This is a genomic window from Psychrobacter sp. Rd 27.2 (assembly GCF_001921755.1).
GTDB classification, from domain to species: domain Bacteria; phylum Pseudomonadota; class Gammaproteobacteria; order Pseudomonadales; family Moraxellaceae; genus Psychrobacter; species Psychrobacter celer.
In genome coordinates, this window is the sequence record NZ_MRYB01000017.1 from 1 (window position 1) to 48,138 (window position 48,138).

At 49.0% G+C, this 48,138-nt stretch carries 32 protein-coding genes and 1 pseudogene; 16 read left to right on the plus strand and 17 right to left on the minus strand.

Annotated elements, in window-relative coordinates; genetic code table 11:
• Positions 1–130: 130 nt before the first annotated feature.
• From BTV99_RS11765 to BTV99_RS11775, 3 genes are all read right to left on the minus strand, one after another.
• On the minus strand, positions 131–655 hold the full coding sequence (locus BTV99_RS11765) for a TPM domain-containing protein (RefSeq protein WP_075102557.1): 525 nt from the start codon (positions 653–655) through the stop codon (positions 131–133).
• A gap of 55 nt (positions 656–710) precedes the next feature.
• Complete coding sequence (locus BTV99_RS11770) at positions 711–1,874, minus strand: YgcG family protein (protein WP_075102558.1); 1,164 nt, start codon at positions 1,872–1,874, stop codon at positions 711–713.
• Between the two features lie 156 nt (positions 1,875–2,030).
• Positions 2,031–2,663 carry a LemA family protein gene (locus BTV99_RS11775; protein WP_075102559.1) on the minus strand — a complete coding sequence of 211 codons (633 nt, stop codon included), beginning with the start codon at positions 2,661–2,663 and terminating at the stop codon, positions 2,031–2,033.
• Between the two features lie 1,063 nt (positions 2,664–3,726).
• Between BTV99_RS11775 and BTV99_RS11780 the strand changes: the two genes are divergently transcribed.
• A complete protein-coding gene (locus BTV99_RS11780; protein WP_075102560.1) occupies positions 3,727–5,286 on the plus strand; it encodes a sodium:alanine symporter family protein in 1,560 nt (519 codons plus the stop codon).
• A gap of 181 nt (positions 5,287–5,467) precedes the next feature.
• On the opposite strand, the gene BTV99_RS11785 is transcribed toward BTV99_RS11780, so the two are convergent.
• Positions 5,468–6,100 (minus strand): fasciclin domain-containing protein, encoded by a 633-nt coding sequence (locus BTV99_RS11785; RefSeq protein ID WP_075102585.1) that lies wholly within the window; start codon positions 6,098–6,100, stop codon positions 5,468–5,470.
• Between the two features lie 234 nt (positions 6,101–6,334).
• The gene (locus BTV99_RS11790; RefSeq protein WP_075102561.1) at positions 6,335–6,889 is read right to left on the minus strand and encodes a fasciclin domain-containing protein; all 555 of its coding nucleotides are present in this window, start codon (positions 6,887–6,889) and stop codon (positions 6,335–6,337) included.
• Between the two features lie 744 nt (positions 6,890–7,633).
• Here BTV99_RS11790 and metH point away from each other — a divergent pair.
• Both metH and BTV99_RS11800 read left to right on the plus strand, forming a co-directional pair.
• A complete protein-coding gene (gene metH / locus BTV99_RS11795) occupies positions 7,634–11,446 on the plus strand; it encodes a methionine synthase (RefSeq protein WP_075102562.1) in 3,813 nt (1,270 codons plus the stop codon).
• Between the two features lie 424 nt (positions 11,447–11,870).
• Positions 11,871–13,364 carry a hypothetical protein gene (locus tag BTV99_RS11800; protein WP_075102563.1) on the plus strand — a complete coding sequence of 498 codons (1,494 nt, stop codon included), beginning with the start codon at positions 11,871–11,873 and terminating at the stop codon, positions 13,362–13,364.
• Positions 13,365–13,398: 34 nt separating this feature from the next.
• Here the strand turns inward: BTV99_RS11800 and BTV99_RS11805 are convergent, their stop codons facing one another.
• The 6 genes from BTV99_RS11805 to BTV99_RS11830 form a co-directional block, all read right to left on the minus strand.
• Entirely contained in the window at positions 13,399–13,584 is a 186-nt protein-coding gene (locus tag BTV99_RS11805) for a DUF2256 domain-containing protein (protein WP_075102564.1), read from the minus strand.
• Between the two features lie 15 nt (positions 13,585–13,599).
• Entirely contained in the window at positions 13,600–19,782 is a 6,183-nt protein-coding gene (locus tag BTV99_RS11810) for a DNA repair ATPase (protein WP_075102565.1), read from the minus strand.
• Between the two features lie 219 nt (positions 19,783–20,001).
• The gene (locus tag BTV99_RS11815; RefSeq protein WP_075102566.1) at positions 20,002–22,023 is read right to left on the minus strand and encodes a hypothetical protein; all 2,022 of its coding nucleotides are present in this window, start codon (positions 22,021–22,023) and stop codon (positions 20,002–20,004) included.
• 235 nt (positions 22,024–22,258) lie between these two features.
• Positions 22,259–22,915, minus strand: coding sequence for a DUF1449 family protein (locus BTV99_RS11820; protein WP_075102567.1), 657 nt, complete (start codon positions 22,913–22,915; stop codon positions 22,259–22,261).
• Positions 22,916–23,022: 107 nt separating this feature from the next.
• Positions 23,023–24,033, minus strand: coding sequence for a PD40 domain-containing protein (locus BTV99_RS11825; protein WP_075102568.1), 1,011 nt, complete (start codon positions 24,031–24,033; stop codon positions 23,023–23,025).
• Between the two features lie 158 nt (positions 24,034–24,191).
• The gene (locus BTV99_RS11830; RefSeq protein WP_075102569.1) at positions 24,192–24,680 is read right to left on the minus strand and encodes an META domain-containing protein; all 489 of its coding nucleotides are present in this window, start codon (positions 24,678–24,680) and stop codon (positions 24,192–24,194) included.
• Between the two features lie 516 nt (positions 24,681–25,196).
• On the opposite strand from BTV99_RS11830, the gene map reads away from it, so the two are divergent.
• Both map and glnD read left to right on the plus strand, forming a co-directional pair.
• A complete protein-coding gene (map, locus tag BTV99_RS11835; protein ID WP_372046643.1) occupies positions 25,197–25,988 on the plus strand; it encodes a type I methionyl aminopeptidase in 792 nt (263 codons plus the stop codon).
• A gap of 96 nt (positions 25,989–26,084) precedes the next feature.
• Positions 26,085–28,841 carry a [protein-PII] uridylyltransferase gene (gene glnD / locus BTV99_RS11840; RefSeq protein ID WP_075102571.1) on the plus strand — a complete coding sequence of 919 codons (2,757 nt, stop codon included), beginning with the start codon at positions 26,085–26,087 and terminating at the stop codon, positions 28,839–28,841.
• Between the two features lie 100 nt (positions 28,842–28,941).
• On the opposite strand, the gene BTV99_RS11845 is transcribed toward glnD, so the two are convergent.
• Positions 28,942–29,610, minus strand: a complete 669-nt coding sequence (locus BTV99_RS11845; RefSeq protein ID WP_075102572.1) for a hypothetical protein — start codon at positions 29,608–29,610, stop codon at positions 28,942–28,944.
• Between the two features lie 189 nt (positions 29,611–29,799).
• Between BTV99_RS11845 and dapC the strand changes: the two genes are divergently transcribed.
• From dapC to BTV99_RS11875, 6 genes are all read left to right on the plus strand, one after another.
• The gene (gene dapC / locus BTV99_RS11850; RefSeq protein WP_075102573.1) at positions 29,800–31,020 is read left to right on the plus strand and encodes a succinyldiaminopimelate transaminase; all 1,221 of its coding nucleotides are present in this window, start codon (positions 29,800–29,802) and stop codon (positions 31,018–31,020) included.
• A gap of 176 nt (positions 31,021–31,196) precedes the next feature.
• Positions 31,197–33,134, plus strand: coding sequence for a DUF294 nucleotidyltransferase-like domain-containing protein (locus BTV99_RS11855; protein ID WP_075102574.1), 1,938 nt, complete (start codon positions 31,197–31,199; stop codon positions 33,132–33,134).
• A gap of 33 nt (positions 33,135–33,167) precedes the next feature.
• The gene (locus BTV99_RS11860; protein ID WP_075102575.1) at positions 33,168–33,773 is read left to right on the plus strand and encodes a 3'-5' exonuclease; all 606 of its coding nucleotides are present in this window, start codon (positions 33,168–33,170) and stop codon (positions 33,771–33,773) included.
• Between the two features lie 167 nt (positions 33,774–33,940).
• Positions 33,941–35,950: a D-alanyl-D-alanine carboxypeptidase/D-alanyl-D-alanine-endopeptidase gene (locus BTV99_RS11865; RefSeq protein WP_256713786.1), complete on the plus strand. Its 2,010-nt coding sequence runs from the start codon at positions 33,941–33,943 to the stop codon at positions 35,948–35,950.
• 38 nt (positions 35,951–35,988) lie between these two features.
• The gene (locus BTV99_RS11870; RefSeq protein ID WP_075102576.1) at positions 35,989–36,504 is read left to right on the plus strand and encodes an ABZJ_00895 family protein; all 516 of its coding nucleotides are present in this window, start codon (positions 35,989–35,991) and stop codon (positions 36,502–36,504) included.
• A gap of 298 nt (positions 36,505–36,802) precedes the next feature.
• Positions 36,803–37,336, plus strand: coding sequence for a DUF421 domain-containing protein (locus BTV99_RS11875; protein ID WP_075102577.1), 534 nt, complete (start codon positions 36,803–36,805; stop codon positions 37,334–37,336).
• Between the two features lie 47 nt (positions 37,337–37,383).
• Here the strand turns inward: BTV99_RS11875 and BTV99_RS11880 are convergent, their stop codons facing one another.
• On the minus strand, positions 37,384–37,830 hold the full coding sequence (locus tag BTV99_RS11880) for a DUF2147 domain-containing protein (RefSeq protein WP_075102578.1): 447 nt from the start codon (positions 37,828–37,830) through the stop codon (positions 37,384–37,386).
• 215 nt (positions 37,831–38,045) lie between these two features.
• Here BTV99_RS11880 and rlmH point away from each other — a divergent pair, with 215 nt between their 5' ends.
• Both rlmH and BTV99_RS11890 read left to right on the plus strand, forming a co-directional pair.
• The gene (rlmH, locus tag BTV99_RS11885) at positions 38,046–38,534 is read left to right on the plus strand and encodes a 23S rRNA (pseudouridine(1915)-N(3))-methyltransferase RlmH (protein ID WP_075102579.1); all 489 of its coding nucleotides are present in this window, start codon (positions 38,046–38,048) and stop codon (positions 38,532–38,534) included.
• An 83-nt stretch (positions 38,535–38,617) separates the two neighbouring features.
• Positions 38,618–39,508, plus strand: coding sequence for a class III extradiol ring-cleavage dioxygenase (locus tag BTV99_RS11890; RefSeq protein WP_083608644.1), 891 nt, complete (start codon positions 38,618–38,620; stop codon positions 39,506–39,508).
• Between the two features lie 51 nt (positions 39,509–39,559).
• On the opposite strand, the gene BTV99_RS11895 is transcribed toward BTV99_RS11890, so the two are convergent.
• On the minus strand, positions 39,560–41,053 hold the full coding sequence (locus BTV99_RS11895) for an amidase (protein ID WP_075102580.1): 1,494 nt from the start codon (positions 41,051–41,053) through the stop codon (positions 39,560–39,562).
• A 257-nt stretch (positions 41,054–41,310) separates the two neighbouring features.
• The gene (locus BTV99_RS11900) at positions 41,311–44,571 is read right to left on the minus strand and encodes a DNA translocase FtsK 4TM domain-containing protein (protein WP_075102581.1); all 3,261 of its coding nucleotides are present in this window, start codon (positions 44,569–44,571) and stop codon (positions 41,311–41,313) included.
• Between the two features lie 538 nt (positions 44,572–45,109).
• Between BTV99_RS11900 and trxB the strand changes: the two genes are divergently transcribed.
• The 3 genes from trxB to BTV99_RS11915 are packed head-to-tail and all read left to right on the plus strand — an operon-like array spanning position 45,110 to position 47,386.
• A complete protein-coding gene (trxB, locus tag BTV99_RS11905) occupies positions 45,110–46,132 on the plus strand; it encodes a thioredoxin-disulfide reductase (RefSeq protein WP_075102582.1) in 1,023 nt (340 codons plus the stop codon).
• Entirely contained in the window at positions 46,133–46,927 is a 795-nt protein-coding gene (gene aat / locus BTV99_RS11910) for a leucyl/phenylalanyl-tRNA--protein transferase (protein ID WP_083608645.1), read from the plus strand.
• Positions 46,928–46,948: 21 nt separating this feature from the next.
• Positions 46,949–47,386 (plus strand): MerR family transcriptional regulator, encoded by a 438-nt coding sequence (locus tag BTV99_RS11915; RefSeq protein WP_075102583.1) that lies wholly within the window; start codon positions 46,949–46,951, stop codon positions 47,384–47,386.
• A 62-nt stretch (positions 47,387–47,448) separates the two neighbouring features.
• Here the strand turns inward: BTV99_RS11915 and rimI are convergent, their stop codons facing one another.
• Together rimI and BTV99_RS13330 are read right to left on the minus strand one after the other, a co-directional pair.
• Complete coding sequence (rimI, locus tag BTV99_RS11920; protein WP_075102584.1) at positions 47,449–47,949, minus strand: ribosomal protein S18-alanine N-acetyltransferase; 501 nt, start codon at positions 47,947–47,949, stop codon at positions 47,449–47,451.
• A gap of 121 nt (positions 47,950–48,070) precedes the next feature.
• Positions 48,071–48,138, minus strand: a pseudogene (locus BTV99_RS13330) (elongation factor Tu); the annotation flags it as partial.

Sequence of the window (48,138 nt, forward strand, 5' to 3'; positions counted from 1 at the left end):
GGCTCGTAATTATAAGTCTATGCTGTATCTAGCTTGTACTATGATTCATTGCAAACTGAATTAGGGACACGCCCTAGTAAAAGCATTGAGCAGGCTTTCTTTAAACACCAGCAAGTAAAGACTAGCAAGCTTACTTCAAATACACCACTGTATCAGACAGCTCGTTGCCCGCAGGGTCATGCTCGAGATGATAATACTGCCGCAGCACTTGCCCCACTTCATCTAATAGCTCAAGCAAGCTTTCTTCTGTTTTTTGGTTAGCAATACCAGCAACAGCTTTGTCACACATGGCGCGCCACACTGTCGGGCTGACATGGGCGCTGATGCCGCGATCTGCCACAATCTCTAAACTGTGCTCACAGATATTGACATAGACCAGCACGCCTGTGTTTTCTTCAGTATCCCAAACACGGTACTCACTAAACAAATCAATGGCGCGCTCACGGCAGCCCATATGATAAGCCTGCTGAATAGGAAGGTGGTTTTCGATAATCAAAAACACCTCGCCGCGATGACCACGCTCCGCGCTGGTTACTTTTGCTGTCAAGCGCGCTTTGGCAGCCGCTGTCAGCCATTTGCTGTGCATCAAAGGCACAAACAAGACTTGGCGCCACCAGCGGGCAAAGCTGGGATGTGCAGTATTGTTTTCTGCCATTATATTACTTCCTCAAATACGTCGTTGCTCACGATTGTTTTTTCATTGTATCAGGCTACCAAGAGCCACCGGCACCACCGCCGCCAAAGCCACCACCGCCGCCGCCGAAGCCGCCGCCACCAAAACCACCACCACCGAAGCTGCCGCCACTACCGCCGCCCATGCCCGGTAAGAAAATCATGCCACCGCCGCCGCCGCGGCCACCACCGCCGCCTGAGCCACGTGAGATAAGGAACATCCACAAAAATATCGCCATAATGACGGTCATAAAAAATCCGCCACCCAGCGCCAGTGAACCTGCAAAAAAGCCGCCAGCTGTCAGGATAGAGCCAAACACACGGCCAAATATGTTGGTGATAAAACCACCGAAAATCATCGCCATGATAAACAAAAAGATCGGCGATGGTACCTCGTCATCTCCCTGCTGCGCACTACGCTCTGCCGCTTGGGCATCGGCACGCGCCAACACCTCAGGATCAGCGCTCAGGCGTGTCTTTAGCGCGTCTACCCCTGCCAATATACCAGCACCATAATTGTTTTGTTTAAACAAAGGGGTGATGTCTTCTCGAATGATGCGATTGACCGCAGCATCAGGCAACACGCCCTCAAGCCCATAACCGGTCAAAACATACATATTACGGTCATTGACCGCGACAACCATCAGCAGACCATCATCGATATCTTGGTCGCCCAGCTGCCATTTTTCTGCCACTTGTAACGCATAGTCAAATATCGGCAGCCCGTTGGTCGTCGGTACAATCACAACCGCCGCCTGCGCCAAACCTTGCTGATAGATGCTCTTAAGCTGCGCCTCTAAGCGCTGTTTTTCTTGCGGATTTAAGATATTGGCTTGATCCACCACAGGCGAATTTAGGATCAGTTTGTCAGCATCGACGCTTTTGGCGCTTGATTGTATCGGCGCAGCAGTCGTTTGCGCTGCATTAGAATTGATGGCGTCATTGCTATCTTGATTGTCATTGCTAAGAATGGTTTCGTTGATCGCCTCATTCCCCAATACTGCCTCATTAATGGCTTCATTGGATTCGTCTGCTTTGGCAATTGCCACCAATTCTTCGACACTGCGGCTCTGCACGTTTGAGCCATTATCTACAGCGACCGCATTATCAGCAGCGTCGTTGGGCGCGGCGTGCAGCATCGGTGCACCGCCCAGACTCAGTGTAAATAGTAATACTGATAAGATTGCTTTTGAATGATTCATCTAATCTATACCACCTTAAGTGACCGCTGTACTTATTATAAAATTATAAAACACTAAAATTTAAGCTCATAAAAGTCTGGGTCATAAACACCAGTGCCACAACCCCTAAAACAAATAAAGCGGCCAACACCGCTTTATTTTATGGAGACTTAGAAGCTACTCAGCGCTCGTGTTCGCCGAGTCACCAAAATCGACGCTTGGCGCAGTCGAAATGGCCTCTTCGTCGGTCACGCTAAAGTTTGGCTTAGTATCCATTCCAAATACTTTGGCAGTGATATTGGTCGGGAACTGACGCACGGTGGTGTTATAGCCCTGCACTTCTTGGATATAACGGTTGCGCGCGACGGCGATACGGTTTTCTGTGCCTTCTAGCTGCGCTTGTAAATCTTGAAACAACGCATCTGACTTGAGCTCAGGATAGCGCTCAGACACTGCCATCAAACGCGACAGCGCCCCTGTCATCTGCTCTTGAGCGGCGGCGTAACGCTCCATCGCTTCTGGGTCGTTTAGCACCTCTGGCGTGACGGTAATGCTGCCAGCACGCGCACGCGCTTCGGCCACTTGAGTAAACACCTCTTGCTCTTGCTCAGCATACTGCTGTACCACCTTGACCAAGTTTGGCACCAAATCTGCGCGGCGCTGATACTGGTTGACCACCTCTGACCACGATGCGGTCACCTGCTCATCTTGCGCTTGCAAATTATTATAGCCGCAGCCGCTGAGGCCGGCACTAGACGTCGCAAGTACCGCTGCTATCAGCATGGGTTTTACCATAGATTTACGTGTCATCATTTCTCTCCTAATAATAAATATATCGCAACTTATGTATAATCTTTTTGTCGGTCGTGCTGATATACGCCGACCTTGTTTGTCACTTGCCTCTGCCCATAACCTGAATTGGTTTATAACTTATGCTTATATAGGTAGGCCTTATAATTTAATAGACGGACTCCATAGTCAAAAACCCAAACAGTCACAAGCGCAAGCCGCTTATTTATCTTTCTCTTTTTGCATTTTTTGCGCGACCTGTTTACGTCGATTTCGCGTCTGTTTTTATCATTATAGCTTATACGATATGGTAGTAATAATGGCGCTATCGTAGTGCTTTTACAATTCATCGTTACCAAAACACAACCGCGATGTCGCCGGTAAGCAGACGCCTGTATCGTTTTTTAACAAAAAGCTTCTGCCAGGACAGGCATAAACATAGGTCTGTTTCCTTGCCACCCTTGAGAAAACAGCCTTCTTAAATATGAATATATACGCTTATATATAAAGAAAATTCTAGTAATTAATAGAAAAATATGGCAAATTGCAGTTACGTAGCCGTACGGTTTGAATACATTTGGTAGTGGACATATGGTTTAATTAGTATTAGCAGCCCATCGATAGCTTGATGAAAACGTTGACAAACTGCGTAATACTTACTAAACAGATTTGTTTGTTATTGATCCAATACCCTGTCATCGCACCGTGCTGCTCATAGCAAGCCCTGCTATCAGTTTGATGGCTATTTAATTATATAACCGCCTGTTTTGTTTGTGGGTCTACTTATAACGTATCTGAGCGCTTGGTCATTTATACCGTGCCTTATGCTCAGACAGCAATAAATCGTAGCCGTGACTGATATGATACAGATAGCGGCGAGCAGTAGAATGCTTTGCTGATCAGCCCTACGGACAAATACAGACAACTACAGTCCATTCTTAGTGGTGACACAACGTATGAGACTGCGCTAGCACAGGTAAGTCGATGCTGATAATTTAACTGCTTAACTTGAATAAGTAAGTTAACCAGTTAGTTTACGCCTAGCATACAGCGCCACTTTGAGACAGTACTAGGAATACATAATATGGAAGGTTTAGTCAGTTTAGCAAATGGAATTATTTGGAGCCCAGCGCTGGTCTATTTATGCTTGGGCGCAGGTCTATTTTATTCCATTATGACGCGCTTTGTGCAAGTTCGTCTATTTGGGGAGATGCTCCGACTGTTGTTTAAAGGCAAGCCAGACAATGATGGTATCTCATCATTCCAGGCACTTGCCGTCTCGCTCGCAGGCCGCGTCGGTATGGGTAACATCGCGGGGGTTGCAGCCGCGATCGGCTTTGGTGGCCCAGGTGCAGTATTTTGGATGTGGATCGTGGCGTTCTTGGGCGCATCTACCGCGTATGTCGAATCGACTTTGGGTCAAATCTATAAAGAGCGCGACGTCGTTACTGGCGAATATCGCGGTGGCCCTGCATATTACTTCGAGCGTGCCCTTGGCCAAAAATGGTATGGTATCTTATTCGCCATAGCCTCTATCGTCGCTTGTGGTGTGTTCTTACCTGGCGTACAGGCAAACGGCGTCATCAACGCTGTCGCGCAGGTCGCAGGTGAAGGCTCGGCGATGACCCTAGCTGGCATAGAGACGGGTACCACACGTCTGATCGCTCTTGCTATCATTTTGGTGGTTTTAGGCTTTATCATCTTTGGTGGTATCAAGCGTATCGCAACCTTTACTGAGTATGCGGTACCATTTATGGCGCTAGGCTACATTATCCTAGCTCTACTTATCATGTTTACCAATTTCAGCATGATCCCGCAAGTATTTGGCGCAATCATTGGGGATGCCTTTACTGCTCAAGCAGGCTTTGGTGCTGCCATTGGTTGGGGCGTAAAACGTGGTATTTACTCAAACGAAGCAGGTCAAGGTACAGGTCCTCACGCCGCCTCTGCCGCTGCGGTCGATCACCCAGCTCAGCAAGGTTTGGTACAAGCGTTTTCAGTCTATGTAGATACCTTGCTTGTTTGTTCTGCCACTGCTTTTATGATCTTATCAACTGGCATGTACAACATCCAAGGCGAGCTGGCTGAAGGACAGTTTATCGTCCAAAACGTCGCCGCTGATGTTGAGATCAACTCTCCATCATTCACCCAAATGGCGATGGAGTCTGTCTACGGCAACTTTGGTGACACCTTTATTGCTGTCGCGGTATTCTTCTTTGCCTTCACCACTATCTTGGCGTACTACTATATCGCGGAAGTCAATATCTCATACCTGACCCGCTCAATGGGTAAAGGCGCGAGTAAGACAGGTCAGTTTATCGTGAAGCTCGTTATCATGTTTATGGTAGCTTACGGCGCGCTCAACAGCTCAGGCTACATCTGGGGTCTCGGCGATGTTGGCGTTGGTCTTATGGCATGGCTCAACATCGTTGGTATCATCGTCATCTTCTTTGTGGCACGTCCTGCTATCGATATTTTGCGAGATTATGAAGCCCAGCTCAAAGCAGGCGGCGGTACTACTTCTAACAGGTTTACCTTTGATCCTAAGAAATTTGGCATCAAAAACGCTACCTACTGGGAGGAGCGTCATCTAAAAGAGCAACAAAGAGTGAATGCGGACCCATTACATAAAGAGCCTAAATAATCGCTCGATTGTATTGAGTCTTAACAATAAAAAAACCCGAGACCAGTGTCTCGGGTTTTTTTAGCCGTTATTTGGCTGCATTATCTTTAATACTTATCCATAAAAATGCTCTAGGCTAAAAGAGCTAACAGCTACTTAAAAAGCCGCCGTTAATACTCTTAAAAATGACATAACGCTGCGATTACTTGGGCAATAAAACGGTATCAATCACATGTACGACCCCATTAGTCGCCATCATATCCGTGCCGACGATATTGGCCGTATTGCCATTTTCATCAGTGATAACATTGGCATCACTGATAGAAATCGTCGCACCATTGGCGGTTTCAATGTCTGTACCATACGGAATATCAGCGGCTTTTACGACCGTTGGAACCACATGGTATGGCAGTACACTTTTGAGTGTTTCTTGATCCGCCAGTAGCTCTTCTTTTGTGATGCCTAGCTTGGTCAGCAACGCTCCAAACGCCTCATCTGTCGGTGCAAATACGGTGTACTTATCCTCAGCCATTAGCATGGAGTCGAGCCCAGCCGCTTGCAGCGCTGCGGTCAAAACTGTCAGGTTTTCATTGCTGGCAGCCATCTCTCCGATGGTTTGCGTCGCGGCAGTCTCACCCATAGCGTCCGTTTCGGCCATCGGCTCAGTATTAGCCATTGGCTCTGTCATCTCTACAGGCTCGCTCATGGTTTCTGTTGTTTCTGTGGTGGTGTCAGGCTCGACCACCGGCTCGGTCACAGTTTCAGTATCATTACAAGCAGCCAGTGATACTGCGGCGGTAACGACAGCGATAGATAATAGATTCCTTTTTAACATGATGCTTCCTTTATTTAACGGATAGAATTTTGGTTGTTTGATTAATAGCAACTTTATAAATAGTAGCTTTATAAATAGCAGTTTTATTAAAAGCAGTCTCAATAAAAACTGGATAAGTACAAGCTGAATAATAGTATTGAGCGGGATGCGAGAGTCCAGACCATCACTGCGCTGATAGCGTTTGTCGCGTATAAGCACAGCGCACATGGTCGTGATGGTTATCAATGTTTATGGTTATTTGGGCATCAACACACGATCCACCACATGTATCACCCCATTGCTCGCCGCAATATCGGTTTTGATGATATTGGTGGTACGACCCATTTCATCCATCAGCTGCCCTTTTGGCGTCACCATCAGCGTATCTTTACTCACGGTCGTGACATTGCCTGGTTTGACATCTTTGGCGTACATGGCCATATTGCCATTGATTACGTGATAGCCTAAGATTTTGGTCAGTAATGGCTTGTTGGCAAATAGCTGCTCTTTTGTCATGCCAGTTTCTTTTGATGCTTGCATAAAGGCGGCGTTGGTTGGCGCAAATACCGTATAGTGAGCATTGGGATTAGATAAAGCACCGGCCAAATCTGCTGCTACGACCGCTTCTACCAATAACGAAAAATCAGAATTGCTTTGTGCGATTTGCACGACGTTCATCTTTGTCATAGATTGGCTGTGCATCGGCGCTTTCATTTGCGCGCTTTTGGTCGGCATCATGTTATTACAGGCACTAAGACCAGCGATTGAAACGGCCAATGTACCTATCGTAGCGATTTTAGAGAATTTCATATAAACATCCTTGATTATGAATTTTGTCAGATTGGTGATTTACTCATAAGGCCTGCTAATCCATAAGCCACTACCCTTTATTTATATTACCAAAGTCAGATATTTATATAGCAATAAGTAAATAAAAATTACGGTGTGCTGCACAATACCTATTGGATAACACAACACGCTACTTTCTTTATCCACTCTTTACGATATCTACTGATATGACAACTGATTAACAAGCCGCATTTCGATAAACCACATTATCAGAAGGCTTGTTAGTATTACTTATAAAATGCAAATCCTTATGTATACAAATTAACATATAGCAATCATTCATCTATCCATATTTACGCTATTTTTTGTGCGATGGATGTAAGTTTTGTCAGTTTTTTGGGCAGGTTTTTAAGTTTCCATGGTCAAAATCAAAGCTTTATGTAATCTTTAAGCGAAATGATATTCATTTGTGCCTGTTTATCAAATGGCCTAAACTGCTATCAGCTCAAACATTACCGCTTAGCTGATAAGTGTTATGAGGGCGTGATTTTTGTGCAGTGTTTGATCACTCATGCTTAAACGCTTTATTATCATATGACACAAAGGAATATCGGCCTGCCCGTGTGCGATAGATTTTTCATGCTAAAATAATGCGAATTTGCCTATTCTATTTTGTGGTAATAACCGGTAGTTATATACGCGTTATGTACTGACACCTTTTTGCCCTCTCTTTTTTTAAATATTGACGAAATAAGCAGCGCTCCTATGACTCAACAGCCGACGACTCAACAGCCAACCTCCCAGGCTTCTTCGCAAGCCGATCACTCAGCACCGTCAGCGGACGGCTTTGTACTAACGCCACCTGCCGTCTTCCCTTATAAAGAGCAGCAGCTCACCGCTCGCGTGCGTATCACTGAGCAAATGAAGTCGCGTATCTTGATGCTTGATGGGGCGATGGGAACGCAGATTCAGACGTATAAGCTCGAGGAAGCCGACTATCGCGGTGAGCGCTTCGCTGATATCGAGCAAGACGTGCGCGGCAATAATGATCTGCTGGTACTTACCCAGCCGAAAATGATACGCGACATTCATCACGATCATCTCGCAGCAGGCGCTGATATCATCGAGACCAATAGCTTTAATGGTACGCGGCTATCGATGTCTGACTACGATATGGAATATCTGGTGCCAGAGCTAAACAAGACCGCCGCGCAGATAGCACGGGCGGCAGCTGACGAATTTACCGAAAAAACCCCTAATAAGCCACGCTTTGTCGCAGGGGTCATCGGCCCAACTTCGCGTACCTGCTCGCTGTCCCCTGATGTCAATGACCCTGCCTTTCGCAATATTACCTTTGATGAACTGGTGCTCAACTACCGCGAGGCAACGCTGGCACTGATCGAAGGCGGCGTCGATATCCTGTTGATTGAAACCATCTTTGACACCCTAAACGCCAAAGCGGCAATATTTGCCATCACCGGCGTGTTTGACGATATCGGTTTTGAGCTGCCGATTATGATATCAGGCACCATCACCGATGCTTCAGGTCGCACGCTATCGGGTCAGACAGCGGAAGCGTTTTATAACTCTATCCGTCACGCCAAGCCGTTATCTGTTGGCTTTAACTGCGCGCTCGGCGCTGATGCGCTGCGCCCGCATATTCAGACGCTCTCGAACATCGCTGACACTTATGTCTCAGCGCATCCAAATGCGGGGCTGCCCAATGAGTTTGGAGAGTACGATGAGACCGCCGAGCAAACCGCTGCCCTGCTTGAAGGCTTTGCCAAAGCGGGCATCCTAAACATCGTCGGCGGCTGCTGTGGGACCACACCTGAGCATATCCGCCACATTGCAGATATGGTGGCGAACTATCCGCCGCGCGTGATACCAGAGATTGCCCCTGCCTGCCGTCTGTCTGGACTTGAGCCATTTAACATCACCGCCGACAGTCTGTTTGTCAACGTTGGTGAGCGTACCAACGTCACAGGCTCCAAGAAGTTTTTGCGCCTAATCAAAACCGAAGCCTATACCGAAGCGCTCGATGTGGCACGCGATCAGGTCGAAGGCGGCGCGCAAATCGTCGATATCAACATGGACGAGGGCATGCTCGACTCCAAACAAGCGATGATTCATTTTGTCAATTTGGTCTCGGGCGAGCCAGATATCAGCCGTGTGCCGCTGATGATGGACTCCTCTAAGTGGGACATCATCGAAGAAGGACTTAAACGTATCCAAGGCAAATCGGTCGTCAACTCCATCTCCTTAAAAGAAGGCTATGACGAATTTGTCAAGCATGCCAAGCTCTGTATGCGCTACGGGGCTGCGGTCATCGTTATGGCCTTTGATGAAGATGGGCAAGCGGACACCTATGAGCGCAAAATCCAGATCTGTCAGCGCAGCTATGACGTGTTGGTCAACGAAGTTGGCTTCCCATCTGAGGACATTATCTTTGACCCCAATATCTTTGCGGTCGCCACCGGTATCACCGAGCACAATAACTACGGCGCTGACTTTATTAACGCGGCCAAATGGATCACCGAAAACCTGCCTAATGCCATGGTGTCAGGCGGCGTGTCCAACGTCTCGTTTAGCTTCCGTGGTAACCCGATTCGTGAAGCCATCAACTCGGTATTTCTCTATCATGCGATCAAAAATGGTCTGACCATGGGTATCGTCAACCCATCAATGCTTGAGGTTTATGACGATATCCCGATTGAGGCGCGCGAGGCGATTGAGGATGTGATGCTCAATCGCAATCAAGGCGAGAGTGGACAAGATGCCACCGAACGTCTGATGACCATCGCTGAGAGCTATCAAGATGGTGGCAAGAAAAAAGACAGCACCGTCGATATGAGCTGGCGCGAGGGCACGGTAGAAGAGCGCATCGCCCATGCACTGGTCAAAGGTATCACCACCTTTATCGAAGCCGATACCAAAGAAGCATGGGAGAAATACCCCAAGCCGCTCGACGTCATCGAAGGGCCTTTGATGGATGGCATGAACATCGTCGGTGACTTATTTGGCTCGGGTAAAATGTTTTTGCCGCAAGTGGTCAAGTCGGCGCGCGTGATGAAGCAATCGGTCGCTTGGCTCAACCCTTATATCGAAGCAGAAAAAGTCGAGGGCGAAGTCAAAGGTAAAATCCTTATGGCAACGGTCAAGGGCGACGTCCATGATATCGGCAAAAACATCGTTGGTGTGGTACTCGGCTGTAACGGCTACGACATCCTTGATCTGGGCGTCATGGTACCGTGTGAAAAAATCCTCGATACCGCTATTAGCGAGAAAGTCGATATCATCGGCCTATCAGGACTAATTACCCCGAGCCTCGATGAGATGGTCTATGTCGCCAAGCAAATGCAAGAGCGCGGCATGACCCTGCCACTGATGATCGGCGGTGCCACCACCTCTAAAGCGCATACCGCGGTAAAAGTCGAACCGCAATACCAAAACGATGCGGTCATCTACGTCTCGGACGCCTCACGCTCGGTCGGCGTGGTGACCAAGCTGCTGTCGAAAGAGCACCGTCAAGGCCTGATCGATGAAACCCGCGAAGAGTATGTCAAGGTGCGCGAGCGTCTGGCCAAGCGCCAGCCTAAAGCGGCCAAGATATCGTACGCTGACGCCATCATGCGTGGCTTTGACTATGACTGGGACAACTATGTGCCACCTATGCCAAATACACTCGGCCAAGTGATACTTGACGACTATCCGATCGCAACCCTGCTGCCTTATATCGACTGGACGCCGTTTTTTATCTCGTGGGGGCTGGCGGGTAAATATCCTAAAATTTTGCAAGATGAGGTCGTTGGAGAAGCGGCGCGTGATTTATTTAACAATGCGCAAAACCTGCTACAAAAAATGATCGATGAAAAGTTAGTCGTCGCTAAAGGGGTATTTAAAATCATGCCCGCGCGGCGCACAGGTAGCGATACCCTCACCGTTTATGATAAAGCGCCTACCAATGGCGGGCAGCCAACCCATACCTTTGAGCATCTGCGCCAACAAAGCGACAAAGCCAGCGGCAAGCCAAACTTTAGCTTGGCCGACTTTATCTCACCATCAGAGAAGCACACTGACTATCTAGGCGGCTTTACTGTCTCCATCGTTGGTACAGAAGCTCTTGCTGAAAAGTACAAAGCGGCGGGTGATGATTATAATGCCATCATGGTACAAGCGCTGTCTGATCGTCTAGCCGAAGCATTTGCCGAGCATTTGCATGAGCGCATCCGCAAAGACTATTGGGGCTATCAGGCTAGTGAGGAACTCACCAACGATGAGCTGATCAAAGAAAAATACGTCGGTACCCGCCCAGCGCCGGGCTACCCTGCCTGTCCTGAGCATACGGAAAAAGGCAAATTGTTTGATTGGCTGGGTACAGTGGACGCTATCGGCACAACGCTAACTGAAAGCTTTGCCATGTGGCCGGCATCTTCGGTCAGCGGCTTTTATTACTCGCACCCTGATAGTAACTACTTTAACGTCGGAAAGATTGGGCGTGATCAGTTGGAGGATTATGCTAAACGTAAGGATTGGGATATTAAGACTGCTGAGAAGTGGTTAAATCCGAATTTGTAGATTATTAATGGTTTAGCTAGATATTTTTAACCCACGGCGTACTAACTAAGAATTAGTTAGTACGCCGTTTTTTTATTATTGTTATTGTCGTAACTTTCGCCGCATCTCATCTAACACCGTCTAACAATGGCGCTATCACTTTTTGTTTGCTAGGCATCATCCAAAAGGCTCTCTTTTGATATACGACAACGTTTGTATTTTCTGCTCTTCAGTTACTTAAACCATCTTCTTAATATATAAAATTGTTTATATTTTTATTCGCATATCCGAATTTTTTTGATATATTTATAATTATATATAAATAGCATGTTTAAACTATATACCATTCTGCCCTCTTCAAGACGTTTTTTAATAAAAGGAGGAACAAGGACGTTCGTGTAAGCCTAGCTCGATTTTACATTTTTTATTCAAGGAGAGAAAGAAAATGAAAACTTTTAAATTGACACTACTGGCCATTACTACTGCGCTGTTTTTACAAGGGTGTGGGGATGATAATGATGACTCACCATCTACATCACCACCTGATCAATCAGTTATTGACACCAATATCGTTGGTTTTTGGAGCCAAGACGGTGGCAATGACAACAACTTGAGCGCTATATCTTTTATGAGTGACGGCACTTATGTGCAAGTTCAGGTTGACAATGAATCGCTGGTCGATGATCCAGAAGGCGGCCTAGAATGGGGAACCTATGAGATTAATAGAAAGACTGGCGAATTAACCACCACACAGTTATTTGATGAAAATGGTGATGTGGGTTTGTCAGATGCGCCAAATCTATCAGCTCGTGTGTCTAATGGTAAGCTGATCCTGCAAGTCGATGAAGATGAAAACGGTAGCATCGATAGTGATGAACAATATCAGTTTTCAGAAATCGAACCCGACGGTATCGTAGGCGCTTGGAGCTTTGATGATGTAGATGATACAGATGATGAGCTGATTGGCGTGGCTTTTTTAGATAATAATCAGTACGTTCATGTACAAGTGAACTCGGATCTCTCAGTTGATAACGATGAAAATGGTCTTGAATGGGGTACTTACGCCATTAATCCAACCACCAATCAACTCACAACCAACCCAACCTTTGATAGTAATGCTGGAAAGGGACTCTCAGAGCAAAGCACTCGTTATGCGCGCGTGACTGATGATGAGAAGCTCATCCTTGATGTCGACGATGATTCATTTAGCTTTTCAAGAACTGCTGTTAAAGGAACAGTCGATGCACAGATGCTTTCAGGACTGTGGCGCATGGATTTGGGTGATGAGGAGCTGGTAACTTTATCCTTTTTAGACGATGGTACCTATATGCAGACGCAAGTAACTGGTACGACTTCTTCGAGAGGCTCTGATGATGGAATAGAATGGGGCAAATACTCACTAAAAGCAAGTGACGAACTCAAAATTGATAAAATCGTTTATGATAATAATGGTACGTCCGGCCTATCAGACAACGTGTTAAGAACAGTGCAAATCTCTGGTGATACGCTGACGTTAGGTGTTGATGAAGACGATGATAATGTCATAGAGGTCGATGAGCTATATACCCTCTCAAAAGCCAAGTCCGAAAATGAGTTAGGCATCTGGAAAGCACAGGCAGGTCAGGTAGATGATGAGCTAGTACTGTTTGGTTTTTTAGATGATCAGACTTTTTTCCATATCGAAGTCGATCAAGAGTTGCCTTATGAATACAGTACTGTGCCACTCTCTGGGATGGACTGGAATACCTATACTCTAGGTAATAATGGTCTGTTTACCCTTGGGCAGTCGTTGTATAGTAGTACAGGTGGTGAAGACTTATCATTTTTCTACCAGATGAATGTCAATGTCGAAGACGATACTCTAACCTTTAAGGCATATTCAGATCAAGATGAAGTAAATAATGATGATGGCGAAACCATTGTGTTTGATCGTCAATAATTAGTAATAAAAAATGAACTTATCAGAATCAAACTCAGCTTATCGATTCATAGGCTGAGTTTTCTAGTTTGGACGGCTCATTTTTTACTTTCCCCCGCCGACACCGCTCCGAACAATACAGCACATTGTCCCAATCCTTCTCCCACTTCTTGCGCCAGGTAAATGGGCGTTGGCACACGGGGCATATTTTCTGTGGTAGGTTTGCCTTTTTATGGGCCATGATTACCCTTACCGATTACTCATAATCGTCAAATATTTTATTCAGCTTATTTAGGCTATTGACGATCAGCTTACCTGATTGATCGGTGCTGCTGTCAATCGCCAGCTTCTCATCCATACGCATCGTTAGCGGTGCAAGCGCATCTTTTAGAGCGTGTGCTATCAGCGCGGCCTGCTCTGTGACATCGGTGGTCGATGCTTGATCGTCAGCACGGCTCGATAGACTGTGAGCCATCTGCTGTGCCAGTTGCTCGAGCGCGCCCACCAGTTGTACCATAAGCTGTTTTTGCATTTCTTGGTTTTGTTTGAGGTACTCGCCTTCGGTTTTATGGTCGTGCTTGTAGAGCTGTGTTAGCTGAGTCATGCTTTTCTCAAAGCCATTATCGATACTATCGCTGACCACTTTGGCATTGTCTACAAAACCTGAGAGCACGCTGTCAGCGAGAATTTTTTGTGATTCAAGCTGAGCCTCTCGTTTTATTTGCTCTGCTGACTCGTTTAAACGCGCCAGCTGCTCAGGATCATTTTTTGTTACATAGCTCTCAAATTGACTGCTAATGGCATGAAAGCCGCTAGCAAGATCGACAAGCTGCGCGACGATACGTGCGCCGATATCGCCATCCTCACCGCCCATGGCTTTATTGCGTAAGAAGTCGGTTTTGATTTGCGCCCAACGCTCTGACTCTTCTTGCGTTAATGTTCCGCGCATCTCGCCAAGCTTCAGTAGATTGCTCTCTGCGCCTTGAGTGAGTAGCTGCGACTCGCCCAAATAGTGATCATCGATTAGCTGATCCAGCTCTGCTTGATTCATGACGGCCGATAGTTTTTCGGTCATCTTATTCATATTGCGATAACTGCCTTGCAGTTTAAATATCGGCTCGGTGCGGTATTTATCATCTTGCGAGGCCGAGGCGATGTAGGCCTGATTGACATCGAGGATGACTGCTTGCACGGCAAACATATGGCGCAAGACAGCAACAATTTCATTAACTTCTGAGGTGCTATATGGATAGCTCAGCTCGCTAGCTTGGGCTTGCGCGAGGTTTGCATTGTCGGTCTTTGCCATTTTTATGAGTCGATGCACATCGCTTAAATCGCGGTTGGCAAGGGGCGCGAGTACCTTGTTTGAGGTCAAGGCGTTTTCGATATAACTGAGCGCAAACACCTCCTCCATACCGCTCATGATGTCGCCAAGATTATAGATATCGGCGCGGTTGGCGAGCATATCAGGGACTTTAAAGGCTTCCCCGCTTTCGGTATAGGGGTTACCCGCCATTACCACACAGAACTTTTTGCCGCGCATGTCATAGGTTTTGGTTTTGCCTTGCCAAACGCCATCGATGCGCCGCGTGCCATCGCCCAGTGAGATGAATTTTTGTAAAAACTCGGCGTGCGTATGCTGGATGTCATCCAGATAGAGCATGACGTTATTGCCCATTTCAAAGGCAAGGTTAATCTTGTTTAGCTCCTCGCGTGCGGTGGCATTGGGCGCTTTTTCGGGGTCGAGGGAGGTGACATCATGACCGAGCGAGGGGCAGTTTATCTTCATAAAGATAAGCCCTAAGCGGCTCGCCACATATTCCATCAAGGTGGTTTTGCCGTACCCTGGCGGTGATATCATCATAAGGATACCCATCAGGTCGGTACGCTTGTCCTCACCGACGGTACCCATTTGCTTGGCAAGATTGTCACCGATCAATGGCAGATAGCTCTCATTAATCAGGCGGTTACGCACAAAGGATGATAGCGGACGCGGCATAAACTCATTTAGCCGCAGCTCGTCTTTTGCCTCATGCAATATCTCAGTACGCATTGCCAGATAGCGCCTATAGGACGGAATGACTTGGCTGTCGTGATAATGTAAACGGCTTAAAAAATCATCGACCGCAAAGGTGAGGGTCTGCTGATGAATACGCTGATGCTCGCCCAATAAGCTGCCCACCTGTATCTCAAGCGCCACCTTACTTGTACTACGTGCAAAGCTTTGTACTTGATTTAGCGGGTGTTTGCCATTGGATAAAGACGAGGATGCTATAAAGGATAAGGTCGATGCCGAGGCGTGCTCCGACGCCCTTGCATCAACGCTGACGCCCGACGCACTCAAGCGCTGCAATAAAGATGCGCGCATGGGGTCATCTAACTGGGTAAGCATGATAGCAATCGCTTCAGGTACATAATGGCGACCGATCTCCACCTGCTGCTGACGCCGCGCTTCCTCTTCTGCTCGCTTAGTGCGCACATCTTCGCTAGGCGCATCAGCATCATCAGCACTGCTACCATCTGTAGTCTGATCTGTAGCTATGCTATCTAGCAAAGCATAAAACCAAGTGGCTAGTAGCTCATAGGCAGATTTGGGCTGCAAGGTCAGCTTGCCAATAGAGGACTGCAGCTGCGTCATGCTTTGAGTAGCTTGCCCGCCGCTTGGGTTAGCATCCAATGCTTGGCGCAGCTGATCACACAGCGCTTGTGCTTGCTGGCTGGTTTGCCATGATAATGATAGCTTGTGATCGACAGCATCACTATCTAGACCACTGGCGAGCATCCCACTTGCATCAGTGCCAGCCTGCCCCATGACACTGACCAAGTATTCGCAGGCTTGCTGTACGTACTGGTGTTGAAAGATAGTGGCGTCATTGCTATTGCTAGTATGATGACTATTACTGCCTGTATGGCTGCCATCATAAGCCGTGACAAACTCGCGCATGAGCATGGTCATATCGGCAATTAATAGCGCCTGCGCCCGATCGCTGCCAAGACTACGCCGCAGCTGCTCGGCAGTCACCGCTCTATCGAGCCAGCTGCCGACTTGTATCAGCACGTTTTCATTTAGCCAAGTGTCATAGCCAAAGGGGCGCAAAGCCTCTAGGCCAAGCGCTTGTACCAGGGACAGTTGCCAATAAAACAGCTGCGCCAGCGCGCGCACTTGCGGCGTATAAATAAGTAAACCGGCATCGCGTAGCGTGGGCAGGATTTGGAGCAATAGCAATGTGGCGTCATGATCATGAATGCCTTTGTCAAACCCAAGCTGATAGCGCGGCGTGGCATAAGCTTTGACCAATGTGGCCAGTGGACTGCTGGTAGTAATCTCGCCGCTGCTATCTATCGTATGAGCCGCATTGGCCATACTGACCGTGTCGTCATAAGCCTGATACAGACGCGCCTGAGTCAGGCCGTCTTGATTGTTTTTCGCGCTCTCGATGATGCGATAGGCCAAGTATTCAGCGCGGTACACCGTATCAGACTCAGAGGCGATACTCATGTCCCAATACGGGCGCAGCGCATTTAATTCTGCATTATCGAGCACTTCATAATAGTCTGTGCCGGTGAGATGTAGGTTTAGCACACGGCTACCGTCTGTTTGCTGACGACTGAGCAGCGTTAAGTCCAGCGGCTGAGTGTTGACCGAAAAGCGATGACGGCCGAGCTTGATGATTTGCCCACCGTCTTCAAACAGATCCGACTTGTCTTTGAGGCTCTTATAGCTTTCGACCTGAATGGCTTTGAGGCGTGCGTCGATATCGTCTGCTTTAACGCTAAACCCCATCTGTTGCAAGTCTTTGGCGATGCTCCGCACTTTTTGTACCAGACCATCAGAGGCAAAGTAAGTATTGAGCGCTTCTTCCTCGGCAAATCCAGTGACGCCAGTGCTTTGGGTGCGTTTTTTGATACTCTCAAGCATCCGCAGTGCGCCATCGCCTAGGTTTTGCGCCCGGCGATTACGGGCATCGAGCAGCTGCTGTTTATGATTTTCAAAAGTATCAAAAATCTCTTCGCGCTTGGTGATGATATCTGCCAAAAACTGATCGCCGCCCCCCGTCTCAGGATCAGCAAACTGACTCTCAAGCTCCTCTAGCTGCACCAGTAGCTTGGCCATTTGCTCATCTGATTTCTCCGGCGTATTGGCAATCGATAAGGCATTGGCAATCGACTGACCAAACAGCTTAAACTGCGCCCCAAATTGCGCAATCGCTTCGGCAGAACCTAAGCTTTTACGTTTATGATTGAGCTTGGCCTTGTTTTGATTGAGGCGCGAGTAAATGGTCGATATGTCATCGATGATTTGCGTACGGACGGTGGCATCAGCGACATCGAGGGTGCCCAGCAGCTCGGTCAACAAGTCCAGCCCTGCAGCGGTATCGTCGATTTGCTCAAGCACCGGTTTGAGCTCGCTATTGGTTTCGGCGGTGTCTAGACGTTCGCTGACATCTGCTAAGATATCCTCATAGCTGGATAATGCCTCCTCACCGCTTAAAAACGTCACGGTTTTTTCGGCCAGCTCGCTCTCTGCTTCCTCCAATTGCTTTTGCAATGCTTGTAACTTATCGGCATCTAGATAGCGCAAGTCCTCTAAGCCGACCAGCCGACCTTTTTGTCGCCTGAGCGCCGATAACTGCGCCACATAGTCACTGGCTGACTCAAAGTTTGTGATTTTTATTTGCCGCAGGATATCATTTTGCTGAGCGTCGGCATCCGCTAGTGCTGTTTGGGTCTGCTTTTGGATACTTTGGACTTTGGCAAACTCATCAATGACCAGCTCGGCAGTGGCGGTGACGTCTTTGATACTGCTTGCAATATCGCCCAGCTCTGGCTCGGACAACCAATAATAGCTATCAAAGAGACGGCTGGTATTGTCGGCGAGCTCTTCATAAAGCTTTTGCGAGACGCTTTGATTGTCAATGAGGCGAGTGATGCTATAAAGATCTGAGATACCGCGTACCAGCTCTTTGTTACCGATTTTGCCATAAAAGCTCGTGCTTTCAGGCAACTCGCTGACATACTCATGCGACGCATACGGCGTATGCCATATCTGCATTGGATGAATGCGTGACGGCTCATTTTGCGCACTAAACAGCACCAAACGGCCGTTTTCAGCCAGCGCCATGCCGTTACAATAAATGGGGTTTGCCAGCTGTTTTTTGATAAGGTTGTAAGGAAATAGCCCCGTGATGCCAAGTGCTCGGTCATAAAACAAAAACAATACATCTTCGCCATTGGGCGAGATGATCTTACGTTTAAACTTTAGGTTTTTTCCCGTGCCGCTACCCGTACTGGTGTTGGCATCGCCATTATGAGCATCAAACAGTTTATACTCGCCTGTCTGCAGATAGTAGCCTCCAGGGAAGATGATGCCGTGATCCTCAGGCAGCTGCACACACGACTGCCCGATGGCATCCAGCCGCAGCACAGCCTCGGTCAAGGTGTTATAAACAAAGTAGCGATAGCTGTCCTCGCGATACGGTAATATCTTGAGCAAAATCAAGCTGCCCACCTTGGCATAATCGATCTGAGCATCGGTAAGCGACTGGGTACGGTCATCGACCGGCTCGCTATAGATGCCCTGCCCTGACTCGGTATTGTTTTCGATTTTGATGGTCAAGTCACCGCCGACCGTTTCCACAAAGATGGTGTCTAGGATATTCATGTGCGGATATTTGCCATTAATCATCTGCTCACGCGTGGTCTCTATCCACTCAAAATCATAAGCAGGTGGTAGCTCAATATCGCGCTCACCGCGATTGTCGACGTAAGCCACTTGCGCAGCCTCTGGTGTGCCTTCGCTAAAATCGAGCGCAAAGCGAAACACCCGAATATCGCTGATACGCTCACCGATCTGAAACGCCAGCAAAAGCTTGCTGTCTTTGACCGTCAGCTGCATAAGGCGCGTTTGCTTGTAATAGCGGTATAGCTCGTTGAAGTCTTGCACAAAAGCTTGCTGATCTAAAAAAGTCCCTGCCAACTCGACTTCTTCTAACTGATACGCCTCTTCTGGATTGGCTCGGCTTTTCTGCGCGCCCTCCTCAGCCGTATCGCCACCATCAGTTGCCTTGCTCAGACGATATAGCGATAGCACATCCTTGATACTACTGGCGCGCTTAAGCCCCATAAAGACGTTATAACCAAACAGCAAATAATCACCGACCTGTACCATATCTTGCGCCACGCAGTTATATTCGGTACGAATACGCGTGCGGGCAATCACTTGCATCTGCGTGCTGCCAAACTCCTGTAGGCGCGCATTATTTAAGGTCGCGGTTTGCTGCTCTAAGCGGCTACCTTGCTCGGTAAGGCGTTTTTTTATAAGCTCATAGGCGTTACCTGAAGCGACGGCCTGATCGGCTTGACTGGTGGGCTGGGCTTGATTGGCTTGGCTATCGTTGTCGGTGCTATCTAGATTGGTTGAGTTTTGCGTATCCGCCATCGTGAGTCGTCCACTTCTGTTTTTATATAATAAAAGAATTTTGGGCAATAAGAAAAGATGAGATAAATCTAAGAAAATCTTGACTGGTCTAAAAAAACGAAAAGTAACGTTAAGCGACAAAGGCGTGGATAAGCTTTTTTAGACCAGCCAGCTCGGTACTGTCATGAGCTGACCAAAAAACCTGCCGCCACAGCAGCAGATTTTTGACTATCAAACATACTAATCATTATATTGAGTCGGCGCGTTATCTGACTTGTTGGCTTTATTCATTGCCTGATTGGCCAGCACACCATTGAGGATACCGCTTAGGGTATCTGACTTACCAGCAAGGCCATCGATGGCTTTGCCGATAGAGAGTGATTTGGCAAAGTTGTCAAAGAAGTGGGCTTCGCCGCCGACGATATCGATTTTGGCTTTTTGTAGCGCCACAGCCAATACATCAGCATTTTCTTTGGCAATCTCTTTACCAGCATCGATAGACGCCATGGCTTCTTGCAAGGCAGTTTCAAGCCCCATACGGAACTCCTCGTGCTCACGAGCCTCTTTACTCATGCTGCCCATGGCGTTGAACTTCTCGACCAGACCATCGGCCTCAGCTTGGAAGTGCGCACGCGTGACTTCGGCTTTGGCCAGACCCACGTCGCGTTCAGCCTTGGCATCCGACTCACCGCGAGCGGCAACGACTTGCGCATTAGCCATACCAACATCACGATCGGCTTTGGCATTAGACTCACCACGAGCAGCGATTACCTCGGCATCAGCCAGACCTTTTTCGCGCTCAGATTGCGCTTCGGCCTGCCCTGTTGCTTTGATGATATTAGCTTTGGCGATGCCTTCTTTTTCTAGCGATATAGCCTTGGCTTCTTGGATGGCCGCTTCGGCAAAACCATGCGCCGACTCTTCGGCCTTGATTCCTTCAGCCAGCTTAACTTTGGCCTCAGCATCTTTGGCCGCCGCCTCTAAATTGGCGTTGGCAAGGGTGGTAATCTCCACCGCCTTATGCTTCGCTGACAGCTCTTCAGCTTCGGCTTTTTTGACTTGACGCACTTTGAGCTCTTCTGCATCTGCCTCAGCGGCAAGGACGCGCGTTTGCTTGTCACGCTCCGCCTCACTGACTTCGCGGACTTCTTTGATGCGCTCTTCTTCTTGCGCCACGGTCTTATCGACTGCGATACGCTCACGAATGACGTTGGCGATTTCTTTTTTCTCAAGCTCGATGGCACGCTCAGCTTCGATGCGCTGCAAGTCAACTTCACGCTCACGCGAGACGATCTCTAAATCCTGCGCTCGCGTCACTTTTTCTTGCTCGATGATGACGGCGCGCATACGGTTTTGCTCTGCAACCTCGATTTCGCGCTGCTGGTTTTCGCGCTGAATCGCCAGATCCTGCTCGACGATGATGATAGCGGTTTCTGATTTTTTACGCTCTTCTTCTTCAATCTTGCGCGTCTCGGCTGTTTCACGAGCGATGACTGACGCAATTTCGCGTTTTTGTTTGGCTTCGGCATCTGCTTGCTGACGCTCCAGCTCCAGCATCGCCTCGACGGTTTCGACGTTTTTCTTCTTCACCGCCAGCTCTTCGTCACGCTCAAGCTCATTGGTGATGACGTTTTGCATCGCGGTCAGCTGGGTGATTTTTTTGATGCCTTCAGAGTCCAAGATATTACTGGCATCCAGCGACACTTTTGGCGTTTGCTCCAGATAGTCAATCGCCACATCTTCTAACACATAGCCATTGAGATCATTACCGATTTCTTGCACGATGCTGTCACGAAACTCGCTACGGTTTTCGAAGAGTTTGACAAAGTCGATTTGTTTGCCGACCGTCTTTAGTGCTTCAGAAAATTTGGCATTAAACAGCTCATTGACCGCCACTTTATCAGAGGCGCGCTCCACCCCGACCGATTTGGCGACTTTGAGCACATCTTCTTCGGTTTCATTGACTCGTAAATAAAACGCCACCGTAATATCGGCACGCATATTATCAGCGCAGATTAGCCCTTCTTTGCCGCGGCGATCGACCTCTAAGGTGATAAGCGAGATACGCATCAGCTCTTTTTTGTTGATGACCGGCCAGACAAAGCCACCATCAAAACGCACCGCGATTTTGTTCACGCCGTTGATAATCAGTGCTTTGCCCTGCTCTACCTTAAAATAAAAGGCCTTGAGCATCAAAAGGGCTGCCATAATAAAAACAAACGCCAGCACCACAACCACGCCGACGATGATAAGTATGTCCATATTTATTCCTCTAATAAAACGCAAGTGTAAAACTATATAATGTAAAGCTATATATCGTCTCTTTCATAAAATTTGACTGCGGTATCGCCACAGCGGCGGGTATTTATTGGTGGGTATTGATTGACGGATAGTTAGCAGTTGGTCTCACTGCCACACTCTTTAATCTAATAAACGCAAAGCCTAATCAAGACAAAGCTCAGTGCTTATCGCCTGTCATCGATACAATATATCGCCGTTACTCGTCTTTGGCCGCCGTCACATAGTAGGCATTGGCGTCTGCGATATACTCAACCAATATGACCTTATCGCCTTGTTTCAATAGATTGTCAGCGCTCTGTGAGCGCACCTTGAGAATCAGTCCTGCACCGCCATCAGCCAGCTCAGCCTCGCCATGTTTGTCGGTCACGCTCAGCGTCCGCACGATGGCAACTTTACCGACGTTGCTTGCGGCGCTGCGTTTGGGAATGTTGGCGATGTTCTTGCGGATAGGCGAGATGATAAGACCAGTTAGCCACATCGATACCACCAAAACAAACACCAACGCCCCGGTACCAAACACATAATAAAGCGCACCTGAATGAAAGTATTGATGCAAAAAGCTGGTATACAGATAGCTAAGCAGCCAGCCGATAAGGCTAATAAGGGTTAAGATAATAATAAGCGGCACGCCATAAAGACCAAACTTGAGCATAAGACCTGTAAAAAAGCCCGTCGATGACAGATCGGAGATATCTGCCTCACCGCCAGCGTCGCCAAGCTCGACCGTATCCATGTCGGCCATGCCAAGTAGCGATACCAGCCAATACAAGGTGACAAACATCACCAAACCCGTAAAGATCACTGTCGGATAAAGACTTATCTTAGTGATAAATACCGCAAAAGACTCCTGCATCAAACGCACACTCCTTATCCTACAACCAAACCGGCTATTGCAACCGACTTATGTTTCGTTATTACCGATTATACCTATTTATCAGGTTCAACATACAACTTTTGTCGTCAACGCCCCCAAACTGGCGAGCGTATCACCCCGCCATCTTGGCTGCTGATGGTATAGCTTGGATGGTCAGACAGCGAGTGAATCACCACATGACTGCGCTGCGAGCCGTCTACATCTGGCGCATACGCTGGATAAACGGCGTACGTACCCGAAGGCGACAGACGCGCTGGCTCATCGAGCCCCGTATCTGCCAAATTGAGCACGTGCCCAGTCGCCAGCGTCATCACCGCAGCCTTGCGACCATTGAGATACGCCAGATGCCGTCCATCCATACTCAGCTGCGGACTGGCAGCATAGCCAGCGGTGGTAATAGGCGCAGCCGTCTGGGTGGCAAAGTAATAACGATACAGACGAGGACTGCCTGCACGTACTTTGTCACTGACATAGACAAAGCTCTGAGCATCAGGCGCATAGCTTGGCTGCACTTCGGTACTGGGTAACGTCGTCAGCTGGCGGGTGTCGCCATCACTGAGGCGCTTTTTATAAATATCTGCATTGCCAGCGACCGTTGAGCTATATAGCAGATGATGGCCATCTGGTGAAAACGAGGCAGACAGATTGCTCCCTTGCGCATTGACCACTAGGTCATGCGTATCGCGGTTACGGTCATGGATATAGATATTTGGGTGCTGGTTTGGCGCTTGTTTGCTATAGGCGAGCTGTTGACCATCAGCTGACCACGCTGGGGCGTAGATATAGCCATTGATTTGATCGATCAATCGCCGATCGCGACCATCAGGCGCGATGCTGTATAAACGGGAGATTTTAGCCGCGCCGACGCCTTGCTCTTCCACATAAGCGATACGCCCCTGCCGATCGATGGTAGGCATGGACATGATGAGGGGATGAGTAGCAGTGGTGGTAGCTGATGGACTGGGTGCGGTAGTTAAGAGCGTCTGACAGCCAGTAACCAACATACCTAAACTTGCCAGACTGAGGACTAGTAATTGCTTTTTTGTCGCGATACTCATGGGCGGCATGACTCTGATGATGGGCGAAGGTGAGGACATGCCCTAGTGTAGCCTAAATGCGCGCGCCATTTGGATAAAAAAACGCCCCACTAAATAGTGAGGCATCGATGATGTTATGTAATAAATACTAGGGCCTATCGACAGTTATGTGTAAGACAGACCCTAGACCAGCAGTATATTATTTCACAACTGCTATCTTATTTCGCAACCGCTTTAAAGTACGCCACTTGCTTGTCGTTTTTGATGGTCAACACAGGTACGTTATTAGCGTTTTTGTTGATGCTGTATTTGCCATTGACCGTTGCAAGCGTTGCAGTATCAAAGCTCGCTTGTGGCTCAGGGCATGCCATCATCGTGCTCAGTACGTTGTCTAGCTGGACATTGCCATTGACGACACTGTATTCTGCGCCCATGTTGTTGCAGGTATTGACAAAGGTCACGCGATCGTTGCCATTGGCTTTAGCAAATCTTAAGATCAAAGGCTTTGCTGGGTCAAAAAACAACTGTGTGACTTTGTCGCCGTTGGTGCGTTTGGCATCGACGAGCTGCCAGTTATACGCCTGTAGAGCTTCTGCAGTGACGGGCTGAGTCACTGGGGCGGTGACGTTTGGGGTGGTTTGACAACCTGCCGCTAGCGTGCCTGCTGCAAGAGTCGCCGCCATCATGATGTTGGTGATATTTTTCATACAATCTCCTATAAAAATAAAATAAACCTGTTCGGTTTTGTTTGTAGACATGCTTGTTTTTTGGTTATTATTCTTATTTACGTCGCTATTATGCATGACTTATGCCTTACTGTCATTATAGATTGAGTGGCGTCTTTCGCTCAGTTTTGTTCCACTATATAGGCATTTTGCTAACGGCTCTTGTCAGTCCGATGATTACCTGCTAGCGCGCTATTGGCTTGAGAGTCAATCCTTGTCCTCAGTAATGTATCTGTTTTATTTAGAATCGACTATATTGACCTTTACGCAATGTATGGCTGATGCACCATGCCGCCTTTGTGCGCTAAGTGGTTCTTTATAAATCAAGTATGAAATATAAAGCGAGCATGAAGTATAAACCAAGTATGAAACGTCATGGATGATTTGCTGGCAGCAAACTTATCAGACACTCTCCCAAAAACGCGCCTACTTCATTTATGATATAATTTGTCTACCACAAATTTACCCCTTTATTTCATAACTATAAGTAACACAATGATGACTAAAAAATCCCTTATCCAGTCCCCAGAGGCCATAGAAAAAATGCGTGTGGCCGGCAAACTTGCCAGCGACGTCCTTGTCATGCTCGACGAACATGTCAAGGTCGGCGTCAGTACCGAAGCCCTCAACCAAATCGCTCATGACTATATCGTCAATGTGCAACAGGCCATCCCTGCTCCGCTGAACTACAATGGCTTTCCTAAGTCTATTTGTACATCCGTCAACCACGTGGTGTGTCATGGTATCCCTAGCGAAAACAAACTGCTAAAAGATGGTGATATCATCAACATCGATGTGACTGTGATTAAAGACGGCTACTACGGCGACACCTCAAAGATGTGGATCGTCGGTAACGGCTCTATCATGGCGCAGCGTATCTGCAAAGTCGCACAAGACGCGCTATATGCTGGCATGAGTGTCGTCAAAAACGGCGCGCGTCTCGGCGATGTCGGTGCGGCGATTCAAGAAGTGGTCGAGCCTGAGCGTTTTAGTATTGTCCGTGAGTTTTGTGGTCATGGCATCAGTGATGAATTCCATCACGAGCCACAAGTGATGCACTACGGCAAAAAAGGCACAGGCTTTGAGCTAAAGACGGGTATGACCTTTACCATTGAGCCGATGATCAACCAAGGCACATGGCAGACCAAGATTTTGCCTGATGAATGGACGGCGATTACCAAAGACCGTAAGCTGTCGGCTCAGTGGGAGCATACGATGGTCGTGACCGACAATGGCTGTGAAGTGTTTACCACGCGCCCTGAAGAAGACCTGAGCTTTTTGACCCAGTAAGACAAGAAAAGATCGCCTAGGCGGTCTTTTTTTTGGACTATAATTGCGATACTTTTGGTATCAACAATTTTTTTACCCTGTTAATTGGATATCCTCATGTTTACTTGCGATGTCACCTCTATCGATTTGACACCCTTACCCCTATTTTCCAAGCAGTCAGTGACTACCGATGCGATGACATCACGCGCCAGCGCCGATAGCACCTCAGAGCCTGCTTTATTGGGTATTCCTGAATGGCTGAGCCAAATCAATGAGGATATCAGCCGTGCCCTTGAGCGCGGTGTCAATATTCGTCAGCTGGTTGGCGCGCGTAGCGAGGCGATTGATGAGCTGCTGACTGCTTTGTTTTATTGGTTTGAGCTGGATAAGACGGATTTGGCCCTGTTTGCGACAGGTGGCTATGGACGCGGTGAGCTGTCGCTGTACTCAGATGTCGACATACTGCTGTTGTCGTTTGAGGAAGTCGACACCGATGCCAGCGGCAAGATCGACAATCTGGTGGCGCTACTGTGGGATGTCGGCCTTGAGCCTGCGTTGTCGGTACGCAGCGTCGATGATGGCCTAGAAGCTGCTGCCGATCATACTATCGCCAGTGCGATGTTAGAGGCGCGGCTACTGGTCGGCAACGACGCTTTACAAGATGTTCCCACCCAAATCGTCAATAAATGCTGGTCGCCGCGTGATTTTTTTGAGGTAAAAATCCAAGAAGCAATGGCGCGCCATCTCCAGCACAATGCCACCGAATATAATCTGGAGCCCAATATCAAGACCGCGCCTGGCGGGCTACGGGATATCCATATCATCGGCTGGGTGACCAAACGGTATTTTCGCGTGGGCAAGCTCTATGACTTGGTACAACAAAACTTTTTGACCGAAAAAGAGTTTGACGAGTTAAGCTTCGCTGAGGGCTATCTGTGGCAAATCCGTCATTATCTACATGTGCTCACAGGCCGCAATGAAAACAAGCTGTTGTTTGACTATCAGCGCGAGGTCGCGCAGATGATGGGGTATGAGATGCAGCCTGATGATCAGCCCAATGCTGCTGTCGAGCGTTTTATGCGCGACTATTATCGCTGCGCCATGCAAATATCGACACTCTCTGAGATGTTGACCAACCACTACTATGAGACCATCATAGAGCCCAACCTGCCTGATGACGAACGGCCAAAAAAGCACCTCATCAACGCCCGCTTTAACCAAGTCGGTGACCAAATCGCGATGGCGCATCATCGGGTGTTTGCTCAGCATCCTGAGTCGATTTTAGAGATGTTTTTACTCATGGGTCAGTACGGTATTAAAAATGTCCGTACCCACACGCTGCGCGCACTAAAAATCGCCGCGCGCGGCATTGATCAGATTTATCGCGACAACCCTACCCATCAAGCGCTGTTTTTGGCCAACTTAAAAGAACAAAACTATTTGTTCCATCGTCTGCGCACCATGAACCGCTATGGCGTCTTGGGGAATTATATTCCAGCCTTTGCCCAAGTCACCGGACTGATGCAGTATGATCTATTTCACCGCTATACGGTCGATGCTCATACGTTGTTTTTGATTCGTATTTTGCACCGCTTTACCGATCCGCGGTTTTTTGAGGACTTTCCTTTGGTCAGTGCGATTTTTCAGCGGATTGAGCGCAAAGAGATATTGGTACTGGCAGCGATGTTTCATGATATTGCCAAAGGTCGCGGCGGCAATCACAGCCTGCTGGGTGAGACAGAAGCGATTGAGTTTTGTTTGGCGCACGGTATGAGCAAAGCCGACGCGCATCTGGTCGGCTGGCTGACCCGTCACCATTTACTGATGTCGATGACCGCCCAAAAAAAGGACATCTCAGATCCAGAGGTGGTCACAGTGTTTGCGGATTTGGTCGGCAATGTCACCCACCTCAATCATTTATACGTCCTGACTGTCGCCGACATGAACGCCACCAATCCGCAGCTCTGGAACAGCTGGCGGGCGACCCTGATGAAACAGCTCTACTCGCAGACACGCCGTATCCTACGCGCTGATATCGACGCCCCGACCAATCGCCAAGATATGATCAGCGCTACGCGTAAACAAGCGCTAAAGATGCTCGACAATGTCGACAATCAGCATATGAATCGCGAGGAAGTGTTACGTCTTTGGGACGATCTGGGCGATGAGTACTTTTTGCGCGAGATACCAGAGGATATCTTTTGGCACACCGAAGCCATCCTAAACCATCCGCCCATCGGTCTGGCATCTAATGCCGATAGCCCGCCACTGGTGGTATTGCGCGAGCATCGTGAGCTGGCGCTTGATGCCGTTCAGGTCTTTGTCTACACCCAAGATCAGATGAATCTGTTTGCTGTGACCATGGCCGTCTTTGATCAGATGAACCTAGATGTGCTCGATGCGCGCATCATCACCGCCACTCGCGACTTTGCCTTGGACTCCTATGTGCTGCTCGATCCGAGTGGTACGTTACTGGTCGATGAAGACAGCCAGCAAGAGCTCAAGCAGCGACTGATTGACGCCTTCAAAGCCCCTGCCTTACCAAAGCTGGTGCATAAACGCATCCCTAGGCAGCTGCGCCATTTTGAGGTAAAAACGGAGATTAGCTTTGAGTTTAATGACGCCTCAGATCAGCATATCATGAGCCTAGAGACTTTAGATCAGCCAGGGCTGCTGGCGCGCGTTGGACAAGTGTTTTTGCAAGAAAAAATAGAAGTGCACGCTGCTCGTATTACCACGTTAGGCGAGCGCGCAGAAGATATGTTTTATATCAGTGATCAAAACGATGAGCCGCTGTCCGCTGATAGGCTAAGCGCCTTAAAAACTGCGCTGCTTGCCAGCCTGACAGCTCCAAAAGACACGAGTAGAGGATAAAGCGGCCAGCCTAAAAGCTATCGTAAACCCTGTTACTGTTACGTAAAGACAAGCCCCATCATTGATAATACATTGATGGGGCTTATCGCTATAGCGTCACTTATAAGGTGCTTTTATATACCATCTCACGAGCATGCTCTTTTAGCTCATCATCGGCCAGCTCTAGTGGCAAAACCTCCGCCTCCACTTGCGTCTGCGTCAATATCAAGCGCCCCGCATCGACTTCTTTTTGTAGCAAGCATTGTAAGCTGGCTAAATGAAAGCGCCCATCTAACGCCTCATACATCTGCTCTAACGAAATAGGCGATTTGGCATGCACATCAGGGTACAGACAGTCTTCTGCCAGTATCGCCATCTCATTGAGCACCTGATCGCGGAGTAGCTCGTCATTATCGATTTTTTGTTGCAACTTGTTGGCGAGTCGCCCCTTACTCATCAAGATGACGACAAATATCGCCGTCTGAATGACAAACAACCCCACATACTGCCAGAGCGGTAGCGAGAGGTCTAAAAATCGGCTCAGCAGCATTAGCATCATAGCCACCAGCACATAGCTGACCAGCTGCCACATCAGCCACATCATCAGGCTGTTTTCGCCATACCAAAACACCTGCCGCTCTTTTAGGTTAATCAAATTCTGACGCGTCTGCCACCAGCACTGCTCGCGCTCTTGTAGCAGCTCGTATAATTTGACACGCGTTACACTATTATCAACGTCATTGTTGATATCTTTAGCGTGAAGTTGGTCATTATTTAGGACACTAGACATATCAAATTACCCTTACTATCAGCCAACATATCGCGCCGACCGCTGTTTTTTATTATGAAAAGTTATCAATAAATGCATCTTTATAGACAAGAGAAGCAAAAGACAAAAAATATAAGAAGTGCTACACTGCTCAAATGTAATTTTTTTTTATAACTTTATTATTAATTGTCTATTATAGTTATCCTACCTATGAATCACAACTTAACACACCTGCATCCGTATCCTTTTGCCAAGATGGCTGCTTTGTTGGCTGATAGCACACCAGACCCCCGTTACAGTGCGATAAAGCTAGGCATCGGTGAGCCAAAACATCAGCCACCGAGCTTCGTCTTGGACGCATTACACGAAAACTTGGACAAAATAAGCCTTTATCCGACCACCAATGGTCTGTTTGAGCTTCGTCAGACCATCGCGCATTGGTTGGAGGGGCGGTTCTTTTTGCATCATGTCGATCCTCGCACCCAAGTGCTCCCTGTGATGGGCACGCGTGAAGCGATTTTTAGCATTGTACAAGCGGTCGTCGATCATCGGTGTGATGACGCACAACCGGCAACTGGCGCACCCCCGACTGTCATCATGCCCAATCCGTTTTATCAGATCTATGAGGGTGCGGCAATATTGGCGCAGGCGACGCCGTACTTTGTGCCTTGTACTGCGGAGAATAATTTTAAGGGTAACTATCGGGCAGTGCCAACAGATGTGTGGGCGCGCACGCAGCTACTTTTTGTCTGTAGCCCCAACAACCCGACAGGCTCGGTGATGACAATGGAGGATTGGGAATATCTGCTGCGCTTGTCAGATCAGTATGGGTTTATCATTGCCAGCGACGAGTGCTATAGCGAGCTATATTTTGATACAGCACCGATAGGTCTGCTACAAGCGTGCGCCGCGCTCGGGCGACATGATTTTAAAAACAGTATCGTCTTTCACTCGTTATCCAAGCGCTCCAACCTACCGGGCTTACGCTCAGGGTTTGTCGCTGGCGACGCTAAGATTTTGCAGGCCTATTTGCAATATCGCACCTATCAAGGCTGTGCGATGCCAATACCGCATCAGCTGGCCTCTATCGCCGCGTGGCAAGACGAAAAACACGTGGCGCACAACCGCGCGCTGTATCAAGAAAAATTTGCGCTATGGATGGCAGAGCTTGGCGATGTGTTATCGCTACGTATGCCTGAGGCTGGCTTTTACTTTTGGGTCAAAGTCCCTGAGCAGTTCGATGGCGATGATGAAGTCTTTGTCAAAGCGCTGTATGAGCAGGCCAATATCCACGCCTTAGCAGGGCGCTATCTGTCGCGTGAGGTCGCTGGACACAACCCCGGTCAGGGCTATGTGCGTATCGCGCTGGTGGCCAGTGTAGAAGAAAGCCGCGAAGCCATCCGCCGTATTCGGGCGTTACTTGAGGTGTAAAACCGGCAAGCAGACCCATTCTCCTTAGCCTGAGTAATACACAGACAGAGCGGCCGTTTGTATAGCCATCAACACCCTTTAATAACCATGATAGGATGCTGGTTATTAAAGGTTTTTTGGTTAAATAGTGCTATAGTAAAATAGACTGTCGCAACGATGCCATCAAGGATGATGCCATGCCCCATCTTGATTTTACCCAGCCGCCTTTTGATGTGCTGAGCTTGGCTGAGCGCCAAAGCATCAGAAAACACACCAAAATCCGCTACCTTGCCAAAGACGAAAGCCTACCTGCAGACGAGATGTCATACTTATATGTGGTCATCAAAGGCCAGATTGAGCAGTTATTGGCAGGTCATTTTGTCGCGGCCTACTTGGGTAGTAATCACTCAGATGAGCCCAATAACAACGACTGGTTTGACAGCCGCCGCTTGCCTGAGTCCTCCAACACGCAGCTGACGGACGAAGACAGACAACGTTATCAGTTTCGCGCCACCGAGGACACGTTACTACTACAAGTCAAAGGTGCAGCGGTCGATAAAATCAGCGCACAAAATCATCTGGTGCGGCAAATGCTCTCTGACAAACTACCTGAGCGGCTAAAAGCCCTGCAGCAGCGCCGCAATCATAAACCTGCTGTCCATGCCGCTTACGATGATCAGCAAGAAGTACAGCAGATCATGCTGCAGCCGGTCATCGATGTCCGTTTACTGCCTGTACATATCGTCGATGCTGATACCAGCTTATATGAAGCGGCGCGCACGATGACAGATGCTGGATTAAAGCACGTACTGGTGCGAGCACCTACGCATCGACTGGCCATCGCAAACGCACAACATGGCATCGATGCGACACTGGGTATCTTGACCGATAGCGATATTTGCCGCGCGGTCAGTGAGCAGCGAGACCTTACCACCACGCCATGCCAGCGTTATGCTAACTTTAATCTACGTACCATCAAGGCGAGCGATGAGATCGGTGATGCGCTGCTGACCATGACGCGTTACCGTATTCATCGCTTGCCTGTCATCAATCACCATGGTGCGGTAGCAGGTGTGCTTGGCCAAAGCGACATGCTCGCGCATATCAGCCACCACTCGCAGCTCATCAGTATTCAAATCGAGCAAGCCCAAGATTTTGGCAGTTTGGGCACAGCCGTCGAGAGGATAGGACGCTATATCCGTGCCCAGCATCAAAACGGGGTAAAAATCGGTAACATCAGCCGCATGGTACAGACCTTGAACGCTCAGGTATTTACCAAGCTATGGCAACTGCTCGTCCCTGATGAGGTGATGAGTCACACCTGTCTTATCGTCATGGGCTCCGAGGGCCGCGGCGAGCAAATCATGCGCACCGACCAAGACAATGCACTTATCATCCGTGATGGCTATACTCATCCGGATTTGCCGCAGTTTGCGGCGCGCTTTAATGAGCAGCTGGCGCGACTTGGCTATCCGCTATGTGACGGCAATATCATGATGACCAACCCGATGTGGCGACAGCCATTACAACAGTTTAATGCTCAAATCAGCTCATGGTTTAAAAACACCGATCCCATGCACGCCATCTACTTGTCTGCCATTCTCGATGGCGAATATGTCTGCGGTGATGAGACGCTCTTGCAGCACGTTCGTCAGCACCTCAAGGCCGCGCATCGACGCTCAGACCCTATGTTTGTGCGCCAGTTTGCGCGGGCAGCGCTACAGTTTGGTGATATCAATCAATGGTGGCAAAAGTTTGTACCATTATTAGCAGGTAAAAGCGCCTCGCAAAATATCGATCTAAAAAAAGCAGGGATTTTTCCGTTAGTACACGGTATTCGCGCCCTCGCTCTAGAAAACGATATCTTGGCCGTCCCTAGCAGTAAAAACCGCCTAAAGGCCTTGGTCAAGGTGGGCGCATTGACCCAAGAGCGGGCTGACACATTGTTAGAGGCGCTGGAGTTTTTTATGGCGCAGCGGCTCTCTGTGGCGCTCTCAACCGATGATAAACATGCACGGCAGGTCAACCCCATGACGCTAACCGCGCTTGAGCGTGATTTATTAAAAGAGTGTTTGGCCGTTGTCAAAAGCTTTAAAAACCAGCTGCGGCAGCATTATCAATTAGAGATTGCCTAGAGCGGCGCAAACAGCAAAGATAGAGTACAGAATATGAGCTGGCTGACCCAACTATCATGCAAATGGCAAAAAATGCAGCTGCAGCGGCCTGAGCTGGTGGCGATGTTTGATCAACCTGCCGCTGAGCGCTGGGTGGCGCTCGACTGTGAGATGACGGGACTAAACCCCAAAAAGCACCACCTACTATCGGTGGCCGCGATTCATATCGATAGCTCTAGCATCGATACGGGCAATGGCATCCATCTGGTCTGTCGCCCGCCCGTCATGCCTGACCGCGACACCATCGTAATCCATGGACTACGTACCGCTGATGTCAAGTATGGTATGAGCTATGATGAGATGCTGGCGCGGCTACTGCCCTTTATCGGTAACCGTCCGATTGTGGGGTTTTGTCCGCAGATCGACATGGGGTTTTTAAACCCATTGGTAAAAGATTACATGGGCACCACCTTGCCCAATAAAATCATCGATATTCGGCACTTATACAGTCGGCGTATGAGTGGTCAAACCCAAGGGCTCTCCAGCCAAGCGCAGCAGCTGACCAACATCTTAGCGCATTATCAGATTCCTGATTTGGGTGCGCATGATGCCTATAATGATGCCACCATGACTGCCATGGCGTTTTTGCATGTGCGCTAGAGCGTGCCATCAGCTATCGCCGATACGGCAAGACCCTACAGAAAATAAATACCCTGCATGAATGCGCGAGACTAATACATACCCTGGATAATCAACACGCCCCATCTACGCGAAAAGCGGAACTCATGATACCATAGGCTGTTTTTGCCACCTGATGAATGATACTCATGCAATCCACTTCTACCCCCCATTATCATGACAAGCCTTCTGCCTTTGATACGCCGACGCACGCTGCGGTTGCACCGTTACGACCGCATCGACTTGGCAGGCACTTGGTCAGACAAGCATTATTGGCCACTGCGCTGACGGCACCGCTTGTTGCCCAAGCGGCGCTGCCAGAGGCCATCCAAACCGCCTTGTCACGGGCAGATTTGAGCGACGCCGACATCAGTATCGTCATCACGCCAGTGGGCGACAAAAACGCCAGTCACTTACCAGCGCCTATCAAAGTCACCGACAGCCAGCATCCAGCAGAGCGCTCAAACAACGCTGCCAGTTATCAAAGCACGCTTGTGACGATAGAAAAACAAACCATTCAAAAGCATGAGCGGCAGCTACACGCTTATACCGACGACCCTTCTACTTATCAAAGCTTAGAGAGCATTCCCACCCTACCGTCAGAGGCCAAGTGGCCAAATACCAAGATGCAAACAAGCCAAGACAGTAGCACCAACGATAGTAGCGTCAATGACGGCGCGGGTGTCGAGCAAAAAAGCACCGCACATACAACGACCAAGATAGCTTTTTCACCCTTACTGAGTCATCAAGCTCAGGTAGCGCGCACCCCTGCCAGCACCATGAAGCTGGTGCCGAGCTTTATCGCGCTAGATACACTTGGGGCGGATTTTGTCTGGCATACCCGCGTCTATCATACTGGCGTGATTATCGGCGAGCGCCTGTATGGCGACTTGGTGCTACAAGGCAGCGGCGACCCAAAAATGACGCATGAGCGCCTACAGCAGCTGCTCTATCACGTGCAAGCCTCAGGTATTCGTCATATCGACGGTGATATCATCGTCGACAGCACAGTGTTTGATAAGGTGAGCAAAGACCCTGCCGCCTTTGACAACGCACCATTGCGTCCTTATAACGCAAGCCCTGATGGTTTTTTGGTCAATTTTAGTACCATCAGTATCAAAAGCCATCCGCTGGACACTGACCGCGCGCGACTCACCTACACGCCGCAGCTGGCCGATTATCGACTGCCCACCACCATAGCCACTCGCTCAGCAAGCTGTGGACAGGCGCGCTATAGCCTTGCGCCAGTATGGCAAGCCAGCCAGCTGGTGTTTCATCAAAACTTGCCAAATAGCTGCCAAGAGCACGCATTTTATGTGGCTTATCCTGATGCCAAAGACTTTGCCGCGCGGGTAATAAAGGCCAAATGGCAATCACTGGGCAATACCCTGACAGGCGATGTGCTCAGCCGCGAGACGCCTTATAATGCGTCATCTCATAAACAGCCAAAAACAGGCTTGCGCGCGCTACCGATGTCACCGCTGCCACAGGTCAGCTATCCGTCGTTAAACTTGGCTCAGCAAATCCACGACATCAACCATTTTTCAAACAACGTCATGACTGAGCAAGTGGCATTATCCATTGCCGCTTACGCCCCGCCATCTGAAATTAAGACGACCGCGGCTGACACTGCTACACCCACTCAGACTGCCATTAGCAAGCCAAAAGGACAAGAAAAAGCAGAAGGCAACAAGACGAGTCTCTATCAGTTTGGCAAACCTGCAACCACTAACTATCCGGTAGCCCTACAGACCATCAACCAGTGGTGGCAACACCACCTAGACACGCCTGCGCCGTATCTGACCAACGGCTCAGGCCTGTGCCGTGACTGCACGATCACCGCGGCCAACCTAAACGAGCTGCTAACCTACGCCTACGATCACCCAAGTTTTGACGCTTATGTCAACTCGCTCGGTATCGCTGGTGTCAGTGGCACCATTGGCGCGCACAGTGCCCGCTTGCCTGAGTCAGCCGCCATTGGCCGCGCTTGGATTAAGACAGGTACGCTCAACAACGTTACCTCCATGGCAGGCTATGTCAAAGGCCTATCGGGGCAAGACTATGTGGTCGTGGGTATCATCAATAGCGAGCAAGCGCTCAATGCTTATACGGCAAGACCCGTACTCGATGCGATGCTGGACTGGACCGCGCAGCACTAATACGGTGACTCTCTTTTTTATCTGAATAAGGCGCGCTTATGTCACGCAAAACCACCAATCTCAATAAACCCAGCCCCGCTACCGACCCTCACGGACTGGCCACGACACGCGCGAGCACTCAGCCTCAGCTGCCGCCATACATTGTATACTTTGCGATCGGTTATGTACTGGCCAGTGCCCTATTTATGCTGATTCAGACCAAACTGGCATTAAATGCACAGCTGGTCACCGTCCTATCCATCATCCTTGCCGCCTATATCGCAGTCAGCAAGTTTGTTAAACATCAGCAGCGCGCTCTTTACAAAGACGAAATAAACCGCTTGATGCTGGGCGGTATCATGGTCGTCTGGCTATTGACGGGGCTGTATTTTTTAGCGTTATGGTTTTTGCTTTTTGACGATATCAACCGTGAGGTTTTGCTGGCGATGGCCAAGCAGCAGCCATTACCCTTACTCTCTGCGCTAGTGATGATCGTGGTGCTGTCACTGGTCAGCGCGCGCATCAGCATCTGGGCATTTAACCGCCTACTCGATCCTGCGCCCAAAACCCTATAAGACGCTCTAAAACCCTAAATGACCCGACAGGACTCTGTTCACTTAAAGCACGATGACATGCTGAGCCTACGCCGATAGATGCTATGCAAAATAAATACCCGTAAAATATGACGGCGTGGCACATGCTATCTTGCCTGTCAGTTTATTTAGTATTGACTATATGAGTGACTTAAAAAAACGCTGACTATACACGGTGCTACAAAGTTTTTTTCTATTGCTGAACAAAATCCGTTAGGCTAAGGTAAACGCCTACTGTATTAAGCGACTTGCTTTGGTATTTTCAATAGGAGCTAGCTTTATGGACATGTTTTTTTTTGACAATATAGACAAGCTTGGCCGTATCGTGTTGACGAGCGTCATGGTGTACGTCTTAATCGTACTGGTGACCAAAGTCTCAGGCAAACGCTCCACCTCGCAGCTCAACAACTTCGATTGGATCGTCACGGTGATGATCGGGTCTCTGGGTGCCAGCACCATCTTGCTCAAAGACGTTCCGTTTATCGAAGGGGTCTCCTCGATATTGGTGCTTTATCTGTTGCAGTTTTTGGTCACCAAATACGCCTCGGTATCACCGCAGTTTAGCAACTTTATTTTATCAGAGCCGCGTATCGTCTTTTATCAAGGCCAGTTTTTGCCAGATGCCATGCGGTCTGAGCGCCTGACCCGTCAAGAGATAGAATGTGCGATGCGCTCTCAAGGTATTAACAGCTTTGATGATGTCGAAGCGGTGGTCTTTGAGTCTGACGCCAAGCTGACCATTATCCCCAAACCTACAGATGACACGCACGGCAAAGAAAACACTATCTCGCAAACCATTAAGCCTTTGATGTGAGGGGTTTTGAAGTGACTGATTTTGAGATGACTAATGCAGTAAGCATTCTATTTGATGCGTTGCCACGTCTGTGAGCGGCCAAACAATGGCGTGCCGACATAACCGCGCAGATCAAGACTTTGACCATTGTCACTTAAGGTGATTTTTCCTGAATACACTTTGCCAGACTCAGGATCGACCAACTTACCGTCGCTCCATTGGTTGTTGCCCTCTGCCTTGAGACCGGTCAAAATCTGCAAGCCTTCCACTGGCTGGTTTTTAAGATTACCAGGACATTTAGTACAGACGGCTTTGGCTTTTTCTTTATTAAGCACTTTAATAATTTTACCTGAGACCTTACCACCTCTTTCATCTAGCTGAATGATGGCTTTTTTCTCCCCTGTCTTATCATCGATGGTCTGCCACTGCGTGCCATCTAATGAGGCCGCTTGCGCAGATAGGGACAATAAGGCTCCTGCCATAAGAGTGAGCGTACTGGCTGTAATACGGTTCATAAACGACTCCTTTCGTTAAAAACGGTCTACCTGAATGTGTAGTCACATAAGTGAGAACTAAAAAACAAATAAAAAGAACAACTGTTTGTCAAACGCTAGTAAAGCACAAAAAAATGCGAGGTAAAAGGCTTGTTTGTTACAATATCTTAAGCGTAGAATTCTTTTGTTACATTCTCTTTTGTTATATTTTTTTAATTATCGAAGTGGTACATCATATGAAGGTAAGAATCTTGACCGTGGGCACTAAGATGCCAAAATGGGTACAAACTGGTTTTGATGAGTACTTTAAACGTATTCAGCCCATGCTCAGTACTGAGATTGTCGAGATAGCGGCAGCAAAACGAGCAAAAAACCCTTCTGAAGCCAACCTCGCTCAGTACCGCGAGCAAGAAGGACAAGCCATATTGGCCGCTCACCAAGCATCCAGCCGCGAGCAACTATGGGTGCTAGATGTCAAAGGTAAAATGCTCTCGACAGAAGGGCTGGCAGAAAAGCTAGCAGACTCGATGCAGCAAGGCGATGATATCGCACTGGTCATTGGCGGCGCTGATGGCGTGTCGCCAGAAGTGTTGGCAAAGGCCGATGTTAAATGGTCACTATCGGCGCTGACACTGCCGCATCCACTGGTACGCGTGGTATTGATGGAGCAGCTCTACCGCGCCATGAGCATCAATCACAACCACCCCTATCATCGTGGCAACTAAATACTCACAAGACAGATCAGGCTTTTGGTAGGATAACAGTCAGGCAGGATTGAAATATCGCTGCAAGCCCTAATAAACGCTACATGACTCATCCAAAAAACACAGCACCTACTGCTACTACGCCGAGCGCCGAGCAGCAACCATCAGGCAGCCACACGTCAGCGCCCATTAGTGCCGCTGATGCGTGGCCCGATACCTCTACTCTCTCTAAGCACGCAAAGCTGCCTGCGCTATTTGTCTCGCACGGCGCGCCAAGCCTAGCCACAGAGCAGTCAGCGACGACCAGTGCCTTAGCGCGTACCGGCCAAAACCTGCCTGTGCCGCGTGCCATCATTATTATGTCGGCCCATTGGCAATCAGCAAAGCTTGAGATCAGCAGCAACCCTCAGCCAAAGACCTGGCATGATTTTTCTGGGTTTGGCGCTGAGCTGTATGAGATACAATACCCTGCCGCAGGTCATCCGCTGCTTGCCGAGTCACTTGCGCAGCAGCTCACCGCGCGCGGTATTACCTGCAGACTAAACCCCATGCGCGCCTCCGATCACGGCGTCTGGGCGCCGCTCACGCATCTGTATCCAGAGGCCACTATCCCGATCGTACAGATTTCTTTGCCGCAGCATTATGACAGTGTCGCCTGCTATCAGTTAGGGGCGCAGCTGGCGCGTTTGCGTGATGAGCAGATACTGATCATCGGTTCAGGCAATATCACTCATAACTTGCAAGCCTTGCGCTGGGAGGCGGACAGCATCGATCAGAGCGCCAATAGCTTTAAAACATGGCTGCTCAAGCAGCTCAAAACCGACATTCCAAGCGCTCTTGACTGGCAGCGTTATCCCAATTATAAAGACATCCATCCCAGTGATGAGCATCTGTTGCCGCTGTTTTTTGCTTTGGGTGCCGGCCAGCGCGTCTCAGTGGTACATCAAAGTATGGCGCACCATAGCTTAGGCATGGATATTTATCGCTTCGACTAATAAGGTGTCTTAGCTGCTGCGTTTTGACGACGTTGTTTTGAATAGCTTAAGCTACCTCTCAAACGCTGACTTCGTAAACAGCCCTGCACGCTCCATCTCACCTGCGATACTCAACAGCGTCGCCTCATCATTCATCCGTCCAATCAGCTGCATACCAATCGGCAAGCCTTTTTTGCTCATGCCGACCGGCAATGACATCGCGGGCAAACCTGTGACATTGCCTAGTAAGGTAAAAGCCATCTTACTCAGCACAGGCTGGCTCAGCTTTTCTATCATGCCTGAGCTAAAGGCGTATTTCCCCATATCTATGCCTTTATTGAGCAGCTCTGCGCTACGCATCAGCATCTCATCCATACGGCTAGGCGGTAGTACGCCATGCTTGACCGCTGGTGTCGGTACGGTCGGACACAAGATCATGTCGTACTCTTCTAGTAATAAGCCTGTCTGATATTGACTGTGATGCCAGCCGTGTTTGGCATGCGCCAAGTCTACCGCTGATAATGAACGACCCAAAAGCGCCATATTGTAGGTTTGCGGCTCTAGTTTTTTGATATGCTGCGGCCCAAAATCACGCTCGATATTATCAATGGTAAATGCTGTATGGGCGCACACCACAACCATAAAATCATGCCAAAACTGCTCGATATTGATGTTAGGCTCAGCAGGCACCACGCGATGCCCCATGGCCTCTAACTGCTTGGCGGTTTGTTCAAGGACCGCCAGTACTTCCTTGTCCACCACCGTACCTGCAATCAGTGGTTGCTGATGTAGCGCAATGGTCAACTGCCGCGGTGCGCGCATCGCAGCCTGCAAAAACGACCCCTCTGGCGGCGCAATGATAAAGGGCGCGCCAATCTCAGCGCCACTGGTGGCATCGAGCATCGCGGCACTATCGCGAACGGAGCGGGTAATCACATGATCGGCGACAGCGCCTTCCCAGCCCTCCCCAAATGTCGGACCCATTGGGTTACGGCCACGGCTGGGCTTTAAGCCAAACACGCCGCACCACGCCGCAGGAAAGCGTATCGAGCCGCCACCATCACCGGCGCCTGCCATCGGTACAATACCACTTGCCACTGCCGCTGCACTACCGCCTGAGGAGCCGCCAGCACTATAGCCTTTTTTAAAGGGATTATGCGTTGCGCCATGCGCCTTGGGCTCGGTGGTGATGATCAGCCCAAACTCAGGGGTATTGGTCTTGCCAAAGGTATTGACGCCAGCGGCTTTCATACGCTTGACGATTTCGCTGTCATTTTCTGAGACAATATTGACACTACGGCTGCCCATCGTGACAGGCTCTCCCTCAAAGCTAAATGACAAATCTTTGAGCAAATAAGGCACACCTGTAAACGCGCCTGCCGGTAGGCCTTGCGCCGCTGCGTGATAGGCACGCTCATCAAAACGATGAATGATGGCATTTAGCTTGGGATTGAGCTTATTGGCTTGATAGACAGCCGCATCCAGCAGCTCTCTGGCGCTGACCTCTCCGGCATTGACCAATGCCGCTAGCGCTATCGCATCATACTGGGTGTATTCTTTAAACATAACCGAGCTTCCTTGTTCTTAAGTTATTGATCACTTTTAGTATATCGGTTTCATCGCTTCAATAGTAACCACCTTATCGACACTGCTGTGTTCACGTCATACCAGACCATGAATTTATGCTTGATGCTAATACCTATCACTGTGCCGCTTTATGCGGTCAGCTTTGCCAATAACATGACTGCGCTACAAACGCTCATAAAAAAAGCGAGCTACTTACTGTAACTCGCTTTTTATCACTCAATCAAACTCACTGTTCATCACATCAACAACTCACGCTTGCCGCTTTTGCCCATCGAGCTGACCAGCCCAGCCTCCTCCATGGAGTCGACAATACGAGCGGCGCGGTTATAACCGATGCTAAATTTACGCTGAATACTAGAGGCAGATACTTTGCGCGTTTCCATGATAAAGGCGACCGCCTCATCGTATAGGTCGTCGTCTTCACCCGATGCATTGCCAGTACTACCGCCGCCAGGGCTGGATAGCTCAAAGTTCCCCGCCATGTTGTCAATATAGTCGGGTGCGCCGCGCTCACGCCATGCGTCACAGACACGGTTGACCTCTTCGTCACTGACGTAAGCGCCATGCACACGATCCGGCTCAATCTGTCCTGGTCCTAAAAACAACATATCACCGTTGCCCAGCATATCCTCTGCGCCGCCGCTATCCAAGATGGTACGCGAATCGACCTTTGAGTTCACACGGAGGGCGGCTCGCACTGGAATATTGGCTTTGATCAAACCGGTAATGACGTCGACTGACGGGCGCTGAGTGGCGAGCATCAAATGAATACCAGCCGCGCGTGACTTTTGTGCCAACCGCGTGATCAGCTCTTCGGCCTGTTTACCGACCTGCATAATCATATCAGCAAACTCATCTGCGACAATCACAATCATCGGTAATGTCTTGAGCTTAGGCGCTTGGCTCATACTGACGCTGTCGTTGGGTCGCCATAGCGGATCGATGATAGGATTGCCTGCTTTTTCGGCGGCGACGACTTTTTTGTTAAACTCGCCCAGCTTACGTACCTTGAGCAGACTCATGAGCTGATAGCGGCGCTCCATCTCCGCCACGCACCATGATAGGCTACTGGCCGCTTCGGTCATGTCGGTGACCACTGGCGTCAGTAGATGCGGGATATCATTGTAGTTGGCAAGCTCAAGCTGCTTTGGGTCAATCAAGATCAGGCGCAGCTCATTGGGGGTATATTTGAGGAGCATCGACAGTAGCATAGAGTTGACCAGTACCGACTTACCAGAGCCTGTGGTACCGGCGACCAGCATGTGCGGCGCACGAGCAAGATCGGTGATAATCGGATTGCCACCGATATCTTTACCCATCGCCATGCTGATTTGCGCTTTAGGGTCTTTGTATGTTTCCGTATTGAGCAGCTCAATCAGACGCACCATTTCGCGTTTTTTATTGGGTACTTCGATACCGATATAAGGCTTGCCTGGTATCACCTCGACCACACGCAAAGACGCCATCGATAGCGAGCGCGCCAAGTCTCGCGAGATACCTGTGACTTTACTGGCTTTGACGCCTGGTGCCAACTCTACCTCAAAACGGGTCACCACCGGCCCTGGTATGGCATTCACCACGCTTGCTTTGACATTGAACTCCTGCAGCTTAATCTCTAATAATTCAGATAACTGCTCAAGCTCTGCGACGGTATAGCTGGGCTTACGGTCAGGGTCTGGCTTGTCCAAGATAGACATCTCAGGTATCGGCGTAAGGCTATTGCGATATGCCGCTGTTTGCATTGAACGTGATTTTTTACTAAATGCGGCATCGTCACTGATATCTGGCATGACAGCTGCAACTGTCTCTGCATCATCATCTGGCATCATATCGGTGATATGATTGCTACTATCTCCCTCTGGTACCGCAAAGCTCACCGCAGGCTTGGTAGGTGTTTCTGGTGTCAGCGCCTCCACTGTTGGTGCTTGTTTGGGGTTGGCTGGCGGCGTGTTGGTCGGAGTCATATCCGCGGTATCTGCGGTAGCGGTAGCGACCTCTGATGAGATAGGCTCTACAGCAGAGGGTTGCGTGGTAGACGCCGAGCTGAATGATGGCTCGACAGGCTCTACCTCTGAGCTATGTGATACGTTTGCTTCTCTTGCCTCTGCCGCTGGTCTACCAGCTGCCTGACTCTCCATAGATACGGAGCTGGGCGCGGCAGCATCTGGCGTTGGTGCATCATGTACGACGTCATCGACTGCTGCAGTAGCAGGGGTGAGCGTCTCTGCGTGTTCTGCCAGCCATGCCTCAGCCAAGGTATCGATATCGTCAGTTGCCGTATCATCAGTATCGGGAGTCTCTATGGCTTGTGCCACAGAAGTCGCCTCATTATCTAGCGTTTCATCACTATTATCATAAGAGGCGGATACGGTAGATGCCGTCTCAGAGATATCGTCGGTCGTATCTGCAACATAGCTATCGTCAGCATGGTAGTGCGCCTGCTCACTGGCCAACAAATCCTCCACCGTGCTTGCATCATTCCATGCAAAGCTTGGCTCTACTTTGCGAGTCATCACAGGGGTGGCCGCCGCGACTGCATCGCTGGCACTGACCGCGCCACTTTTGGCAGCGGCTACGGGGCTTTGCGGCTCGGCGCTCGACTGCGTCGGCATGGCAGGCGACGCTACGCTGTCAGGCGATGTAGTCGCTTTTGCAGCTTGTGTCGCTGCAGCCACCGAGGCTTTGACACTATCAGCCAGTCCTGATGTGGTCAAAAACTCGGACAACACATTGCCAAATCGGCCACTTTTATCCGCAGACTCTGCACCATCCGTAGCATCAGCAGTGGGCAGTTCTAATGCTAGCTGCTCGTGCTCTGATGCTGCTGGTGTTTTGAGCGCCTGTTGGTCATCACTGTACCCAGCAGCGCTGTACTGCTTGCTCGCTTGCTCATCAGCGGTCGCCTCTTTGTTTTTGACCCCTGAGCCAAGCCAAGCCAGCGCGGTGATTTTTTGATAAATGCTCAGCCAGTGAATATTAAACGCAAAGGTTGCAGTGATGGTGACAAACACGGTCAAAAACACCACACTCCCCCACTGCGATAATAGCTGCGCCAAACGGGCTTGAAGCTCAAGGCCGATGATACCGCCCGCCACGCCTTCTAGTTCAGTAGCCACAGGATCTGCAACCTGCTGCACCAGCGCGACCAATTGGGCAAACAGCGCACTGGCACTTAATAACAAAAACACATAAGCGACCAAGCGCATCAGCCAAAATGTTGGCTTATTGTCCCACCAAATCAAAATGGACTCATAGACCATAAACGCCAGTAGCCACCACGCGCCAAAACCAAAAAACCGATACAGCAAATCTGACAACCATGCACCAGTTTTACCGCCCATATTGTTGATCGTGGTCATATCGCTGCTGATATGCGACCAGCTAGGGTCATTACCCGTATACGTCATCAAAATGACAAACAGATAAACGGTCAGTATTAACCCAAGCAGGGTAAATATTCCTTTTTTTAAATACTCAATTAGCGGTGCTGATATCACGTAAGATCTGCCTTGTTAATAATACTAAATGGTCGCCAACCCATGATTAACGCTAACCATGCTGGCATAAAGTGCTGACATAAACGGTACCGATCAACCTGTACCAAGATACCGAGCGCAGCGGCAATGGCTACTTGTATAAAACGATTATAAGCGCGGTTATCAGAATAGATGACAAGATTACTTAGCCCTTACTGCGCTTGGCATAACTTCTTATAATAACAAATACATAGGGACAGTGGCGACAGTCTTCTTAAGAAAATAAAACAATACACCTTTATCATCACCATTACACCGGATTTGATAAAGACTTGGCCGATTAGCGCCTACCTTTAGCGCCCTAAAATTCAAGGGTTTGATGCTTTGATTGTAATGATACCCATGTTTGCTTTAGCAAACTTGCACTTTTTGCCAACTGCCCTTATGTTATTATCACATAGCAATTAGAAGAAGCATATTTGTAGTCATTTTTGATATTCGTCTTTTATTATATTTATAACTTACATTTTTAATTCGTATATTTAGCAAGGAACAACTCATGGCAACTGACACTACTGCCCCACGTCACGAAAAGCTCATTATTTTAGGCTCAGGCCCTGCCGGTTATGCCGCGGCTGTCTATGCGGCGCGCGCCAACCTAAAGCCTGTCATGATCACGGGTATGGAAGTTGGCGGACAGCTGACCACCACCACAGGAGTTGATAACTGGCCAGGCGATGCGTACGATTTGACTGGGCCTGCGTTGATGGAACGTATGAAGACGCATGCTGAGCGTTTCGGTACCGAGCTGGTCTATGATCATATCAATGACGTCAATCTAAACGAACGTCCGTTTCAATTGACCGGTAATAATGGCAGCTACACGTGTGATGCGCTTATCATCTCAACAGGCGCTTCGGCGCAGTATTTGGGCTTGGAGTCAGAGAGCAAATTTAGAGGTCTTGGCGTATCTGCTTGTGCTACTTGTGACGGTTTCTTTTATAAAGGCCAAAAAGTCGCCGTCATCGGCGGCGGCAATACCGCGGTCGAAGAAGCTTTATACCTATCAAACATCGCCTCTGAGGTGACCTTGGTGCATCGCCGCGACAGCTTGCGCTCCGAGAAAATCCTGCAAGACAAGCTGTTTGAAAAAGCCAAAAACGGTAATGTCAAAATAGAATGGAACCATCAGGTCCGTAAGGTCGTCGGTGATGACATGGGTGTCAATGGCGTGGTGATCGAATCTACCGTCGATGGCAGCACCAAAACCCTAGATGTCATGGGTATGTTTGTGGCGATTGGTCATAAGCCAAATACCGACTTGTTCAAAGGTCAGCTAGATATGAAAGACGGCTATCTTGTCGTCAATAGTGGCCTAAATGGTAACGCCACCCAGACCAGTGTCGAAGGGGTATTTGCGGCAGGTGATGTCGCCGATCACGTCTACCGTCAAGCCATTACTTCAGCAGGTACCGGCTGTATGGCCGCCCTTGATGCAGAAAAATATCTCGATGCCATCGGTGAGGCAGATGCTTCTGACCATACCTACGCCTCGACATTGACTGCTGATAAAGAAGCCTAAATGAGTCACCTTTGGCAACAAAACCATAATCCCATCACGCCTGAGACCCTAAAAAGTCTTGGGCGTTATGACTTTCCCGACCCCGCCACCATCGACCCTGATGGCATCGGCATTGTGGCGCTGGGTGGTGATTTGGCCTCCGAAACGCTCATCTCTGCTTATGCGCAGGGGCTGTTTCCTTGGTTTAATGAAGACGAGCCTACCGCGTGGTGGTGCCCTGAGCCGCGCTGCGTCATGGTGCCGGCTGAGTATATACCCAGTAAGTCATTGCGTCGTCAGGCCAAAAAAGAGCGCTGGCAACTCACCCTCAATCAAGCGTTTGACGAAGTCATCCATGCTTGTAGCTTACCGCGTAGCAATGGTCTGCCTGAAGGCGAGCATACTTGGATTCATCAAGAGATGATCGACGCTTATAGCAAGCTACACGCCCAAGGCTTTGCCCATAGCATCGAGGTATGGGACGAAACCAACACACTGATCGGGGGACTTTATGGTCTAAAGCTGAGCGGTATTTATTTTGGAGAATCGATGTTTCACCGTGCGTCAAACGCATCCAAGATGGCGTTTTGGGGTTTAATGCGTTTATGCGAGCAAAGTCAGGTTGCACTGGTCGATTGCCAATTGCCAAACGAGCACCTCATGAGCTTGGGCGCCACCACTTTACCTCGTGCTGACTTTTTGCATCAGTTAGATAGCTTGATCGTAAGTGGCGCTGAGCATTGGCACAGTGACTCCCACCAACCGCTAGCAGTCTCACTGCTTGATACAGCACACCCTTGGCAAAGCGGCAAATAGCGCCCCACTTTTGAGATTATTATGGCACTTGATACCTCATTTTTGTTAATTGGAAAACTGGCTGCCAAAGCCAATACCACCAAAGACACGGTCCGTCACTATGACCAGCTAGGCCTGCTCAGATCGCGCAAGCGTCAGGCAGGCTCACGGCTATATACTGAGTTTCATCCTGAATGTGTTGAACGTATTGAGCTGATAAAAAGCGCGCAAGCCATCGGTTTTACGCTCACCGAAATCAGAGACAGCCTCAATGATTATTATGATGGCCAATTAGACATCGACCTACAATTACTCCTCACACAGCAAAAACTGGCACAAGTAAAAAAACAACAAGCCAATATCAATGTCATGGTTGAGCTGCTCACCGAGCGCATCGAGGTGCTTGAGCGCATGAGAGCAGACAGTGACTACAAACCCAACGTCGACGTTTGCAAAAGAAAAACCCCCGCAGACCTGTAAGGCTGCATTGCTAAACGAGCGCATTACATATCATCTACCCATCATTTAAAATCATGAACCAATCATTTAAAATCACTATAAGTCAGCTGCATGATCAGGGCATCGACAGCGGGCTTCTGGGTTAGCTGGTAATAGTTTTTACGCTGATGAATTATCTCAAAGCCTTGCTGCTTATATAACGCAATCGCAGGTGTGTTGTCCGCTCGCACCTCTAATAGCAGGCTCTCTACTTGTTTATCTCTCAGCGCTAGGTGCAACTGCGCAAAAATTTGCGACGCAATCCCGCGGCGCTGATAATCAGGATGAGTGCCAATGCGTAAAATCTCTGCTTGTTCAAAGACGCTTTGATACAAGCAGTAACCTTGCACGACTGCAGCCGACTCTGCTAACCCTGCTGACTCATAAGCGATCAGTAGATGGACACTGTCTTGCTCAAACAAATCAATCATCGCCTGATACGACCACGCATCCTGCGGCTGGACGATAGACTCGATAGCAGCTACCGCTTGCACCACTTCCCTAAAGTTTTGAGTGTCTTTTGACAAATTATGTATTACAGTCATGCCGCCCCCTTTTTAATAAACCCTCATAACCCCTACAGCTCCCACAAAAAAAGCCACCCTATAAAGGATGGCTTTTCACTACTCAATACTCGGTGTCAGCTTGCGCTGAGATCAGTATCGCTTAGTTTTTAACGTTAGCTACCACACCAGCACCTACCGTACGGCCACCTTCACGGATAGCGAAACGTA

Excerpts from the sequence above, each read along its gene's own strand:
- BTV99_RS11765 (WP_075102557.1), bottom strand. The coding sequence starts at position 655 with ATGGCAGAAAACAATACTGCACATCCCAGCTTTGCCCGCTGGTGGCGC.
- BTV99_RS11770 (WP_075102558.1), bottom strand. The coding sequence starts at position 1,874 with ATGAATCATTCAAAAGCAATCTTATCAGTATTACTATTTACACTGAGT.
- BTV99_RS11775 (WP_075102559.1), bottom strand. The coding sequence starts at position 2,663 with ATGACACGTAAATCTATGGTAAAACCCATGCTGATAGCAGCGGTACTT.
- BTV99_RS11780 (WP_075102560.1), top strand. The coding sequence starts at position 3,727 with ATGGAAGGTTTAGTCAGTTTAGCAAATGGAATTATTTGGAGCCCAGCG.
- BTV99_RS11785 (WP_075102585.1), bottom strand. The coding sequence starts at position 6,100 with ATGTTAAAAAGGAATCTATTATCTATCGCTGTCGTTACCGCCGCAGTA.
- BTV99_RS11790 (WP_075102561.1), bottom strand. The coding sequence starts at position 6,889 with ATGAAATTCTCTAAAATCGCTACGATAGGTACATTGGCCGTTTCAATC.
- metH (WP_075102562.1), top strand. The coding sequence starts at position 7,634 with ATGACTCAACAGCCGACGACTCAACAGCCAACCTCCCAGGCTTCTTCG.
- BTV99_RS11800 (WP_075102563.1), top strand. The coding sequence starts at position 11,871 with ATGAAAACTTTTAAATTGACACTACTGGCCATTACTACTGCGCTGTTT.
- BTV99_RS11805 (WP_075102564.1), bottom strand. The coding sequence starts at position 13,584 with ATGGCCCATAAAAAGGCAAACCTACCACAGAAAATATGCCCCGTGTGC.
- BTV99_RS11810 (WP_075102565.1), bottom strand. The coding sequence starts at position 19,782 with ATGGCGGATACGCAAAACTCAACCAATCTAGATAGCACCGACAACGAT.
- BTV99_RS11815 (WP_075102566.1), bottom strand. The coding sequence starts at position 22,023 with ATGGACATACTTATCATCGTCGGCGTGGTTGTGGTGCTGGCGTTTGTT.
- BTV99_RS11820 (WP_075102567.1), bottom strand. The coding sequence starts at position 22,915 with ATGCAGGAGTCTTTTGCGGTATTTATCACTAAGATAAGTCTTTATCCG.
- BTV99_RS11825 (WP_075102568.1), bottom strand. The coding sequence starts at position 24,033 with ATGTCCTCACCTTCGCCCATCATCAGAGTCATGCCGCCCATGAGTATC.
- BTV99_RS11830 (WP_075102569.1), bottom strand. The coding sequence starts at position 24,680 with ATGAAAAATATCACCAACATCATGATGGCGGCGACTCTTGCAGCAGGC.
- map (WP_372046643.1), top strand. The coding sequence starts at position 25,197 with ATGACTAAAAAATCCCTTATCCAGTCCCCAGAGGCCATAGAAAAAATG.
- glnD (WP_075102571.1), top strand. The coding sequence starts at position 26,085 with ATGTTTACTTGCGATGTCACCTCTATCGATTTGACACCCTTACCCCTA.
- BTV99_RS11845 (WP_075102572.1), bottom strand. The coding sequence starts at position 29,610 with ATGTCTAGTGTCCTAAATAATGACCAACTTCACGCTAAAGATATCAAC.
- dapC (WP_075102573.1), top strand. The coding sequence starts at position 29,800 with ATGAATCACAACTTAACACACCTGCATCCGTATCCTTTTGCCAAGATG.
- BTV99_RS11855 (WP_075102574.1), top strand. The coding sequence starts at position 31,197 with ATGCCCCATCTTGATTTTACCCAGCCGCCTTTTGATGTGCTGAGCTTG.
- BTV99_RS11860 (WP_075102575.1), top strand. The coding sequence starts at position 33,168 with ATGAGCTGGCTGACCCAACTATCATGCAAATGGCAAAAAATGCAGCTG.
- BTV99_RS11865 (WP_256713786.1), top strand. The coding sequence starts at position 33,941 with ATGCAATCCACTTCTACCCCCCATTATCATGACAAGCCTTCTGCCTTT.
- BTV99_RS11870 (WP_075102576.1), top strand. The coding sequence starts at position 35,989 with ATGTCACGCAAAACCACCAATCTCAATAAACCCAGCCCCGCTACCGAC.
- BTV99_RS11875 (WP_075102577.1), top strand. The coding sequence starts at position 36,803 with ATGGACATGTTTTTTTTTGACAATATAGACAAGCTTGGCCGTATCGTG.
- BTV99_RS11880 (WP_075102578.1), bottom strand. The coding sequence starts at position 37,830 with ATGAACCGTATTACAGCCAGTACGCTCACTCTTATGGCAGGAGCCTTA.
- rlmH (WP_075102579.1), top strand. The coding sequence starts at position 38,046 with ATGAAGGTAAGAATCTTGACCGTGGGCACTAAGATGCCAAAATGGGTA.
- BTV99_RS11890 (WP_083608644.1), top strand. The coding sequence starts at position 38,618 with ATGACTCATCCAAAAAACACAGCACCTACTGCTACTACGCCGAGCGCC.
- BTV99_RS11895 (WP_075102580.1), bottom strand. The coding sequence starts at position 41,053 with ATGTTTAAAGAATACACCCAGTATGATGCGATAGCGCTAGCGGCATTG.
- trxB (WP_075102582.1), top strand. The coding sequence starts at position 45,110 with ATGGCAACTGACACTACTGCCCCACGTCACGAAAAGCTCATTATTTTA.
- aat (WP_083608645.1), top strand. The coding sequence starts at position 46,133 with ATGAGTCACCTTTGGCAACAAAACCATAATCCCATCACGCCTGAGACC.
- BTV99_RS11915 (WP_075102583.1), top strand. The coding sequence starts at position 46,949 with ATGGCACTTGATACCTCATTTTTGTTAATTGGAAAACTGGCTGCCAAA.
- rimI (WP_075102584.1), bottom strand. The coding sequence starts at position 47,949 with ATGACTGTAATACATAATTTGTCAAAAGACACTCAAAACTTTAGGGAA.